Source organism: Enterobacter sp. BRE11, assembly GCF_031844285.1.
Taxonomy (GTDB): domain Bacteria; phylum Pseudomonadota; class Gammaproteobacteria; order Enterobacterales; family Enterobacteriaceae; genus Pantoea.
The window spans coordinates 1-56,883 of the sequence record NZ_JAUZUX010000006.1; the positions used below are offsets into that span (position 1 = coordinate 1).

Below are 56,883 nucleotides of genomic sequence, written 5' to 3' on the forward strand. Positions count from 1 at the left end.
GGTGCGCTCATCTTTATTCGCCGTTGTGCTTTTCGCTTCGGTGCTGTTTTCCACTGTCTTAAGCAGATCGCTGCCGATATCTTTAACCTTATCTAAAATACTCATCTTCTGACCTTATTTTTCAACACGACATATTTTTTATGTTTAGCCTGTAGATTATAAGCAAACCCAGCCTTGCAAACATGCAATAAAGAATAAACAGGAAAAAAATTATTACTTGTCAATTTAGCTATCATTTATCCGTAAATGTACACATGCGTTCCGTTATTATGGCCTGGAATATTGACACCATCAGAAGAGATACAAAAAATTAACGCCATCTCTATAATAAAAAACATCAGATTAGCCTTCCTGTCATTTTCCTGGGCAACGAGGCGTGTCCGCCTTATCTACTCTTCGATTGTTTACCCGAGGTTTAGGATGAAGATTGTCATGAAAATAACGCTCCATATAACATAGCTGCCTGGCGTGGTTTAATCAGATCAATTGATCATTAAGGAGTGCACAATGGGGATATTATCATGGATTTTTTTTGGATTAGTCGCAGGCGTTCTGGCACGCTGCATAATGCCAGGTAAGGAACATTTGGGAATCGTTATGACCATTCTGCTGGGTATCATCGGCGCGCTGATTGGTGGCGCGATCAGCATGGAGCTGGGATTTGGCAAAATCAGCGGCTTCAACCTTTACAGCATTTTGATTTCAACTGCGGGCGCCATTATCGTTTTGTTTGCGGTGCACAAAATCAGAGCGCTAAAACAAGCATAAACAGGACGGGAGGTAAAAAAGATGGGTTTACTGAATACTATTCTGGAGCTGGTTGGCGTTAATGATAAGGCCGGTCAGGAATTAAAAGGCGTATTGCAATGGATAGAACAGCAAGGGGGTATTCACGCCATTGTTGACCATCTGCAGGCGGGTGAATTTAGCGATATCGTCAAATCCTGGCTCGCCGATGAGAATAATATGGCTATCAGCAGTGATATCGTGAAAAAAATGTTTAGCGCGGAAGCGGTTCAACAATTAGCCAGCAATGTCGGCGTAAACAGCGAAGATGCCGCTAACCTGCTGGCTAAATATCTTCCCCAGTTAGTTGACAAGATCTCATCTGCGGATGCCATTGCTAAAGATGCCGATCTTGCCTCTGCCATTAGCGGATCCCTGCGCTAAGGTAAGCAGCAGAAGATTGTAGCCCCGGCGCATTATCTGGGGCTTATCGTTCTGCCCGGTATCGACAGAGTTGAGTGACAGATGATCATTCCTAAAGCCAGATTTTTAAGGCAATGCTATTTGAAAAATTTATCCCAGTCGCAAAATATCGCGCAGAGAGAATCTTTTCGAATTACCAACGATATCGTCAACGCGCTGCGACAGCCGGAAAAGCATAAGCTCGGATCTTTTGTGTATGCTGGCCTGAAAGAAAAGTATCCTCTTCTGTCGAGCGGTGCATTTGAAGAATATCTGACGGAGATTAAGAGCAGGTTTGAAGAGGCGGGTTACCGGGTGAAATATACCTTTGCTAATAACGACCTCTCTTTCCATATTGACTGGCGAAGCGAAGAGATAAGCCAGAAGGTAACTGATAAGAGCGAATAGTTGCATGACTCTCAGCCCTGAGTCACCGCTAAATCTGGGTTAACAGACGTCAAGCCGCACTGCATCAGCCTCGCTTTTTGCTGGCCTGTTATGCCCGCTTTTTTTAACAGCAAACGACTTTTGATTCAGTCACCCAGCCGCTTACCTTACCAGCCCCAGCAGGAGCCCGCTCAGCGCTACCTGAGCGGGCCGGATGATTTACTGTGTTAATCCCACGCCTCAGCGCGCGCGCTGCGCAAATGCCAGCATCCGCTCCGCCAGCGCCTGCGGCGTCTGCATCGGCAACAGATGTCCGGCGCCGTCGATAATCTCCAGCTCGCCCTGTGGCAAATGAGCGCGCATCACCTCAAGCTGCGCTTCCACGCCTGGCACGTTGCCATCCTCGCTGCCGAGCACCATCATGGCAGGCAGTTCAAGACGGCCAATCTGTTCGCGCAAATCGTCGCGGCTGCCGTGCAGCGCCCAGGCGCGAAAAGCGGCCGGCGCGGCGCGTTGCGCATCGGTAATCGCCACCTCGCGCAGCACATCCGGCAGGCGCGTGGAGCAGGCGCCATCAACAAAGGTTTCCGCCTGCTGCCGCGAGCCGTCAAACGCGGCCTGCGCCTGGCGATCCTGCTCGCTCATTGGCTGCGGTCCAGGTGGCGAAGGTGCGACCAGCACCAGGCGCTGAAGGTAATCGGGCCGTCGGGCAGCCAGCGCCAGCGCCACTTTTCCCGTCATGGAGTGGCCAACGAGAATCACCCTTTCCAGCTGCAGGTGGCGAAGGGTTTCATCCACCCGATCCGCCATTGCAGCCACCCCATACTCCTCCCTGTTCGATGCGGCGCCAAAGCCCGGCATATCTAACGCCACGCAGCGGGCGGCGCGGTCAAGCCAGGGCAGCACAGGAAACCAGGTGCGGTGCGACCCGCCCAGATAATGCATCAGCACAAACGTCGTTTCACCCTCTCCCTGCAGGCTAAAAGGCAGCATAGCTCCTCCTATATCATCGTGCCGTGAATGTCGCCCAGCCGCGCAATCTCCGCCTCGCTATAGCCCGCCTGCCGCAGCGGCGCGATCACCTCGCGCGCCAGATCGGGCACATAGCCGATCAGCAGTTCGCCAGCGTCGCGCAGCGCGACCTCCGCCAGCGCAGCGGGCAGCAGCAGCGATTCGGCGCGGCCCAGCGCGACGCTAACGCCATTCGCCTCGACCGTTAACGGCTCGCCGAGGTTGGAAAGGATACGCGCGCTATCAAAGCTGAACCGCTGTGGCTCGCTAAAGCGCCAGCGCTCCAGCGCAAAGTAGGGGCCCGCGCAGCAGAAGCGCCGCGTCAGCCCTTCCACCTCTAACGCCAGCCCCGGCTGCGGCGTACAGCGCAGTTCCGGTCGCAGCTCCTGCAGCAGTGCGTCGATATTCTTTTCCCACTCCTCTTGAGAGAGGCGCGACCCGTCCTCCATGCGCCACGGCATCGCGTGCTGCTGGATATTGGAGGTCTGCTCAATCTCATAGATCAGCGTATCGGGACCAAAGCTGTGCAGCATGCCGCCGGGCACATAAAAGGTGTCACCCGCTTTTACCGGCACCCGATGCATCACCGCGTCGTAATCCTGCGCCAGCAGCGCGGCCTTCAGGCGAGCACTCTCCACGCCGTCGCGCACACCCAGCAGACAGGTGGCGTCAGGCGCAGCCCATAAGATATGCCAGGCTTCGCTTTTGCCATTCGGCTGCTGCTCAAGCCGCTGCGCCAGCGCGTCGTTAGCGTGCAGGTGAACCGGCAGCATGCCGCTTCCGTCAATAAACTTGCTAAGCAGTGGGAAAAAGGGGCCGCGCCAGCCGGGGGCGACCATCTCATCAGGATAGCGTTCGGTGAGCTGGCGCAGCGTCTGGCCCGCCAGCTCGCCGTTGGTGACGGAGGCGATCATGCCGTCCACATCGCTGATTTCCCAGCTCTCCGCCACGCGCGTCTCAGGCAGCTCCGCTTTTCCTAACTGCTCTCTGATACGCTGCCCGCCAAAGATATGGGTGGCGAGGGGCGTAGTCAGCTTTAAAGGATAGGCGTTCATCTCTCCTCCTGGACGACATTAAATAACCGCGACGCCGCCTGTAACCGCAATAGTCGCGCCGGAAATATAGCTGGCCTCGTCGCTGGCGAGCATCACATAGGTCGGGGCGAGCTCAGCAGGCTGTCCCATACGCTCCAGCGGCACTTCGCTGCCGAAGCTTTCCACCTGCTCCGGCGGCATGGTGGCCGGGATCAGCGGCGTCCAGATGGGGCCAGGCGCAACGGCGTTAGCGCGGATCCCTTTCTCCGCCAGCAGCGCCGCCAGACCGCCGGAAAAGTTTACGATCGCGGCTTTGGTCGCAGAGTAAGCCAGCAGTTTCGGCTTCGGCTGGTCGGCATTCACCGATGCGGTATTGATAATGGAACCGCCAGCCGGCATGTGCGGCACTGCCGCCTTGCAGATATAGAACATGGCGTAGAGATTGGTTTTCATGGTGCGATCGAATTCATCATCGCCGATCTCCTCCAGCGCGGTGCGCGTCATCTGGAAGGCGGCATTGTTCACCACGATGTCGATCTTGCCGAAGCGCTCAGCGGTCTGCGCCACGATGCTGCGGCAATGCTCCGCCTCAGTCACATCGCCGGCGATCAGCAGCGCCTGCTGGCCCGCCTCTTCCACCCATTTCGCCGTATCTTTCGCGTCTTCATGCTCATCCAGGTAGGAGATCACCACGTCCGCGCCTTCGCGGGCGTAGGCGATGGCAACAGCGCGGCCGATGCCGGAGTCGCCGCCGGTAATAATGGCGGTTTTGCCCTTCAGGCGGCCGGAGCCCTGATAGCTGGTTTCACCGTGATCGGGTTTTGGATCCATTTTGAGGAAGCTGCCGGGCCATTTCTGCTGCTGCGCCTGCTGAGGATTCTGGGGACGATCTGTCATAGGTTCTCTCCTTTTAGCCACGCTTTCACGCTTGTCAGTAGAGCTGAATCGTTATCAGCCTCGAGCCCTAAGTGTAGCAGCCATGTCAGAAGCGCAAGTCTGCCCATTAAGCGTAACGGGTTGAAGGCTCAACGATTTTAGCGGAAAGGGAGCGTAAAAAAGCCCGCACTGGGCGGGCTGAGCGGGCTTTTGAACGCCGCAAGCGCAGCGGCTAAAGTAGATCCTCCCAGTTCATAATCAGCTTTGCCGGCAGCGACTGCGCCAGCAGGCTTTCATCCGGTTGCCAGCTCTCCCAGTCGCGAAAAGCGGCGAAGTTCAGCCCGGTCAGCGTCTCCAGCGCGCTGACCGTCACGCGGTACTCGTCAACGTTGGGGCGCGGCGTCGTCTGCGCATGGGGCAGCACGCGGCGCGGCTCATCCAGCAGCTCCGCCTGGCTGACCAGCAGCGCCGTTGCTTGCGGCTTCCCCGCCGCGTTGATACGCAGCACCACCTTCCAGAACATCAGCGGCACCTGCCATTCCGCATACTGCCGCCACTGGTCGTTCAGGACCGGGCCGGTGAGCACGCTGATTTTCCGCTTCGACGCCAGCACGCCCGACTCCAGAATATAGCGCTCGACGCCCTGCCAGTACTGCAGGCTCTGGTTGAAGCGAAAATGCTGCGGCGAGCAGTTGGTAAAGTGAAAAGTATCTTTGTTGGCGCGTACCGCTTCCGCCGCCGTGCCCCAGGTGGGATCGCTGCGGCGCGTGAGATGGCCGCGATCGAACCAGCGGCTGAAGGCGCTGTAAAAGGCCTGGCCGGTGACGTAACGGCTGTCGATACGGCTCTCGTCAACCCAGCGATCCCCCTCCTCCAGCAGCGACGGCTGGCCGTTGCCGCGATCGATGGCGATATAGCGCGCGCCGTCGATGTTGGTGGCGGTAAAAAAGGCGAGCCGCCGCTCGGCGTTCATCAGCAGAGAGAAGTGCTCATAGTCGAGCTGCGCTGCTGCGCCCTGACGGCCGTCGCGCAGCGGCGCCACTTCGGCGGCGCGCGGCGCGATAATAGCTGCCAGATCGATCGGCGCACCCTCAAGGAAACCCGGCTGAAAACCGTCGCGGTTGCCGTAGCCGCTCTCCGACGCGGCGGAGGCGGCCAGCGGAGCCGCGCTGTCGCTGGCGGTCAGCGCCTGCATCAACAGCGCCTGCTGCGGCGCAGGCAGCTGCGGCAGCTCGCCCTTCAGCCAGTCGATAATGGCGCTGATGCGAATCCCTTCATTCACCCAGCCGTCGTCGCTCTCCACGCCGCCGTGGTGCAGCGCCACCAGCTGCCAGCCATCGTTGAATACCGGCGCGCCGGACGAGCCGCCGTCGGTATCGGCCGCGTAGTGCAGCAGCTGCGCGTGACGCGCCAGCAGCGCGTTGTTGCGCAGGGTAATCTGCTGCGGCGCGCCGCCTGGATGGTGGATAAGGTTAAGGCTGATGCCCAGCGCATGTTTGTCGTTGCGATCGTTCAGCGCAATCGGCTGCGGCGCCTCGCCGCCTCCGCCAGTAACCTCCCCCAGCGCAATCAGGGTGCAGTCGAGCGCATCGGTGGGGCTGGTGAGAAAAAAACGCGCGGCATCGACGCCATACGTAACGCCGTCCACCAGCTCGCCCGCCTCGCTGCGCCGCCAGCCGAACTGCAGGGTGACGCGGCCCGTCGCAGGCGGCGCTGGCAGCAGATGATGGTTGGTAATAAGCAGGCCGCCGTGGGTGAGAAACGCACTGCCTGCAGGCACGCCATCGTCGCGCAGCAGCGCCACGCCGCGCGCGCAGGCCAGGCCCTGCGCCAAAAAGGCCACCGGCAGCAGATCGTTACTGTTGCCGGTAATGACGCCCTGACGCAGATGCTGTTGAAAGGCGTAGCGCTGCGCGCGGGCGCGATCTGGCTCCGCGGTAACGCCCTGCGCCAGTGCGGCGCGGGTCTGCGCGCGCTGCTGCGCGGTCAGTGCCAGCCGCGCGCTCATCAGCGCGGCGCTCTCTTTATCACTCATTCGCTTCTCCAGGATAAAAGGCATGCTGCCCTTTTAACCATAGCCGCTGCGGCTGTACCGCAGGCGAAAAAAAAACCCGCCGGGTAAGAGCGGGCTTTAATTCCGGTAGCGATAACAGGGGGCGCTATTTCTCATGGTAGCGATGCACGGAGGGAAAATATTCAAAGCCGTAAAGCTGGCTGATGGGAAGCAGCAGCTCCTGCTCCAGGCTTAATTCACTCTCGCCGTGCCCATCGCGTTTGCGCGCCTGCCAGACGGCGACGCCTTTTTTCCACAGCTGCAGCAGTGCTTTCATCGGGTTGATCCTCCGTTATTGAGAGGTTCAGTAAACCCCTGGTACAGCCGCAGCTGAACCATTATTTTCTGCATTTTATTGCCAGAAAACAGCTAAACGCCCGGCGGCTACTGCTGCTTCGCCATCTTTGCCACCATTTTGCGGTAGTTATCCAGCCACTTGCCGCTCTTCAGCCGCCACCAGAAGCAGGCGCCGCGCACCGCCCAGTCGAGGAACATGCCGAGCCAGACGCCGACCACGCCCATGCCAAGCATGATGCCCAGCACGTAGCCCACCACCACGCGCGCGCCCCACATGCTGAACATTGAGACGTACATAGTGTAACGGGCGTCGCGTGCCCCTTTCAGCCCCGCAGGCAGCACCCAGGAAGCGGCCCAGATCGGCATAAAGGCGGCGTTGAGCCAGATCAGATGCTGCGTCACGCTGATTACGTCCGGGTCGCGGGTATAAAAGCGCGCCAGCACGCCGGAGAGCGGCACCGTCATAAACGCCAGCGCGCAGAGACAGAGGCTTGCCAGCCAGAAAACATGCCTGATCTGCCGCTCCGCCTGATAGACCTGGTTACGCCCAAGCCGGGTGCCGGTGATAATGGTTGAGGCAGAGCCCAGCGCATTGCCCGGCAGGTTGATCAGCGAGGCGATCGAGAAGGCGATAAAGTTGCCGGCGATGGCGTCGGTGCCCATGCCCGCCACAAACACCTGTGTCAGCAGCTTGCCGCCGTTAAAGAGCACGGATTCAATGCTCGCCGGCACGCCTATCCCTAACACCTCCATCAGGATTTTTAGGTCCCAGCGGCGAAAATAGCTCGGCAGGCTGATCTTCAGCGAGGCGTTAAAACCGATCATCAGCACGTAAATCACGCCGATTGCGCCGATATAGCGCGAGATGGTCAGCCCCAGACCGGCACCGACGAAACCCAGCCCCTCCCAGGAGAAGGCGCCATAAATCAACACGCTGCTGATAACGATATTGAGGATGTTCATCCCGCCGTTGATCAACATCGGGATTTTGGTATTCCCCGCGCCGCGCAGCGCGCCGCTGCCGATCAGCGCAATCGCCGCCGCCGGATAGCTCCACGCCGAGGTCTGCAGGTAGCTCAGCGCCAGCTCTTTGACTTTGGGCTCCGCGCCGCCGGCGATCAGATCGATGATCAGATGCCCCCAGAGCTCGATGGCGAACACCAGCACCAGCGACAGCACCGTCATCAGCGCCAGCGACTGGCGCGTCGCGGCGCGAGCGCGCTTGCCGTTGCGCTTCGCCAGGCTAAAGGCGACCACCACCGTGGTGCCGAGGTCGATGGCGGCGAAAAAGGAGATGATGATGATGTTGAAGCTGTCCGCCAGCCCAACGCCTGCCATCGCCTCTTTGCCCAGCCAGCTAACCAGGAATGTGCTTAGCACGCCCATCAGCATCACGCACAGGTTTTCGATGAAGATGGGCACCGCCAGTGGCGTGATCTCACGCCAGAACAGCGTGCGATAAAAGCGACGTTTGGGATACCACGCCGTACGCTTGATCGCCTGCATCACTGCTACGCCAGGATTTTGCAAGGGAATAACCAAATCAGAACAGATTGGACAGGAGTTGTAATGATGGGTGCGCTTAACTATTTATGCAAAGCGTTTCCCTGATTTTTCAATCATTATTACACTCTTTTCTCGCTCGTCACCGCAGCTGCTGCTGCGCCGCCCAGATAGGCGCTGCGCACCTCCTCATTATCGAGCAGCTCCCGCCCGCTGCCGCTGAGGCGAATCTCCCCGTTCGCCATCACATAGCCGCGATCGGCGAGCGCCAGGGCATGACGGGCGTTCTGCTCGACCAGAAACAGCGTCATGCCCTGCTGCGTCAGCTCACGCAAAATGGCGAAAATCTGCTTCACCACAATCGGCGCCAGCCCGAGGCTCGGCTCGTCGAGCAGCAGCAGCCTGGGACGGCTCATCAGCGCACGGGCGATGGCCAGCATCTGCTGCTCGCCGCCGGAAAGGGTCATTGCCCGCTGCCTGCGCCGCTTCAGCAGGCGCGGAAAGAGTTCATACATGCGCGCCAGATCGGCTTTCTGATGCGCGCTGCCGATGGCGATGGTGCCCATCTGCAAATTCTCTTCTACGGTCATATCAGCAAAAATCCGCCGGCCTTCCGGCGCCTGAGCAATGCCGCTGGCGGCGATAAAGTGGGTTGAGCGCTGGCTAATGGGCTCTCCCTGAAAGTAGATCTCCCCCTGCGCAATGCGCGGCTGGCCGAAAATCGACATCAGCAGCGTCGATTTGCCGGCGCCGTTGGCGCCGATCAGCGCCACGGTCTCGCCGGGCTGCACGCTCAGCGACACCTTTTTTAACGCCTGCACCGGGCCGTAGTAGAGATCGACCGCGTCAAATTTCAGCATCGGTTCAGCCATGAAGATCCTCCTCCTCTGCGCCAAGATAGGCGGCAATAACGCGCGGGTCCTGCTGAATCTGGCGCGGCGCACCCTGTGCAATCACGTCGCCGTGGTCGAGCACTACGATATGGTCAGAGATCGCCATCACCATCGGCATATCATGCTCGATCAGCAGCACGCTGATGCGGTGATCGGCGCGCAGGCGGTGCAAAATCGCGCTCAGCGTCTCGGTTTCCACGGGATTGAGTCCCGCCGCCGGTTCGTCGAGGCAGATCAGCTCCGGCTGAGTGCACATGGCGCGCGCGATCTCCAGCCGCCGCTGCTGGCCATAGGAGAGCGTGCCGGCCAGCCGATTGGCCGTCGGTGCCAGATCCACCGTCTCCAGCCAGTAGAAGGCGCGATCGAGCGCGCGGCTCTCCGCCTCGCGATAGCCGCGGGTATTGAAAATTCCCGCCAGCAGGTTGCGGTTCGCCAGCATATGCTGCGCCACCAGCAGGTTCTCAATCACCGACATGTCGCGGAACAGGCGGATATTTTGAAAGGTGCGCGCCAGCCCGGCGCGGTTCACCAGGTGCGCGCCGCCGAACATCTTGTACCAGAGCCGCGATCCCAGCTGCGTCGGGCGCAGCCAGTCCTGCGGCTCGATTTTCTGGCCGAGGATCTGAATGACGTCGGTGCTGCGCGCCTGAGCATTCAGCAAAATGCGGCCGCCGCTGGCGCGGTAGAAGCCGGTCAGGCAGTTAAACACGGTGGTTTTGCCCGCGCCGTTAGGGCCAATCAGCGAGGTGACCGAGCCGCGCTGCACACGCAGGCTGACGTCGTTAAGCGCCTTGATGCCGCCGAAGCGCATCATCAGATGATCGACCTGCAAAATAGCGTCACTCATGGCGCACTCCTTTACGCGGCGCGACGCCGACGCGGCTGGTGCGCACCAGGCCGCGCGGCCGCCAGATCATCATCAGCACCATCAGCATGCCGAACAGCAGCACGCGGTATTCGGCAAAGCTGCGCAGCAGCTCCGGCGCCACCGTCAGCACAAAAGCGGCCAGCACCACGCCGAGCGTCGAGCCCATTCCGCCCAGCACCACAATGGCGAGGATCAGCGCCGACTCGAAAAAGGTGAACGAGGTCGGATTGACAAATCCCTGATAGCTGGCGAAAAAGACCCCTGCGATACCCGCCGTCGAGGCGCCGAGCATAAAGGCGGAGAGCTTCACCAGCACATGGTTTAGCCCCATCGCGCGACAGGCGATCTCATCTTCGCGCAGCGCTTCCCAGGCGCGCCCGATCGGCATACGCGTCAGGCGATGTTTGATAAACAGCACCAGCGCCACCACCAGAAGCAGCACCACGTAAAGAAAGATAAACTTCATATTGGGGTTGTAGTCGAGGTGGAAAAACGCATGGAAAGGCACGCCGCCTTCGCGCGCGCGCCGACCAAACTCCAGACCGAGAAAGGTCGGCGACGGCACGGAGACGCCGTTCGGCCCGCCGGTAAAGCTCAGCCAGTTGGTCAGCACCAGACGGATAATCTCGCCGAACCCGAGGGTGACAATCGCCAGATAGTCGCCGTGCATGCGCAGCACCGGAAAGCCGAGCAGCGCCCCGGCGAAAGCGGCCAGCAGCGCGGCCAGCGGCAGCATGCTCCAGAATCCCAGCCCCAGATACTGATAGCCGAGCGCCAGCCCATAAGCGCCGATGGCGTAAAAAGCCACGTACCCGAGATCGAGCAGCCCCGCCAGCCCCACCACAATATTGAGCCCCAGCCCCAGCAGGACATAGATCAATCCGAGGATCGCCACGGTCAGCAGATATTTGCTGGAGAGAAAGGGAAACAGCAGCGCCACCGCCAGCAGCAGCGGCAGGATCCAGCGCAGCCGCGAGCGGTAGCCCGGCTCGCGCACGTAAACGCCGTCGTCCGCGCCTTCGACGCGCCGCAGCAGCGCCCGCCCGCGCGCGGTCTGCAAAAAGAGGCTGAGCAGCAGCCGCCCCGCCATCACTACCGCCACCAGCAGCGCCACGCGCGCAGGGGCGAGCTGGAAGGCGTACCCTTTCAGCACCACGCCGACGATCGGTCCAAACACCACCACCGCAATCAGCCCGGCCAGCAGGGTTTCACGCAGCGCCTGAGACACACTGATAGATCGCCTCATCACCGCGCCCTCATACTTTTGCCACCAGCGGACGGCCAAGCAGCCCCTGCGGGCGGAAGATCAGGATCACCACCAGCAGCGCGAACGAGAAGACATCTTTGTAGTCGGAGTTCACCAGCCCGGCGAACTGCGCTTCCGCCACGCCGAGCAGCAGTCCGCCCAGCATTGCGCCGGGCAGCGACCCGATGCCGCCCAGCACCGCCGCGGTGAACGCCTTGATGCCAATGATAAACCCGGCGTAAAAATCGAAGGTGCCGTAGTTCATCGTTACCAGCACGCCCGCCAGCCCGGCCATCGCCGCGCCGATAACGAAGACCAGCGAAATCACGCGGTCGGTATTGATGCCGAGAATGGCGGCCATGCGCCGATCCTGCTGCACCGCGCGGCAGATACGGCCGAGGCGTGTGTACTGAATAATCCAGGTAAGCAGCGCCATGCCGCAAAAGGCAGCGGCAAGAATAAAGAGCTTGGTCCAGGTGATCTGCACCATCCCACCGTCAAACTCGACGCGCAGCACGCCGGTCAGCAGCGTTGGCACTCCCTGCTGATTGGGGCCCTGGCTCAATTGAACATAGTTCTGCAGGATCAGCGACATGCCGATGGCGGAGATCAGCGGCGCCAGCCGCGTCGAGTGGCGCAGCGGCCGATAGGCGATACGCTCAATGGTCCAGCCGTAGACCGCCGTCACCACCACGGTGAAGAGCAGCGTGCCGAAAATCAGCAGCGGGAAAGAGTGCACGCCGAAGAACGAGAGCAGCGCCAGGCCGATGGCGCAGAGATAGGCGGAGATCATATAGACCTCGCCGTGCGCGAAGTTAATCATACCGATGATGCCGTACACCATGGTGTAGCCGATCGCGATCAGGCCATATACCGCGCCCAGCGTCAGCCCGTTGATCAGTTGCTGAAGTAAGAAGGCGTCCATAACGAAGTCTCTGCGCAAAGCGGACCGCGCAACCGGGCGGTCCGGACAGGAAACGCCCTGCGCTGCGCAGGGCGGGCTCAGGCCTACAGCTGGTGATACTTGCCTTTATCGTCCCACTGATAAACGACGTAATCGGAGACTTTCAGATCGCCTTTGCCGTCCCAGGCTTTTTTACCCATTACGGTCGGCACGTCGTGAGATTTCAGCCATTCGCTGGCTTTCTCGTTATCTTTGCCTGCGCCCTTATAGGCGGCCGCCAGCGCCTGAACAGAGGCGTAGGCGTAGAGGGTATAGCCTTCCGGCTCGAAGCCGCCTTTACGGAACTTATCAATCACCGCTTTGCCATCGGCGATCTGACGCGGATCGTTGCCGAAGGTCATATAGATGCCGCTGGTGTATTGCGGCCCGCCCGCGGCGGTGACCAGCTCCTGCGTCACGATGCAGTCGCCGGAGAAGAAGTTCGCTTTTACGCCCTGCTCGCGCATCTGGCGCACCAGCGGACCTGCTTCGGGATGACAACCGCCAAAATAGACTACGTCGGGATTTGCCTGGGCGATTTTGGTCACCAGCGCGTTAAAATCTTTCTCGCCGCGCGACAGGCCCTCATACATCACCTCTTTGACGCCGCGCTTCTCCAGCGCTGCTTTGGTGGCGTCGGCCAGTCCCTGACCGTAGGTATCTTTATCGTGGATAATCGCGACCTTCTTCGCTTTCAGCTTGTCGAGCATAAAGTTGGCGGCGATGGCGCCCTGCTGGTCGTCGCGTCCGCACATGCGAAACAGGGTTTTCATGCCGCGCTCGGTGATTTGCGGGTTAGTGGAGCCTGGCGTAATCGACAGCACGCCAGCGTCGTCGTAAACCTCAGAGGCTGGCATGGTGCTGGAGGAGCAGAAATGGCCGACCACCGCCATCACCTTATCCTGATCGACCAGCCGGTTCGCCACCGCGACCGCCTGTTTGGGTTCGCAGGCGTCGTCGCCCTGCACCAGCACGATTTTCTCGCCGTTAATGCCGCCCGCCGCGTTAATATCCTCCGCCGCCTGCGTCGCCCCTTTCCAGTACTGTGCGCCATAGGTGGCGTTAGGGCCGGAAAACGGCCCGGCGACGCCGATTTTTATATCGGCCTGCGCGCTAAGCGCCACGCCGATACAGCCTGCTATTACGACGTTTAACGACAACTTGATCAGTTTCTGAGACATGCTGTCTATCCTCGACACAGTGAATTTGCGTTCGCCAGACCACGGAACAGGCGCGGTGAAAGTTTTTATTCGGTTCGGACCGACCAGGCGCAGCGACAGAGGCCGCTGTTTATTGCAAGCAAGAATCTCGCCAGAACGAAACGGGACGCGGGATTTCGCCAAAGGAAGGTGGCAACGCCAGCGACAGCGCACGACGTCACCTTCTGATTCATTTAAACGTAGGCGGGGAATGGCAACACGCCAGCACCCTGTTGGTGCATAATGCGGTCGATCACAGATTCTTGCTTTGCGGCGGCGGCAAAACCGCTAAGCTGTGGGGAAAGTTCGCTACATATCAGGAGAGTTTATGCCTACACAACGGAACGGCCTTACCCGCCAGCAGGCGCTGGATGAACTGGAGCGTCTGTACGACAACGCGGTGAACGCGCTGCGCGCGGCGATAAAAACCTATACCGAACAGGGCACGCTGCCTGAGGCGGAGGCGCGTCGCCAGGGACTGTTTGTCTACCCTGAACTGCGCATTACCTGGCGCGGCGAAGGCCCGCAGCAAAACCGCACGCGCGCCTGGGGACGTTTCACCCATACCGGCAGCTACAGCACCACCATCACGCGCCCGGCGCTGCTGCGCCACTATCTCAGCGAACAGCTGGCGATGCTGGAAAAAGAGTATGAGGTGGAGATTCAGGTTGGCCCGTCCAGCCAGGAGATCCCCTACCCTTACGTGATTGACGGTTCCGATCTGTCGCTGGACCGCACCATGAGCGCCAGCATTGCGCGCTATTTTCCTACCACCGAACTGTCGCAGATCGGCGATGAAACCGCCGACGGCCTGTTTAACCCGGACGCCGTTTTCCCCTTGTCGCACTTCGACGCACTGCGCACCGACTTCTCGCTGGCGCGCCTGCGCCATTACACCGGCACCTCAGTAGAGCATTTCCAGCCGTTTGTGCTGTTCACCAACTACACGCGCTATGTGGATGAGTTCGTGCGCTGGGCGACTGAGCAGGTGCGCGACCCCGCCAGCGACTATGACAGTCTGGCCTGCGCGGGCGGCGCGGTAATCACCGCCGATACGGCGGAGAGCGACGCGGCGATGCTGGATCTGGCGTGGAAAAAGCATCAGATGCCGGCCTGGCATCTTACCTCGCCTGGCCGACGCGGCATTACGCTGGTGAATATCGGCGTTGGCCCATCCAATGCCAAAACCATCTGCGATCACCTGGCGGTGATGCGGCCGCACGCCTGGCTGATGATCGGCCACTGCGGCGGCCTGCGCGAAAGCCAGCGCATCGGCGACTACGTGCTGGCGCACGCCTATCTGCGCGACGACCACGTGCTTGACAGCGTGCTGCCGCCCGACATTCCGGTACCGAGCATCGCGGAGGTGCAGCGCGCCCTCTATGACGCCACCAAAGCGGTGAGCAATATGCCCGGCGAAGAGGTCAAGCAGCGTCTGCGCACCGGCACCGTGGTAACGACGGACGATCGCAACTGGGAGCTGCGCTACTCCGCTTCGGCGCTGCGCTTTAACCTGAGCCGCGCGGTGGCGGTGGATATGGAGAGCGCCACTATCGCCGCGCAGGGCTATCGGTTCCGCGTCCCTTACGGCACGCTGCTCTGCGTTTCGGACAAGCCGCTGCATGGCGAAATCAAGCTGCCGGGCCAGGCGAACCGCTTTTATGAAGGGGCAATTTCAGAGCATCTTCAGATCGGTATTTGCGCGGTAGAGCTGCTGCGCGCCGAAGGGGATAAGCTGCATTCACGCAAACTGCGAACCTTTAACGAGCCGCCGTTCCGGTAATGGCTTAGCGCACGAGGGAGGCTTCGAGCTTTTCATCTCCCAATATAGCGAGGCAGCGCGCATGCTGCCTCGCTATATGTTCACCATAAATTCTCTCGCCAGCCAGCCAAGCACGGCCAACACAGCCGGAACCAACAGCGTCCAGGTGATGCGATCGTTAAGGCGGTCGAACTTTTCGTCTATGCGCTCAAACTTCTCATCCATGCGGTCAAACTTCTCATCCATACGGTCAAACTTTTCGTCTATACGCTCAAACTTCTCATCAATCCGGGCAAACTTTTCGTCTATACGCTCAAACTTCTCATCTATGCGGTCAAACTTTTCGTCTATGCGCGTAAATCTCTCATCAATCCGGGCAAACTGGGCTGCTGACTGGGAGAAGCCTTCGAGCATTTCACAGCGCAGCCTGAACTGTTCGGTATGCAGGCTCTCAACATCTGTTTTTGTCGCGAAGTGTTGCGAACGCTCGGTGAGTACGGCCAGGTCTGTTTTTATCTGGTGCGTATCCAGTTCAAGCCGCTCAACACGTTTGGTCAATCGCTCCATAAGGTTACCTCCTGATTGACGAAGAGGGATGCGGGGAACAGAAACCGTGCGCGGAAGCGGGATTAACGACATGTCCATACTATTCTCTCCTTTCCTTATTACGCCTTACAGTCATGCTACCGGCACCGCCCCTGACTGTTGAGTATTTAACCAGATTGCCGCCTGGTTAACATTCCCCGTTCCGCTAATTCAGTCATAAATGGCAGGCGAAGCGCACCTGAATGCGCAGAGGCAGAGTAGCGCTGCGCCAGAAAAGCGAACACCCTTTCTGTCAAAAGCTGGAATCCGCTACGCAAATCCCTGGGGAATGAAATAAAAAAAGCGCGCAAAACGACCGACGTCTTGCGCGCAGTAAAAGAATAAGGCCACGCCAGCTGGCGCAGCGACAGATCAGGCGCTGAGCCAGCCCAGCTTGATCACGAACAGTAAAGAGAGGATCACCAGTGCCGCGTTGACCTCTTTGGTACGGCCGCTCAGCAGCTTCACCACCGTCCAGGTGATAAAGCCGAAGGCGATGCCGTTAGCGATAGAGTACGTCAGCGGCATGGTCAGCGCGGTAACGGTGACCGGCGCCGCGGTGGTGATATCTTTCCAGTCGATCTCCGCCAGGCCGGAGGCCATCAGCACCGCGACAAACAGCAGCGCTGGCGCGGTAGCGTAGACCGGCACGCTACCCGCCAGCGGCGAGAAAAACAGCGCCAGCAGGAACAGAATCGCGACCACGACCGCCGTTAAGCCGGTGCGCCCGCCCGCGCTCACGCCCGCTGCGGACTCCACATAGCTGGTGGTCGTCGAGGTACCGAGCAGCGATCCAAACAGCGCCGCGGCGCTATCGGCCACCAGCGCGCGGCCCATTTTCGGGATATTGCCCTGCTCATCCGCCAGTCCGGCGCGTTTCGTGACCCCCAGCAGCGTGCCGGTGTTGTCGAAGACGTCGACAAACAAGAAGGCGAAAATCACGCTGACCAGGCCGACGTTAAAGGCCCCGGCGATATCGAGCTGCATAAAGGTAGGCGCGATAGAGGGCGGTGCGGAGAAGACGCCGGCAAAAGGCGACAGACCGATGCCCATCGAAATAAAGGTGATCAGCAGAATGCCGATTAGCACCGCGCCGGTGACGCGACGCGCCTCCAGCACCACAATGACCACAAAGCCCAGCAGCGCCAGCAGCGGCCCCGGCTTAGTGAGATCGCCCAGCCCCACCAGCGTCGCCGGGTTATCCACCACGATGCCTGCGCCTTCCAGCGCGATCAGCGCGAGAAACAGCCCGATGCCCGCCGCAATGCCGGCGCGCAGCGGCAGCGGAATGCTGGCGATAATCCACTCGCGGATTTTGAAAATCGACAGCGCAAAGAAGATCACCGCCGACAAAAACACTGCGCCCAGCGCGATCTGCCAGGTGTACCCCATATGCAGCACCACGGTATAGGTGAAGAAGGCGTTCAGCCCCATGCCCGGCGCCAGCGCAATCGGATAGTTGGCGATCAATCCCATCAGAACCGAGCCGATCGCCGCCGCCAGACAGGTGGCAACGAAGACCGCGCCTTTGTCCATTCCAGTGGCGCCCAGAATGCTGGGGTTAACAAACAGGATATAGGCCATCGCCAGGAAGGTGGTGATCCCGGCGACCACCTCGGTGCGGACCGTGGTGTTATGCGCTTTTAGCTTGAACAGTTTTTCTAACATCATCATCTCTCAAGAGCGGAGACGGCACGAATGCGCGTTCTCACTTGCCAGTGTGGGTTACATGCTGATTATTGTGATACCGCACGACGCGCCGCTGCATGCTGACGGCTGCTGTCGTCACGCCCTGAATCTCCATAAGGCCTGAAGACATAGCAATCGCTATGCCAGCCGCAAACGCAATCGTTTACCTTGCCAGGCCTGGCAGTTTATAAGAGAAATCTGAACCAAAAGAAGGCGCGATTATGGTGCATTGCCCCGCTGCCGCGCAATCGTTTTCATCACCTCCTCTGCGCTGCGGAAAAATTCTGCGCCAACGCACGCTTCAGTCACGCCGATGGCGATATCGCTCACGTTTCCATCGCTTGCCAGCGCGGCGAAAAACGCGCCGTGTACAATCTTGTTAACCTTTTTTTAACCCTGAGGTCGCGCTGCATGAAGCCCGCCATTCTGGTTGTCGATGATGATAAGGCCGTCTGCGAACTGCTGCAGGATGTGCTGGATGAGCAACAGTTTAGCGTTTACTGCTGCCACTATGGCCGCGACGCGGCCGCGCTGCTGGCGCAGCACGACGACATCGCGCTGGTGATGCTGGATATGATGCTGCCCGATACCAACGGCCTGCTGGTGCTGCAACAGCTACAGCGTCAGCGCCCGGATGTGCTGGTGATCATGCTGACCGGCATGGGCTCCGAAGCGGAAATGGTGGTTGGGCTGGAGATGGGCGCGGATGACTATATCGCCAAGCCTTTCAATCCGCGCGTGGTAGTGGCGAGAGCGCGCGCGGCGCTGCGGCGCGGCGGTCGGCTTATACCGCCGGAGGCGGCGGAGAGCGGCTGGCGCTTTAACGGCTGGCAGCTGGATGAAGCGCGCTGTCAGCTGCTCAATCCGCAGCGCGAAGCGGTGCCGCTGACCCAGGGCGAATATGCGCTGCTGCGCGCGCTGGTACGCCATGCGCGCAAGGTCCTGACGCGCGATCAGCTGCTGGAGCTCACCCACGGTGAAAGCCTTGATGTTTTCGACCGCACCATCGACGTGCTGATTATGCGACTGCGGCGCAAAATTGAAATCAATCCGCATCAGCCCAGCCTAATCCGCACCATTCGCGGCCTCGGCTATGTCTTTTCCGCCGATGTGGCGCGCCCGGAAGCGGTCCGGCTGAGCGCCTGAGAGGCGAACAGCCGGGAACGGTACTATTTCACCGTCCAGCCCTTGTAGCTGCCGACATTGTTGCGATCGATCAGGGTAACAGGGATCAGCACCGGCTTATCCGGCGCCGGTTTGCCCTGCAGAATGTCATAGCCGATCTCGACTGCTTTCGCCGCCATCACCTGTGGATCCTGTGCCGGGGTGGCGACGAACAGCGAATTCTTGCGCTTCAACGCCTCTTCACCATCTGGCGATCCATCGACACCGACAATAAAGAACTCGTTGCGCTGCGCCTGTTTCGCCGCCAGATCGGCGCCGATGGCGGTCGGATCGTTGATAGCGAACACCGCGTCTACTTTCGGATTGGCCGACAGCAGGCCGGTCATCACTTCCAGCCCGCCTTCACGGCTGCCTTTAGCGTTCTGGTTCCAGGAGAGCAGCTTGATCCCGGGATGGCGTTTCAGTTCGGTCATACAGCCCTCGACGCGGTTCTGCACGGCGGAAACCGGCGGGCCGTTGATGATCAGCACATTACCCTTCTCCTTCAGGCGATCGGAGATGTATTTACAGGCCATCTCGCCCGCCTGGGTGTTGTCGGAGGTAATGGTGGCGTTGGCGCCGTCGGCCGCCACGTCGACCGCCACCACCACAATTCCGGCGTCGCGGGCGCGCTTCACCGCCGGCGCGATGCCTTTGGAATCGGCGGCGTTCAGAATAATCATGTCGACTTTCGCCGCGATAAAGTTATCAATCTGCGCCACCTGCTGGCCCAGATCGTAGCCGCTGGAGACCAGCGTCACGTTGACGTTGTCCCCCGCCAGCTCGTGCGCTTTCTTCTCCGCGCCTTTGGTGATCTGCACGAAAAACGGGTTGGCGAGATCGCCGACGGTGACGCCGATGGACTTGAGATCTTTCGCCTGGGCGAAGGTGCCGCTGAACAGCGTTGCCGCCAGCAGCCCGGTTACGATCGGATTAAAACGCATAGACCTTCTCCTGCTGTTATTAGAATCGCCAACGGCTGAATGGCGTAGGGTAAAAAAGGGGCGCCGCGTTCAGGAGACGTGGTGTCGGGTGCGATATTTGTCGATCAGCACCGCAATAATGATCACCGCGCCTTTGATCACCAGCTGCCAGAAATAGGAGACCCCCATTAGCGTCATGCCGTTATTCAGCGTGGCGATAATCAGCGCGCCGATCAGCGTGCCGGTGATGGTGCCGATGCCGCCGACGAAGCTGGTGCCGCCGAGGATCACCGCGGCGATGGCGTCCAGTTCATAGCCGACGCCGAGATTGCCGTTGGCGCTATAGAGGCGCGACGCCGACATCAGCCCGCCTAATCCGGAAAGCAGCCCGCTCATGGCGTAGACGAACACCAGCACCGCGCCGACTTTGATGCCGGTCAGCCGCGCCGCCTGCATATTGCCGCCCACCGCGTAGATATGAACGCCCAGCGTGGTGCGGCGCAGGATAAACCAGCAGACGGCGATGACGGCGAAGGCGATAACGATCAGCCAGGGCACCGGGCCGAGATAGCCGTTGCCTATCCACTCGAAGCTGATATCGGAGTTGATTACCGTGGTGCCGTTCGCCAGCAGATAGGCGGCGCCGCGCAGCGCCGTATAGGTGCCGAGGGTGACGATAAAGGGTGGCAGCCCGGCCCAGGCGACCAGAATGCCGTTGAACAGCCCCATCACCAGGCCTGCGCCGAGCGCCATGGGGATGGTCATACCGGCGAGCATCGGATCGAGCGAGGCGACCATCGCCACTACCGCCGTGGTGCCGAGCATCGATCCCACCGAGAGGTCGATGCCGCCAGTGAGGATGACAAAGGTCATACCGGCCGCCAGCACGATATTAATTGAGGCCTGCCGGGTAATATTAAGCAGATTGCCCTCGGTGAAGAAGTTCGGCGCGACAAAGCCGAACACCACCACAATCAGCACCAGGATCGGCAGAATGCCGACGGTTTGCAGCATGTCGCCTGTCAGCGCCCGCTTAACGGTGGGCGGTTTCGCCCGCGTGGTCTCAGTCATCGCTCTCGTCTCCTTATCTTTCCAGCGGCGAGGCGCTGTGCGCCCCGGTGGCCAGCGTCATAATGTTTTCCTGGCTGATCCGATCGCTATCCAGCTCCCCTGCGATAGCGCCTTCGCGCATCACGTACACCCGATCGCTCATGCCGACCACCTCCGGCAGCTCGCTGGAGATCATCAGGATCGCCACGCCCTGCTGCGCCATCTGATTCATCATGCGGTAGATCTCGCTTTTGGCGCCGACGTCGACGCCGCGCGTCGGCTCATCAAGGATCAGAATGCGGGGCCCAATGGATACCCAGCGTGAAATCAGCAGCTTCTGCTGGTTGCCGCCGGAGAGGCCGCCCGCCCGCACCTGGGCATGGGGCACGCGAATATTGAGCGTGGCGATGGCATCACCCGCGATCTGTCGCCCTTTGCGCCGGTTAAGCAGCCCGTAGCTGGCGTCGCGCTCCAGCGTCGCCATCACAATGTTCTCCTGCGCCGCCATCTCCAGAAACAGCCCCTGCTCTTTGCGGTTTTCGGTGAGGAAACCGATGCCGCGCGCAATGGCGTCGCGCGGCGAGTGGATGGTCACCTGCTGCCCGTCGATCCAGATCTCGCCGCCGCGGGGTTGACGCACGCCGAAAATCAGCTGCGCCAGCTCGCTGCGCCCGGCGCCCACCAGCCCCGCCAGCCCGACGATTTCGCCGGCGCGCACCGCCAGGCTGCTCGGCCGCACTTTGCCGCCGTCGGTCAGGTGATTGACCGCCAGACGAATGTCGCCAAACGGAATGGTGCGATCCTTATTAAACAGGTTGCTCAGCGGACGGCCGACCATCATCCGCACCAGCTCGCTGGCATTCAGGGTGTCGCGTGTCAGGCTGCCGACATACTGCCCGTCGCGCAGCACGCTGACGCGGTCAGAGAGCTCATAGACTTCTGCCATACGGTGGCTGATATAGATAATCGCCATCCCTTCCGCGCTCAGGCGCTTAATCAGCGCGAAAAGCTGCTCGGTTTCGCGGTTGCTCAGCGCGGCGGTGGGCTCGTCCATCACCAGAATGCGGCTATTGCGATGCAGCGCACGCGCAATCTCCACCTGCTGCTGTTCGGCAATGCTGAGGCGGCTGACGCGGTCGGTGGCGCTAAACTGCGCGCCGAGCCGATCGATCACCTGCTGCGCCTCTTCCGCCATCTGGCGACGCCGAACCAGCCCGCCGCGCGCGATTTCGCTGCCGAGAAAGATGTTCTCCGCCACCGTCAGGTTGGGCGCCAGGTTGATCTCCTGATAGATCAGCGTGATGCCTGCCGCCAGCGCCTCTTTGGGCCCCTTAATGGCACAGGGCTGGCCGTCGATCAGGATCTCGCCGCTGGTGGCGCTGTAGGCACCAGCAAGGATCTTCATCAGGGTGCTCTTGCCCGCGCCGTTTTCGCCCATCAGCGCGTGGATCTCCCCGGCATAGATCGTGAGGTCGACCCCTTTCAGCGCATAGAACTGGCCAAATCGCCGCGTAATGTCGCGCATTTGCAGAATCGGTGTGGCTGTCATGGGCCGCTCCAGATAACGGTAACTGGGGCTGAGTAAAGCAGCGCCAGATAAATGGAAAATGTCAGCGGCCGTTCATATTTGTCATAAATGCGCCTGAGCCGCGCCCTATACTCGCCTCAAACAGGGCGGGCGCGGAGGCGCGGTATGCGGCATCAACATCCCTGGCAGGCGGGCGCGCGTGGCCGCCTGCTGCTGTTTAATCTGCTGGTGGTCTGCGTCACGCTGATGGTGAGCGCGGTGGCGATACTCGGTTTTCGCCATGCCGGACGCATTCAGGAGCAGGCGCAGGCGCAGACCCTGAGCGATATGAGCGCCAGCCTGGCGCTGGCGCGCGATACCGCCAGCGTCGCCACCGCGGCGGTGCGCCTGTCGCAGGTGGTGGGGGCGCTGGAGTATCAAAGCGAATCGCAGCGGCTGCAGCAAAACCAGCAGGCGCTGCAGCAGTCGCTGACGCTGCTCGCCTCGGCGCCGCTCGCGGCGCGCCAGACGGCGCGGGTAGCGCGCATCCGCGCGCGCAGCCTGATGCTGGAGCAGACCATTACGCAGCTGCTGATCAACGGCCATCAGCGTCACCTGCAGCGCAACGCGCTGCTCAGCGGCCTGTGGCAGTCGCAGCTGCTGCTGGATCATATCAACCAGCTCACCGCGCAGCGCGGCCCGACTGCGGCGCTGCGTCAGCAGACCGAGCGGCTGCTGGCGGCGGCGATCCGCACGCCGTCCCCGGTCGCGGTGGTCGACCAGCTGCAGCAGGTGATGACGGCGTGGCGGCCCGATTCCGGCGAGGCGGTGCTGGATGAGAAAATTGCGCGCCTGATCGCCACCCAGCAGTCGCTGCGGCCGCTGGCTGATCGTCTGGCGGAGAACGATCTCGCTATCGCCTACTCCACCTACCGCATCAAGGCGCTGGTGGCGGCGCTCAATGACGACATCACCGCCTGCGTGCAGCAGGTGGCGCAGCAGAGCGAAATGCGCAGCATGGAGACCCATCGCGAGCTCAACTCGGTGATCCTCTTTATCGCGCTCTTTGCTCTGCTGGCGCTGGCGATCACCGGCTATGCCGGGATCTATATCTACCGCAACCTCGGCTCCAGCCTGACCGCCATCGCCGACGCCATGACGCGGCTGGCGCAGGGAGAAAAGCACGTTTCAGTGCCGGGCCTGCAGCGGGGCGACGAACTGGGCGATCTGGCGCGCGCCTTTAACGTCTTTGCCCGCAATACCGCGTCGCTGGCGCATACCTCGCGCCTGCTGAAGGAGAAGAGCAGCCAGCTGGAATCCACCTTCCTCGCCATGCGCGACGGCTTCGCGCTGTTCGACAACCAGGGCCAGCTGGTGGTGTGGAATGCGCAATATCCGCAGCTGCTGGGGCTCTCCGGCGAGGCGCTCCATCGCGGCCTGCACTATCGCCAGCTGCTGAGGCAAGTGGGCGTAGATCTGCAGCATCCGGGCGAGCCGCAGGAGGTGCGGCTGGCGGATGGGCGAACGCTGGAGCTGCGCTTCAGCCCGGTGCCGCGCCGCGGCATCGTCAACACCGTGCTGGAGCGCACCGCGCGCAAGGCGCTGGAAGAGGCGCTGCTGCACAGCCAGAAGATGAAGGCGGTCGGCCAGCTGACCGGCGGCATCGCGCACGACTTCAATAACCTGCTGGCGGTAATCATCGGCAGCCTGGCGCTGACGCAAGGCCAGCTGCCGCCGGGCAGCCTGGCGAGCCGCATCGAACGCGCGCGTCAGGCGGCGGATCGCGCCGCCCTGCTCACCCAGCGCCTGCTCGCCTTTTCGCGCAAGCAGGCGCTGCATCCGCGCGCCGTCTCGGTGACGCAGCTGGTGGACGAACTGCAAAACCTGCTGCAGCATTCGCTGCTGCCCGGCCAGCGCCTGACGGTCGAGGCGCAGCGGCCCGGCTGGCTCGCCTGGATCGACGCCAGCCAGCTGGAGAACGCGCTGATGAATCTGGTGGTCAACGCGCGCGACGCTATGCAGCAGAAAAGCGGCGAGATCCGCCTGCGTATCGCCAGCCAGCGTCACGAGCAAGGGGAACGCGTGGTCATTGAGGTAATCGACCAGGGGTGCGGCATGACGCCGGAGGTGCGGGAACAGGTATTCGAGCCTTTCTTCACCACCAAAGAGACCGGGAGCGGCAGCGGGCTGGGGCTGTCGATGGTCTATGGCTTCGTGCGGCAGTCGGGCGGCCAGATTGAGATCGACACCGCGCCCGGACAGGGCACCACCGTGCGCCTGCTGCTGCCGCGCGCGCCTGAAAGCGCGGCATCCTCCTCGCCGGCGCAGCCGGTCGCCCCGCCGACGCCGCGCGACAAGCTGGTACTGGTGCTGGATGACGAACCGGCGGTGCGCCAGACGCTCTGCGAGCATCTGCACCAGCTCGGCTACGTCACGCTGGAGTGCGCCAGCGGCGAAGAGGCGCTGGCGCTGCTGCGCCAGACGCCCGATATCGATCTGCTGATCAGCGACCTGATGCTGCCCGGCGGCCTGAACGGCGCCGAGGTGATCCGCCAGGCGCAGCAGCAGTGGCCGCAGCTGGCGACGCTGCTGATCAGCGGTCAGGATCTGCGCCTGCAGCCGGTGGCGCTGCCGCTGTGCGAACGGCTGGCGAAACCCTGGCAAGGCGCGCAGCTGGCGCAGGCGCTGGCGCGCGCCTGGCAGCGCAGCGAACGGCTTAGTCGCGCGCGGCAGGCTGCCAGAGCGGCACCGGCTTCCCGCTGATATAGCGCTTGCGCAGGCGGCTGGAGAGCGCATCCATGATCATCACCACCGCCACGAGGATCAGGGTTAAAAACATCACCACGTCCCAGTTCCACAGGCGCATATTCTCGGCGTAAACCAGCCCGACGCCGCCCGCGCCGACAAAACCCAGCACCGCCGCCGAACGGGTATTGGATTCGATCTGATAGAGGCTAAGCGCCAGGAAATGGGGAAACGACTGGGTAAAGATGCCGAAGCGATGCTTTTGCAGGCTGTTGGCCCCCACCGCGCTCAGGCCGCGGCTCGGCGAGCGCTCGACCGCCTCGTGCCCTTCCGAGTAGAGTTTGCCCAGCAGGCCGACATCCTGCATCACAATCGCCAGCACGCCCGCCAGCGGCCCCATGCCGACGGCGCGGACGAATATTAGCCCCCAAATCGCCATATCGATGCCGCGCAGCAGATCGAGCAGGCGACGCACCGCCCAGGCGATTGGCCGCGTCGCGCGGACGTGCATCACGTTGCGCGCGGCGAAAAACGACAGCGGCAGCGCGATAATCGATGCGGTCAGGGTGCCGGCGAAAACGATCGCCAGCGTAATGCCGATTTGCGAGAAGTAGTAGCCGAACGGCCAGTGCATAAAATCGTGCCAGACAAACATGCGCAGAAAATAGCGGCCGAGCTGCTGCGCGCCCAGCACGGCGCGGCTCCACTCGATACCGTAAAACGCAAAAAAGAACAGGTAGTAAAGCAGGATAGCGGCCCCCGCCAGCGCAAGCCGACGCAGATAGCGCTTCTGCGCGGCGAACAGCGCCGGGTTTTCCCGCCTGATTTTGTCAATATCCGGTGCCAGCGCGATCATGCGGAACCCTCCACGACGCGGCGGCGCAGCCGGCCGGAACAGCTGTCCAGCAGCGATACCACCACGATAATCAGCAGCAGCGTGATGCTGACCTGATCGTAACGATCGAGTTTGATATTGGTCATCAGCTCCTGGCCGATGCCGCCCGCGCCCACCAGCCCGAGAATGGTCGAGGAGCGAAAGTTAATCTCCAGCCGCATAAAGCTGTAGGAGAGAAAGATCGGCTTCACCTGCGGCCAGAACGCAAAGCGCATGCGCTGGAACCTGCTGGCGCCGCAGGCGGCCAGGCCGCGCACCGGCTTATCGGAGGCGCTCTCAATCGCTTCATAGAAGAGCTTGGTCAGGCTGCCGACGGTGTGCAGCGCCAGCGCGAGGAAGCCGGGGATGGCGCCGATGCCGAACGCCATCACGAACATCACCGCCCAGGCCAGCTCCGGCATGGTGCGTAAAAAGGCGACGGCGGCGCGAATAGCCACGCGCAGGCTTGCCGGGGTTTTGGTGTTGTCGGCGGCGAAAAAGGCCAGCACCGCGGCGATGCACACCGCCACGATGGTGGAGGCGAGCGCCAGCTGCAGCGTTTCCCAGATCAGCGGCAGCTGAAAATGAAGGCGATAGCCCCAGTAAGCGAGCGATCCTTCTGTTTTTACGCTGTCGAACAGCGTGGAAAAATGCAGCACCGGCAGCGTTTCCCACAGGTAGTCGAAGAAGTGCGGCATTGACGCCCAGAGCGTCGTCAGGCTGAACTCTGACATTTTGCCAGCCAGCAGGTAGAGCGTGACCAGCAGCAGCGACCAAATCAGCGTGTCGCGTTTCTGCTGGCGGCGGATGCGTTGGTAGTAGCGTTCGAAGTCAGTCAAAAGAAGATTCCTGCAAGAGGTAAAAAACCGCAGAGAGGCTAAATCACGAGTATCTCTCTTCAGAAAAGAGATACCCGTATCGACCTTAGCCGCGCTGGCCTTTCGCCAGGTCGCGCTTCATATCAATAATATTCTGGTAGTCCGCTACCGACGCCGGGCCGATATGCTGCGCGCCGCCGACGGCCTTCACAAAGCAGGCGTGCTGCTCTTTATCCAGCTTCTTAATCGTCTCGACCACTTTCTGTTTGAAATCGGCTGGCAGCTTGTTGCTCACCAGCAGCGGGCCGTTCGGGATCAGCGGCGACTGCCAGATGATGCGGATCTGCTTCATCAGATCGGGGTGATCCATGCGGATCAAACGACCGAAAGCGCCGGCGCTGTAGCCGCTGTTGTAGTCGCCCACCAGCGAGCTCCAGGTGACCGCGCCGTCGAACTGGTTGTTCAGCACGCCGAGAATGTCCTGCTCGTGGCCGCCGGAAAAGGTAACGCTGGAGAAAAAGCCGTTGTACTTGTCATCGACGCTGCCGCCGAACTGCTTCTTAAATGCCTGGTTTGGCATCAGGAAACCAGAGGTCGAATCGGGATCGGCCATGCCGAACGATTTGCCCTTGAGATCTTCCAGCTTCTTATAGGGGCTGCTGTTTTTCACGATCACCACCGAGTGGTAGCCTTTTGAGCCATCTTTGTCGTCCACCAGGATGCCCACGATATCCACGGCTTTAGGATCCTGCAGATAGACGGAGGCGTAGGAGGCGGGCGACATACTCAGCACCATATCGATCTTGCCGCCCAGCAGCCCCTGAATCACGCCCGCGTAGTCGGAGGAGTTGCGCAGCTTCGTATCAACGTTGAGTGCCTTATCAAAAAAGTCCTTCACGCACTGGTTATCGCCAATCTGCTGGGTGGCGTTCTGCCCGCCGAGAATGCCCAGATTCAGTGTTTTCGGCGCATCCGCCGCGTGCACGCCAAAGGTCATTACGCTGGTGAGTAAGGCTAATAAAGTCAGTTTCATTCGAGGTTTTTCTCTTGCCGTGGGAGTTAGTGAAGCTGATTGATTTCATCGCCGTACAGCTGCTGCAGCAGACTGTCGGTCAGGTGCGCCGGATGGCCGTCGAACAGCACCCTGCCGCGCTGAATGCCGATCGCGCGCGTACAGTAGCTTTTCACCAGCTCAACCGAATGCAGGTTTACCATCACGCTGATGCCCTGCTCGCTCACCTGGCGCAGAACATCCATGATGCGTTTGGTATTTTTGGGATCGAGCGACGCCACCGGCTCATCGGCCAGCAGGATTTTTGGGTTCTGCATCAGGGCGCGACAGATGGCCACGCGCTGCATCTGCCCGCCCGACAGGTTCTCGGCACGCTGCAGCGCCTGCGGCAGCATATTCATCCACTGCAGCAGTTCGATGGCGTGGGCGCGGTCGCCGTCGGAGAAAAGTTTAAAAAAGGATTTCAGCGTCGAGGTCTGGCTGAGACGGCCGAGCAGCACGTTGGTCAGCACGTCAAGGCGCGGCACCAGGCAGAAGTCCTGAAAAATCATGCCGCATTCGCTGCGCCACTGGCGCAGCTGGCGGCTGTTCAGCGCCAGCAGATTGCGCTGCACCTCGCCGTCGCGCAGGCTGTATACCGCGCCTTCCGAGGCGTCGATGGTGCCGTTCAGCATATGCAGCAGCGTCGATTTGCCTGCGCCCGAGCGGCCGATCACGGCGACCATTTCTCCCGCATGCAGATCAAAACTGACATTCTCCAGCACGCGGTTCTCGCCCCAGCGCTTGCCCAGCCCCTGCACCGACAGCACCTTCTCTCCGGTCTGGCTAAGCGGCGCGCTGCTGTTATCCACCACCGTTCTTAACAGTGCCTGTGCCATGATTCACTCCGTATGCGTTGACAAGGGGTAAGTTGACGCCTATTACGGCCCGGCGGGATGACTCTCTGATGACAGGAAGGTGATCAAACGGTGACAGGGTCGTCCGCGCTCAGCGACAGCGTCAGCCCGTCGGCCGCCGCCGATACGGACGCGGGCAACGGATTGTTTGCTAACCAGTTATCCATCTGATGTGACAGATGGGTCAGCCAGGCGCGACGCGGTGTGAGCCGGTCGACGATCGCCAGCGCGCGCGTCACATCGTTATGGTTGCGCGCGGCGGGAGACGGCGGATCGTTGCAGTCGATCACCAGCTCATCAATGCGCTGGCCGGTGAGAAAATCGTCGGTTTCGGGCGGCAGACCACAGGTGTCGCACAGCCAGGCGAGCCGCGCGCCGTGCCAGTCGAACAGGTAGCCATGCGTCAGCTTCGAGTGCTGCAGCGGCAGCGGCGTCACCTGCAGCGCGCCGAAAAGATGGGGCACGAAGGGCGTCAGCGACGGACGAAAATCGAGCAGGCCGGGATGCTTAAAGAGATCGTCGCAGCCCCGCTCGTCCGGCGGCCCCCAGACAGGGATCGCCTCGCCCACGCCCCAGCGCAGCGCGAACAGCCCCTGCACGTGATCCATGTGGTAGTGGGTCAGCAGTATGCGCGACAGCTCGCCGGGGGCGAAGCGCTCCGCCAGCAGCGGCAGCCCGGCGTCGAGCAGGATGCGCTCGCCGCCCGCCTCGATCAGCGCGCTGCACGGCGCGCGTTGCCGTTTCCTGTCGCCGCGCGCCCTCAGGCAGGCGGCGCAGTCGCAGCCGAAAAGCGGCGCGGCGGTGACCCCGCCGGTGCCGAGAAAGGTCAGCTTCATGAGAGCGGCTCCAGCAGCTGGCGCAGCTGCAGCAGGGTGTGCGACAGCGCGCCGTTGTTGTTCAGCAGGCGGCAGCCCGGCGGCGGGGCGTGCGCGGCGCGATCGAGCCGTTGCGCAATCTCACTCTCGCTCTCCCGCCCGCGCTGGCGCAGACGCGCCGCCAGCACCTCCGGCGACACCGTCAGGCAGAGCGGCAGCAGCCGCGCGCCGTAGCGAGCCTGCGCCTGCGGCAGATGATGGCGCGAGCCGTTGACCAGCACGTCGTGGCCGCGTGCCAGCCAGAGATCAAGCTCCAGCCCGAGTCCGTAGTGCAGGCCGTGCGCCGTCCAGCGCAGGGCGAACAGCCCCTGCGCCGCGCGGCGCGCAAACTCCGTTTCAGTCAGGGCGATATGGTTCTCGCCGCCCGCGTCGGCCGCGCGCGTGATGTAGCGATGGGCGATCAGCAGATTCAGCGGCGGCGCGTCGCGCAGCGCGTTGAGCAGGCTGTCTTTGCCCGAGCCTGACGGCCCGATAAGCCAGATCAGGCGCGCCATCAGTAGACCTGCCTGCCCTGCGCCCAGACGTGACAAATATGGGGATGACCGTGGTCGGTGTGCGCCAGCACCAGATCGGCGCGGCACCCTTCGGCAATCACGCCGCGATCCGCAAGGCCGAGCGCGCGCGCCGGGTTGCGCGTCACCAGCGCCACCGCCTGCGGCAGCGTCAGCGGGTTGCGCTCGTCGGCGGCAAGACGAAACGCCGCGTCGAGCAGCGACGCTGGATAGTAGTCGGAGGAGAGAATATCGAGCAGCCCCTCCGCCGCCAGCGCCCAGGCCGCGACGTTGCCGGAGTGGGAGCCGCCGCGCACGATATTGGGCGCGCCCATCAGGATCTGCATTCCTCTGGCGCGCGAGGCGCGCGCCGCCGCCAGCGTGGTGGGAAACTCGGCGATGGCGCTGCCGACGCCGTGCGACTCCTCAACGTGCGCCTCGGTGGCGTCGTCGTGGCTGGCGATGGCGATGTGGCGCGCGCGGCAGAGCGCGGCGATCGCCTGACGGTTCGGCTGCGACCACTGCGCCGCCAGCGTCAGCTGCTCCAGCTCAAAGGCATCCATCTCCTGGTCGTTGAGCGCGTATTTGCCCTGGTAATATTCGCGGTACTTCTCCAGCGAGGCGTACTGGCGCTGGCCCGGCGAGTGGTCCATCAGCGACACCAGCGACAGCTCTGGCGTGCCCATCAGCGCCTCGAACAGCGGCAGCGTGGCGTGATGCGGCAGCTCGCAGCGCAGGTGCAGCCGGTGTTCGGCGCGGTTCAGCCCTTTGCGGTTGCTGTCGCGGATGGCGTCGATCATGTTGCTCAAATTATCGAGACGATGGCCGCCGTCGCGCACGTCGCCGACGCCGATGGCGTCCAGCACCGTGGTAATGCCGCTGGCCACCATCAGCGCGTCGTGGCTGCTCATCGCCGAGTGGGCGGGCCAGTCCACCTTCGGCCGCGGCGCGAAGAACTTATCCAGGTTGTCGGTATGCAGCTCCACCAGGCCGGGCAACAGATAGCCGCCCTCGCCGTCCAGCGCGCCGGGCTGGCGGCTCGGGGTTTCGCTGAAGCTGGCGATCAGGCCGTCGCGCATCTCCAGCGATCCCGTCACCCGCTCGTTCTCCAGAATGAGCTGGACATTATTAATAATCATGCTTCCACTCCGCTGTTGAGCGGCTGCATGACGTGCAGGCGATCCGCCACCCGCTCGCGCACCGCCTCATCGTGAAAAATGCCGACGATGGCCGCGCCGCGCGCGCGCGCCTGCTCAATCAGCTCCACCACTGCCGCGCTATTGGCTTTATCCAGCGAGGCGGTCGGTTCATCCAGCAGCAGCACCGGGTAGTCGGCGATAAAGCCGCGCGCGATATTGACGCGCTGTTGCTCGCCGCCGGAGAAGGTCGCGGGCGCCAGCGGCCAGAGGCGCGGCGGCACGTTGAGCCGCGTCAGCAGCTCTTTCGCGCGCTTCTCGCAAAAGGGGCGCGCCACGCCGCGCTCCAGCAGCGGCTGCATCACGATCTCCAGCGTCGGCACGCGCGGGATCACGCGCAGAAACTGGCTGACCCAGCCGAGGGTGTCGCGGCGCATCGCCAGCATCTGACGCGCCGGGGCGTGCGCCATATCGACCCACTCGCCGTCGTGACGCAGCCAGATATGACCGCTGTTGGCCTGGTAGTTGCCGTAGAGCGCGCGCAGCAGCGTCGATTTGCCGCTGCCGGAGCGGCCGTGCAGCACCACCACTTCGCCCTCCGCCACGTCAAGCGAGGCGTTCTGCAATACCGGCAGCTCGACGCCGCCCTGATTATGCAGCACAAAGGTTTTGCACAGATTCTCGACGCGCAGTCGTCTGTTCATGGAATTGTCCGTCATGAGTTGAGCACCGATGAGACCAGCAGCTGAGTGTAGGGGTGGTGCGGATCGTCGAGCACGCGGTCGGTCAGGCCGCTCTCCACTACGCGACCCTGCTTCATCACCAGCAGCCGGTGCGCCAGCAGGCGCGCCACGCCGAGATCGTGGGTGACGATAATCACCGCCAGGTTCAGCTCGCGCACCAGGGTGCGCAGCAGATCGAGCAGCCGCGCCTGCACCGAGACGTCCAGGCCGCCGGTCGGCTCGTCCATAAACACCAGCTTCGGCTGAGTGACGAGGTTGCGGGCGATCTGCAGTCGCTGCTGCATGCCGCCCGAAAAGGTGGTGGGCAGATCGTCGATGCGGTTAGCGGCGATCTCCACCTCCTGCAGCCAGCGGCTCGCCTGGGCGCGGATGTCGCCGTAGTGGCGATGGCCCACCGCCATCAGCCGCTCGCCGATATTGCCGCCCGCCGTGACCTGCGCGCGTAGCCCGTCGAGCGGGTGCTGATGCACCACGCCCCATTCGGTGCGCAGCAGGCGGCGGCGGTCGCTCTCCGACAGCGCATAGAGATCGCGCTGGTTGTAGAGAATGTTGCCCTGCTGCGGCGTCAGGCGCGCCGAGAGGCTGCGCAGCAGCGTGGTTTTGCCGGAGCCCGATTCCCCGACGATGCCCAGCACCTCGCCGGGATAGAGATCGAAGCTCACGGCTTCGAAGCCTTTACCCGGCGCATAGAGATGCGTCAGGTTGTTGACCGCAAGCAGCGGCTGTTCACTCTGCATGTTGCTGTTCCTGCTGCTGGTGGCAAAAATCGGTGTCGGAGCAGACGAAAAGGCGCGTGCCCTGGTCATCCATCACCACCTCGTCGAGATAGCTGTGGCGCGAACCGCACAGGGCGCAGGGCGCATCCCACTGCTGCACGCTAAAGGGGTGATCCTCGAAGTCGAGGCTTTCGACTCTGGTGAAGGGCGGCAGCGCATAAATGCGCTTTTCACGGCCCGCGCCGAACAGCTGCAGCGCGGGCATCATATGCATCTTCGGGTTGTCGAATTTCGGGATCGGCGACGGGTCCATCACATAGCGATCGTTGACCTTTACCGGGTAGGCGTAGGTGGTGGCGATATGCCCGTAGCGCGCGATATCTTCGTAGAGCTTCACCTGCATCACGCCATACTCCTCCAGCGCATGCATGGTGCGGGTTTCGGTTTCGCGCGGCTCGATAAAGCGCAGCGGCTCCGGGATCGGCACCTGGAAAATCAGGATCTGATCCTCTTTCAGCGGCGTCTCCGGGATGCGATGGCGCGTCTGGATCAGCGTGGCGTCGCGGGTGCGCTCGGTGGTCGCCGCGCCGCTGACGCGCTGGAAAAAGCGACGGATCGACACCGCGTTGGTAGTGTCGTCCGCGCCCTGGTCGATCACCTTCAGCACGTCGGCGTCGCCAATCACGCTGGCGGTGATCTGAATGCCGCCGGTGCCCCAGCCGTAGGGCATCGGCATCTCGCGTCCGGCGAACGGTACCTGATAGCCGGGGATCGCCACCGCTTTCAGGATGGCGCGGCGGATAGCGCGCTTGGTCTGCTCGTCGAGATAGCCCGGGTTAAAGCCGCTCAGTTTACTCATCGCCTGGTTCCTGATAATCCGCACGCAGCTGCTTCAGCAGCGCCAGCTCCGCCTGAAAATCGACGTAGTGCGGCAGTTTGAGGTGGGAGACGAAGCCGGCGGCCTCGACGTTGTCGGCGTGCGCCAGCACGAACTCTTCGTCCTGCGCCGGGCTGGTGATGCGTTCGTCGTGCTCGCGGGTTTGCAGCGCGCGATCCACCAGCGCCATCGCCATCGCCTTGCGCTCGGCGCGGCCGAACACCAGGCCGTAGCCGCGGGTAAAGTGTGGCGCCGCCTCGCCCTGGGTGGTGAAGCCGTTGACCATTTCACATTCGGTCAGCAGCAGTTCGCCGATCTCCAGCTCAAAGCCCAGCTCTTCCGGGCAGATGCTGACGCTGAGGTAGCCGGTGCGGATCTCCCCGGCGAAGGGGTGGGTGCGGCCGTAGCCGCGCTGGGTGGAGTAGCCGAGCGCCAGCAAAAAGCCCTCGTCGCCGCGCACCAGCTGCTGCAGGCGCGCCGCGCGCGTCGCCGGAAAGCCCATCGGCTCGCGGGTGATATCCACCGGCTCGCTGCCGTCGTCAATCTCCTGCGCCGCCAGCCCTTCATCGCTCATCATGGCGAACATATGCGGACAGCGCGACGCCAGCGCCTCGTCGCCGCGCGGCGCGGCGGGCGCCTCGCCGTTGGCCAGCAGCGTAAAGTCGAGCAGGCGGTGGCTGTAGTCAAAGGTCGGGCCGAGCACCTGGCCGCCCGGCAGATCTTTATAGACGGCGGAGATACGGCGCTCGAGGCGCATCTCGCCGGTCGCCAGCGGCGCGCTGTCGGCCAGGCGCGGCAGCGTGGTGCGGTAGGCGCGCAGCAGGAAGATCGCCTCCACTAAATCGCCGCTCGCCTGTTTGATTGCCAGCGCCGCCAGTTCAGGATCGTAGATGCCGCCCTCGGTCATCACGCGATCGACCGCCAGCCCGAGCTGCTGCGCCACCTGATCGCAGCCCAGCTCCGCCACGTCGCGCGCGCCGCGCCGCAGGTCCGCCTGTAGCTGATGGGCGTTGGCAATCGCCTTCTCGCCCCCTTTCACCGCGACGTACATCAGCACACCTCCACGTCGGTGGTGCGCGGCAGCGCCATCATCGCTTCGCCGCAGGTAAAGATCAGATCGACGCCCTGGGGAAACGGATGCGGACGGTTGCGCAGGTACTCCAGCACGCTTTCCGGCAGCTGCGGCGCGATGGCGCGCGACTCGCGCAGGCCCGGGCCTGACAGGCGCAGCGTCAGCCCGCCGTTGAGCGACGGCACCTCAATAATCAGCGTGGTGCTCTTTTCCGGGGCGAGGTTGTCGCCTGCGGCGAAGTCAGCCGGGCGCGGGCTGCTGGCGGCATGGCTCAGCGCAAACGGCGCGTCGCGGCTCTCGCTCAGCGGCGCGCCGGTGTGGAAGCGCAGGTTGCTGCGCAGGATCTCATTATCGACCTGCGGCTCGATCCAGAGCGGGCTCTCCTGATCCACCAGCGTCAGCAGCACCGCGGTCGCGGCGGGCGACAGCGCGCCCCAGCCCTGCGCCAGCGGCAGCGAGACCATCACGCCCGGCTCGCTCATCGCTTTCAGAATGCGGCGGAAGGCGCGCTGCGCATCGGCCACCGGATGGTTAAAACTCGCCAGTAATGTCATCAGTTATCTCCGCGAACCAGCGTAAAAAAATCGACTTTCGAGCTGGCGACTTCCCGCGCGCGCAGCTGGCGCTGCTCCTCGCGCAGAGCCGCCAGCGGCGTTATCACTTGTTCCGTCAGCAGCGCGTGGGTCTGCGGCTGCTGCAACAGCGCGTCAATCAGGGCGCAGCGTTCGGCGTGCGCCCTGTCGCGCCCCAGCACGTAGCTGTAGCCGAGCGTGCCGTCCTCAAGCTGCACCACGGCGCGCGTCACGGTGGCGTCGCCCATCACAAAGCGCTTGCCGCTGGCGCCCATGCGCGCCATCAGCCGCGTCAGGCCGATTTCCGCCGGGCGGATCAGCGAGAAGCGCGGCGCGAGGCGCAGCGCCTCCCAGTGCTGCGCCAGCGCCGGAGCGCTGCTGTGCGCCAGTACCGACAGCCACTGCTGTCGTTGCGTTAAGCTTTCCATCAGTGCTCCAGGGTCAGTTCGATCATGTCGCCGCGCGTCAGGCTGACGGAGTACTCCGCCACGGCGCCGTCGCGGGTTTTATTCAGGGTGCGCACGCAGAGCAGCGGGGCGTGCAGCGCAATCTCCAGCAGGCGGCACTCTTTGGCCTGCGCGCGGCGCGTGCTGATGCGGGTCTGGCTGCGCGTCAGCTGGTGGCCGCCGTGCTGCTGCAAAAAGTCGTGCAGCGAACCGCTGCTGAAGCGCTGCAGCGTCGGCCACCAGCGCAGATCGGGCAGAAAGTGGTTAATTACGCAGACCGGCACGCCGTTAACCCGGCGCAGGGTGCGCAGATGGATGACGCTGTCGCCCTCGGCCAGGCCCAGGGCGCTGGCGACGTCGGCGCTGGCGGGACGCACCACCGCCAGCAGCCGTTCGCTGGTGGGATGGCTGCCCTGCTCCATCAGGTTCTGGCTAAAGCGCGCCTGCGCATGCAGCGGATAGTCGTAAGGGCGCATCAGCACCAGAATGCCGACGCCGTGGCGGCGCTGCAGCAGACCTTTACTGACCAGTTCGTCCACCGCGCGCCGCAGCGTGTGGCGGTTCACCTCATAGCGCTCGGCCAGCTGCTGTTCGGAGGGCAGATAGTCGCCGCTGCGGTAGTTTTCCCGCAGCGCCTGCTCGAGCTGCGCGGCGACGGCCTGGTAAACAGTGGTCGGATGTCTGGATATCTCCATCTTGAACAGATCCTCAACCTTGACTGAGTGGGGAGCGCAGCGGTGAGCCCGGCTGCGTGTTGGCCACTACCTTGACCTGCGTAGATGACAGGAGGGTGACCGTGCAGTGACGCGACGATGAATGTCAGACAGAGGCGCGGCCAGACGCGGCACGATCAATTAACGCTGCTGAACGGTTTCTCCTGCGCGGCGCGGCCCAATTTTTGGCGCGTTATCAATAACAACCTTGCGCGTCAGACAGCGTGCAGGCTGGGGGATTTCTGCCAGGCTATTAACTGATATGTCATTGCTACGTGAAAAACCAAAATGATTAATAGCGCCAAACTTTCCGCGGGCCTGCGCAGCAGTTTTATTCGTGAAGTGCTGCTGCCGCTGGCGGCGATCCTGCTGCTGACGCTGGCGGGCGCCGCAACCGGCCTTTTTCTCAGTACCGCTATCACTAACCAGAAAGCGCAGGCGCAGCAGCAGCGCATGATTGAGGCCTCTTTTGCCCAGAGCCTGGCGGAACATCAGCGCCAGCTGCAGAGCCTGTCGCGCTGGACGCCGCTGCAGACGCATCTCGACGCGGCGCAGCCCGATTTGCGCTGGCTGGATGATAATGTCGGCCGCTGGCTCTACGAGATGTTCGGCCACCAGCTGATTATGGTGCTGGATGAGGCGCGTCGACCGGTGCGGACATGGCGTAACGGCGTGCTGCTGACCGATCCGGCGCGCGATGCTGGCGCGCAGGCGATTTTAGCCAGCGCGCAGCTACGCGCAGCAGCGCAGCAGGAGGCGGCGGATCTCGCCCGCGTCAACGAACGCGTGGCGGCGCTGGCGACGGGTGCCATCCGCCGCGAGGCGCAGGCCGCGCCCCGCTTCATGCTGGTGAGCCTGAAATATCTCGACGACGGCTTCCTCGCCGCCCTGGCGGAGCGCAGCCAGCTCAAGGGGCTGCACTTCTCCGACCCCGGCGCCCCGCCGGTCGCGCCGGCGCGCTTTATGCTGACCTCGCAGACGGACGGCGAGGTCGGCTATATCAACTGGGATCCAGCACGGCCCGGCGCGGAGATGCTGCGCGCCATCGGTCCCTCAACCGGCATTGCCGTGCTGGTGGTGACGCTGCTCTGCCTCTATATGGTGCGGCGGCTCTGGACCTCTTCCTTTAACCTGTCGCAGTCGATGCTGAAGCTCGGCGCCAGCGAAGCGCAGGCGCTGCACCTGGCGTTCCATGACGTGCTGACCGGCCTGCCGAACCGCGCGCTGGTGGAGGATCGCCTGACCCAGGCGCTGGCGCTGGCGACGCGCCACGAGCAGCGCGTGGCGCTGATGCTGATTGACCTCGATCGCTTTAAAAACATCAACGATACCTACGGCCATCACGCCGGTGACGAGCTGATTATCGCCGTGGCCCATCGTCTCGCCAGCCTGATGCGCCCCTGCGATACCGTGGGGCGCATTGGCGGCGACGAATTTCTTGTGGTGATGCCGGAAGTGGACAATATCGGACAGGTCGAGGCGCTGGCGCAGCGTATTCTCGACGCGCTCAGCCAGCCTTTTCCGCTGTTTGGCAGCGAAGTGTGGAGCGGCGCCAGCATCGGGCTGGTGCTGGCGCCGAAGGATGGGGTCGATCGTCAGGAGCTGGTGCGCAAAGCGGATATCGCGCTCTACGAGGCGAAAAGCAGCGGGCGCGGCAAATACCGGCAGTTTGAACGGGTGATGGACGAGTCGATCCGCACGCGGCAAAGCATCGCCGCCGATCTGCGCGCCGCGCTGCAAAACTATCAGGGCCTGGCGGTCTGGTACCAGCCGCTGATGGATATTGACGGCAAAAATATGGTGGCCGTCGAGGCGCTGCTGCGCTGGGATCATCCGACGCGCGGCGCCATTCCGCCGGGCGACTTTATCGCTATCGCCGAAGAGACCGGGCTGATTATCCCGCTGGGCGAATGGGTGCTGCGCGAAGCCTGCCTGACGCAGCAGCGCTTTCCCGATTTGATGGTGGCGGTGAACGTCTCGCCGGTGCAGTTCCGCGCCACGGGGTTTGTGGCGCGCATGGTGGAGATCGTGCGCGAAAGCGGCGGCGATCCCCAGCGGATTGAGCTGGAGATCACCGAAGGAGTGCTGATAGAGGATGAGCATGAGGCGCGCGCCATTATCATTGCGCTGCGCGACGCCGGTTTCCGTATCGCGCTGGATGATTTCGGCACCGGCTACTCCAGCCTCAACTATCTCAGCACCTTTCCGGTGGACAAAATCAAGATCGACCGCTCCTTTACCCAGTCGCTGGGGGTGGCGGAGAATTCGGTGGCGATTATCGAGTCGGTGGTGAAGCTGGGACATGCGATGGGGCTGACGGTGACGGCGGAAGGGGTCGAAACGCCGGGACAGATGAACGCGCTGGCCGACGCGGGCTGCAATCAGCTGCAGGGTTATCTGTTCAGCCAGGCGGTGCCGCTTGAGCGGCTGGGCGACTGGATGCGCTAAAACAGGCGCGCTGGCAGCCAGCGCGCCTGTCAGCTATTCCGGGAAATCGGTGTCGACAGCGGTCTGCTTCCAGGCTTCAATCTGCGCCAGCCGCTCTTTCAGCTTTGCCGTCACCGCGTCGTAGCCCCAGGTGCCCATCACCAGATGGCGCGGCGGATCATCGCGCTCGGTAATGGCAATCATCGCCTGCGCCGCGCGCGCCGGATCGCCCTTCTGCGTGCCGCTGTATTCTGAGGTCGCCTTCATGCGCGCCGCCGCGGTGTCGGCGTACTCCGGCAGCCTGCTCGGCGTCTGATGCAGCGAGCGGCCAGCCCAGTCGGTGCGGAACGGGCCCGGCTCAACGCAGGTGACGTGAAGGCCGAGCGGCGCGGTCTCCTGCGCCAGCGAATCGGACCAACCCTCGACCGCGTGCTTGCTGGCGGAGTAGTAGCCGGAGCTGGCGAAGCCGATAAAGCCCGCCACCGAGGTAATATTGATGATGTGGCCGCGGCGCTGCTGGCGCATGGTCGGCAGCACCGCGCGCGTCAGGGCGAACAGGCCGAAAACGTTGGCGTCGAACTGATCGCGGATCGCCTGCTCCTCACCCTCTTCCACCGAGCTCTGATAGCCGTAGCCGGCATTATTCACCAGCACGTCGATGGTGCCGAATTTTTCCAGCGCCGCCCTGACCGCGCCGTCGATGCTCTGCGACTGTGTGACGTCGAGCGCCACCGCCAGCGCGTTGCTGTGGCCTTCCACCAGGTCGGCGACTTTCGCGGTGTCGCGCGCCGTCACCACCACATTGAAGCCGCGCGCAATGGTCTGCTGCGCCAGCTCGCGACCAAAACCTGTCGAACATCCTGAAATAAACCACACCGGATTGTTATCTGTAGCCATGAGTGACTCCCAAACTGATTGGTGGCGAATCGCCTGAACCCCGACGCGAACGGCCTGGGGAAAGAGAGTGGGTAAGCGTAGCGGCCCGCGACCGGGCCGCTTAACGCTTCGTGCCTGTTACTTTTTGTGCAGCAGCTGGCTGGCGGTGTCGCTGATGATCTGCGCCGCGCCGCGATCGCCCTTCGCCATTGAGCTCATAAAGGCTTTCGCCTGTTTAAAGGTGATGTGCGGCGGCAGCGGCGCCACTTCCGGATCGGTTTTCACCTCCAGCACCACCGGACGATCGGCGCTCAGCGCGCGTCGCCACGCATCTTCCAGCTCATCCGGGTTGTCGACGAAGATGCCCTGCAGGCCAAGCGACTCGGCAAACTGCGCGTAGCGCACGTCCGGCAGCTGCTGCGTCGCCTCGAAGCGCGCATTGCCCTCCATGACGCGCTGCTCCCAGGTGACCTGGTTCAGATCCTGATTATTGAAGACGCAGACGATAAGGCGCGGATCGCGCCACTGCTGCCAGTATTTCTGAATGGTGATCAGCTCCGCCATATTGTTCATCTGCATCGCGCCGTCGCCGACCAGCGCCACCACCGGTCGGTCGGGATGGGCAAATTTCGCGGCAATGGCGTAAGGCACCGCCGCGCCCATGCAGGCGAGCCCGCCCGAGAGCGTGGCGCGCTGACCCTGCTTGACGCGATAGTCGCGGGCGAACCAGTTGGCGCAGGAGCCGGAATCGGAGGTGACGATGGCGTTGTCGGGCAGCTGCGGCGACATCTCCCAGACCACGCGCTGCGGGTTAACCGGGTTCGCAGGCGCGTGGGCGCGATCCTCCATCACTTTCCACCAGTCGCGCACCTGCACCGCAATCTTCTCCTGCCAGCTGCGGTCCTCTTTATGCTCCAGCAGCGGCAGCAGCGCGCGCAGGGTCTCCGCCGCGTCGCCGTGCAGGTTCACCTCACACGGATAGCGCAGGCCAAGCATCGCCGGGTCGATATCAATCTGCACCGCACGCGCCTTGCCCTCTTCCGGCAGGAACTCGGTCCAGGGGAAGCCGCTGCCGATCATCAGCAGCGTGTCGCAGTTCTGCATCAGCTCCCACGAAGGTTTGGTGCCGAGCAGGCCGATAGAGCCGGTGACGAAGGGGGCGTCGTCCGGCAGCACGTCTTTGCCGAGCAGCGCCTTGGCGACGCCCGCCGCCAGCACGTTGGCGGCCTGCACCACTTCCACCGCCGCGCCGCGCGCGCCCGCACCGATGAGAATGGCGACTTTTTTTCCGGCGTTGAGCACCTCGGCGGCGCGCTGCAGGTCAGCCTCATAAGGCACCACTTTCGGCCGCTGATAGCCTGGGCCGGAGTGGGTAAAGCCGTGCAGATGCTTCGGCGCTTCCCAGGGTTCGTCCTGAATATCCTTCGGCACGATCACTACCGCCACGCCGTTTTGCGCTTTGGCGATGCGCACGCCGCGATCGACCAGATGACGCACCTGCGCCGGCGCGGCCGCCTCCTGCACAAAGTTGGCGACGTCGGCGAAGACGCGATCCAGGTTCATCTCCTGCTGATAGCTGGCACCGCGTGCCGTCACCTCCGCCTGGCCGGCAATCGCCAGTACCGGCGCGTGATCCATTTTGGCGTCGTAGAGGCCGGTCAGCAGATGGGTCGCCCCTGGCCCGCCGGTCGAGAGGCAGACGCCCAGCTCGCCGGTAAACTTGGCGTGCCCGGCCGCCATAAAGGCCGCCATCTCTTCGTGCCGCACCTGGATAAATTCAATGCCGTCGCCCTTCTCATTGGCGCGCTGAATGGCGCCGAGCACGCCGTTGATGCCGTCGCCGGGATAGCCGTAAATACGGGTCACGCCCCAGGCTTTTAGCCGTTGCACAAAGAAATCGCTGGTTTTCATGCTCATCGTTGTCCCCTCGGTGATAATCCGTGTCAGAGAGTAAGGGTAGACGACAATCCGGCCTATTCGCCTGCTAATGCGGGAAAGCGCAGCCGTAACTCGCTGAATATTTGCGCCATATCCGCCGCTTCCCCTGCCTGCTCCACGGCGCGAAACACCTCGGTTTTGAGAAAATGACGCCAGCTGATCGGCGCGGCGGCGAGAAAGAGGGTAAGCGAACGGTAGCGCTCCGGCGTCCAGATCGCCTCAAATGCCTGGCGCGCCGCGCCGTGATGAAAATGCGCCTCGACCTGCTGCGGCATCGCGGCGCGCAGCTGCGCCGTCGCCGCCTCGTCCAGCTCGCCGTCCGCTAGCGCCACGCCGTACTGCGCGCGCGCCGCCGCCGCGCTGAGGAAGCCGCAGCGCACGTCATTGAGCACCGCCTCAACGTCGCGCTGCGACGGCAGCCCATAGCCGCCCGCCCCTGGCCCGCGCACCTCGACCACGTCGCCCGGCTGGCAGTGGATCACGTCGCGGTTGCCGTGCTCCAGCGTCTTGCCGTCACGCAGGGTGCGAAAATGAGAAAGCCCGCCCGCGCGGCCGCCCGCCGCGCCCGCCGAGACGAACAGCGAGCGGTTGCGGTTGCGCGCGGTGACAGTGGTTTCCGGCGTGAAGATCTCAAAGGCCATTTCGGTTGCCAGCCCGCCGCGAAAGCGTCCGGCGCCGGCGCTGTCGGCCGCCAGGCCGTAGCGCAGGAAGCGGATGGGCACCTCCGCTTCATTGATCTCAATCGGGGTGTTTTTCAGGAACGCCGACAATCCGCCCGAGCCGTCCGGTCCGTCGTGGCGCGGCGTGCCGCCCGCGCCGCCGCCGACCGGCCCGAGCGAGGCGACCACGCTACGGTTGCGCGCGTCCAGCGTGCGGATATTCATAATTGAGTTGCCGCCCGGCGAGTTCGCCGGAAGCCGCGTCGGCAGCGCCAGCGAAAAGACGCCGACGGTGGCGATTTGCGACAGCGCGCAGGTGAGCGAGCGCATGCCGACGGCGGCGGGCGCTTCGCAGTTCATCACCGTGCCCGGCGGCAGGATGGCGCGGGTCGGGCGCAGCGTGCCGGCGTTCAGCAATAGCCGCCGGTCCAGCGTCGAGAGCACATAGGTCACCCCCACCAGCGCCAGCGGATGGCGCTCGCGCCCGCCGGTCGGCATATTCAGCGACGAGGCGAGCTGCGGATCGCTGCCGGTATAGTCCAGCTCCAGCGTCTCTTCGCGCACCCGCAGCGTAACGACGATGCGGCAGGGATAGCCGCCTTCGCCATCTTCATCGGCGTAATCGGCGTAGACATATTCGCCGTCGGGAATGGTGCGGATAATGGCGCGCGCCTGCTGTTCGGCGTAGTCGAGGATGCCTTCGACGCCCTGCAGGAAATCCGCCGCGCCGAAGCGAGCGACAATCTCGTGGATCTTGCGTTCGCCGATGTTGACCGAGGCGATTTGTGCATTAAAGTCGCCCCAGTTCTGTTCCGGCACGCGCACGTTAAGCCGCAAAATGCGCGCCACATCCTCGTTTAGCTCGCCGTTGCGCATGATTTTCAGCGGCGGGATGCGAATGCCTTCCTGCACGATATCGGTCAGCGAGCGCGACAGCGAGGCAGGTACCGCGCCGCCGATATCGGTATTGTGGATATGACCGACCACAAAGCAGAGGATTTCGCCGTGGTAAAAGACCGGCTTCCAGATATGAATATCGGGCGAATGGGTGGCGACGTTGCCCGCATAGGCGTCGTTGGTAATGCAGATGTCGCCTTCGTCGTAGTGGTCGATCAGCGTCAGCACCGGCGCATAGTCGATGCCGCTGTACCAGGGCGCGCCAAAGCTGCGCGGCGAGGCGAACGCCAGCCCGTCCCGGCTGACGATTTGGCAGGAGAAATCCTCCGTCTCCTTCACAAAGGTGGAGTGCGCGGTGCGCATCAGGGTAAAGGCCATGGCGTCGGCCGCCGCCGCGCAGTAGTTGGCGAGTATTTGCAGATTACGTCCGTCGATAGCCACGATTACGTCTCCTCGCTCAGCGGGGTAATTAACAGATTGCCGAAGCTGTCCACCTCAACCTGCATGCGCGGCGGCACGCAGGTGGTGCAGTCGTCCTGCGCCACGATAACCGGCCCGCGCAGCCGATGGCCGGGACGCAGCGTCGCGCGCAGCACCAGATCGACCTGATGAAAGGCACCGTCTATCCACGCCTGAACCTGCTTCGCCACCTGCACCGGCCCGCTGGCCGCCGCAGGACGATTCAGCGCGGGCTTCGGCGTGGGCGAGGCGATAACCAGCCGCAGGTTGATAAGCTGCACCGGCGCGGCGGCGTCGCTGTGGCCAAACAGCAGGTGATGCTGCTGGTCGAACGCCGCGTGCAGCGCCGCCACGTCGGCGCTCGCCAGCCACGCCGCCTCCAGCGGGACGTCGATTTCGAACGACTGGCCGCGATAGCGCATATCGGCGCTGAACTGCAGCGTAAAAGGCAGCGCCTTGCCGTGCTCGGCCGCCAGCCAGTCCTGCGCCCGCTGGCTCAGGCTCTCCGCTTCGGAGGCGAGCCGGTCCGCCAGCTGCGCGTTGAGATCGCCATACAGCGTGCGGATAAAGTCGTTGCGGATATCCGCCACCAGCCCGCCCAGCGCCGAGAGCACGCCCGGCGTTGGCGGCACGATAACGCCTTTCATATTGAGTTCGCGCGCCAGAAAACAGCCCATCATCGGCCCGGCGCCGCCGAAGGCGAGAAACCAGAACTCGCGCGGATCGAGGCCGAAGCGCGACAGCAGGCCGCTGGTGTCGCCGTACATGCTGGAGATCGCCAGTTCGATGGCGGTTTCGGCGGTTTGCTCTACCGAGACGCCCAGGCGATCGGCCAGCGGCTGCCAGGCGGCGCGCGCAGCGGCGACATCCACCTGCACGGCGTGGTAGCCGAGATCGCCATGGCCGATCATGCCGCAGGCGGCGAACGCGTCGGTGGCGGTCGGCTGGGTGCCGCCGCGCTGGAAGCAGACCGGGCCGGGCAGCGAACCGGCGCTCTCCGGCCCCATCTGCATCACGCCCTGCTCGTCGATCCACGCCAGCGAGCCGCCGCCCTGCCCGACAGAAGTCACCGCCACCGACGGGATATAGATCGGGAAGTCGCCGATGATCTCGCCGTTGCCCTGCGCCACCTCACCGTTAACGATCACCGCCACATCGGCGCTGGTGCCGCCGATATCCAGGCTCAGGATGCGGTCGAAGCCGCAGGCGCTGGCGAGATAGCTGCCGCCAATCACGCCCGAGGCGGTGCCGGAGAGCACCATCTGCACGCATTCGCGCTTCGCCTGCTCGACGCCCATCACGCCGCCGTTGGATTTGGTGATGCGCGGCGGCGTGGTCACGCCTCTGGCGCGCAGCGCGCCTTCAAACTTCTCCAGATAGTTAATCACCATCGGCTGCACGTAGGCGTTGATGGTGGCGGTGATGGTGCGCTCATATTCGCGGATAATCGGCCAGATATCGGCGGAGCAGGAGGTCAGCAGGTCGGGCGCGACCTCTTCGACGATCGCCTTCACCGCCGCCTCATTGCACCGGTTGCGATAGCTGTGCAGCAGCGCCACCACAATGCCCTGACAGCCTGCCGCGCGCGCGCCCTCAATAGCGGCCAGCACGCTACCGCGATCCACAGGCTGCAGCACCTTGCCGTCGCGGTCGGTGCGCTCGTGAATGGCGAAGACGCGGTCGCGGCTAATCAGCGGCGCGGGCCGGCGAGAGAAGAGATCGTGGATATGGGGAATTTTCAGCCGCGCCAGCTCCAGCACGTCGCAAAAGCCGGCGGTGGCGAACAGCGCCAGCCGGACGCCGCGCCGCTGGATCACCGCGTTGATGCCGACCGTGGTGCCGTGGGTAAAGTAGCCAATCTCTGCCGGATCCAGGCCATCGCGCTCGGCGAACTGCGCCAGTCCGGTGAGAATTTCGCTGCCCGGCGCATCGGGCCGCGACAGCACTTTCAGGGTATGGATCTGATTGGTTTGCCGATCCAGCACGGCGAAATCGGTAAAGGATCCGCCAATATCCACGCCAACGCGGTAACGCATCTGTGTCACTCCAGAGTCAGGAGGGAGGGAATTCCATCAGCTTGTGCGGCTCCTGCACCACGCGCCAGCCAAGCCGCTGGTAGAGCTGATGGGCATCGTTTGTCGACAGCATCCAGCGCCGCACCGTGGCCAGCTCCGGATGCTCGCGCACGCAGCTTGCCAGCCAGCTGCCCAGGCCATGTCCGCGCCACGCCTCATCGATAATCACGTCGCACAGCCAGCCGAAGCGGGTGTAGTCGGTAATCAGGCGACCAAAACCGATTTGCGCGTCAACGTGATAGAGCCCGAAGGGCAGCGATGCGGCGATTGCCCGCTCGGTGGCGGCGCGCGTTTGCCCTTTCGCCCAGTAAGACCGCTCGGCAAGCTGGAGGTGGATCCAGTCCATATCCAGCCGCGTTCGTTTAGTTGAAAGGGTAAAATCGTCGCGCTGCCAGAGATGGTCGGCAATGATCGGTGCGGTCATAAATAACTCCTTGTGGCGACATGGGCTTATAGTAAGCGCGCGGCATCAGCCGACGCGGCTGAAGAGACGCGGTGAACCGGTCAAATGCGGTGAAAAAAGAGTAGAAAAGAAATTTTATGCTGCGTGAAAGAGGCTGGCTGCGGGCTTAATAAGGCCCCATTGCGGAGCTGAACAGAGAGAGGCGCTTTGTTAAAACAGGTCGGCGTGCGTGCCGGTTCTTTCGAACCTGACTCGCTCATTTGTGATTTTGTCGATCAGTAGCCAGTCGGGTTCAATATGCGCATCTCTGTAGCCGTTATAGTTGCCCTTCCGTCTTTGTAGAACTGGCTTGAGTAGGCAATTTCCCTTTGCTTATCCATGAGGTTTCCTTCTCGTCGCGATGCCCTGCTAAATGCCTGACTGGTCAAACAGATCCTTTTCATCTTTCGCTTTTTTCACGCCTTTCCCTTGCTCACTCGCTTCGATACTGCTGGCTGTGATGTCATTGGGAATGCGCATAGCAAAAGGCAGCGCCTTTTCTTTGGCGACCTTAGTCAGGGTGATGCGTACCAGGTCAGAGACGGTTAATCCCATTTCAGCCAGCACGCGTTGAAAGCTACAGCGCCCCCAGCACATCATTCTGACGGGTAATCAGAGAGCGCAGCGGCACGCTGCTCTTCATGACCGGCGATTTGATCACGATATAGCTGAAGTATTTGTCGATGCCGATTTGCGCATCCAGCATCTTTTCTATCACTTCCTGATAGTGCTCAATGCTGCGGGTGATAAAACGCAGCAGATAGTCGTAGCCGCCGGTAATCAGATGGCACTCCATCAGCTCGTCCACGTCGCGCAGCGCGCTCTCAAACTTCATAAAATCTTCGCGACGATGGCCGGAGAGCGTCACTTCGGTAAAGACCGTGACCGAGTCGGTGATTTTGGTGAGATTGATATGGGCTTCGTAGCCGGTGATAAAGCCCGCCTGCTCAAGGCGCTTGACGCGCTGCAGGCAGGGGCTGGGCGAAAGTCCCACGGCATCGGCGAGATTAACGTTGCTGATACGGCCATCTTTTTGCAGTTGCACCAGGATGTTGATGTCGATGCGGTCAAGTTTCATTAAGCCGTTCATACCACCCCTCATTGTTAACCAATTGTGCAGGACGTGCTGATGGTATAACACGCTTTGCGCCGCCAGCGCCAGCGGTAACGCGCGCGTTATCCATCAGTAAAAATTATAATTATTCCAGCAATATCAATGAGGAAGATAGCGTCAGCCCAGACGACCGGTAGCGCGCGCCAGCGCAATATCGAAAATATGCAGCGCCTCCTCCAGCTGTGAATCGGTGGTAACCAGCGGCGCCAGGAAGCGCACCACATTGCGCTGAACGCCGCATTTGATCAGCAGCAGCCCTTCCTGACAGGCGCTGTCGAGGATCTTCTGCGTCAGCGCGGCGTCCGGCTTGCCGGTTTCAAAATCGAGGATCTCCACCGCCAGCATAAAGCCGAGGCCGCGCACGTCACCGATGCAGGCGTACTTCTCCGCCAGCAGCTGCAGCCGCGCCAGCAGCTGTTCGCCCAGCACATTCGCCCGCGCCAGCAGGTTGTCGTGCTCCAGCAGATCGAGCACCGCCAGCGCCGCCGCGCAGCCCAGCGCGTTGCCGCCGTAGGTGCCGCCCAGGCCGCCCGGCGTCGGCGCATCCATGATCGCCGCCTTGCCCACCACGCCGGAGATCGGCAAACCGCCGCCGAGGCTTTTCGCCACCGTGACCAGATCGGGTTTGATATTCAGGTGCTGGAAGGCGAACATCTTGCCGGTGCGGCCAAAGCCGGTCTGCACCTCATCGCAGATCAGCACGATGCCGTGCTGCTCGGTAATGCGGCGCAGCGCCTGCATAAACGCCGGTCCGGCTGGCAGGAAGCCGCCGTCGCCCTGCACCGGTTCGATAATGATCGCCGCCACGCGCTCCGGCGCGATCTGCACGGCGAAAAGCTGTTCCAGCGCCTTCAGGCAATCCACCTCCGTTACGCCGTGCAGCGGATTAGGAAACGGCAGGCGATAGATATCCGCCGGGAACGGGCCAAAATTCTGCTTATAGGGCTGGCTCATACCGGTTAGCGTGACGCCAAGCAGCGTGCGGCCGTGGAATGCGCCGTCGAAAGCAATGACGCCGGAGCGGTTGGTGTGCGAGCGGGCAATTTTGATCGCGTTCTCTACCGCCTCTGCGCCGCTGGTAAAGAAGACGCTTTTGTACGCCTCGCCACCGCCCACCAGCCGGTTAAGGCGCTGCGCCAGCTCGATGTAGCCCGGGTAGGCCACCACCTGGAAACAGGCGTGGGAGACCAGGCCCAGCTGACGCGTTACCGCATTGACCACCGCCGGATGGTTGTGCCCGACGTTGAGCACGCCGATACCGCCGACGAAGTCGAGATAGCGGTTGCCCTCGACGTCCCAGACTTCGCTGCCTTTTGCCCGCTCAATCACCAGCGGGTGCGCGGTGACCACCCCGCGAGGCACATTCTGCTCGCGCGCGTCCAGCAGCAAACTGTTGTCTGAATAGGTCTGTTGTTCGGCCATGATATTCTGCATTTTAAACCCTCATCCACGTAACGTTCGGTTGGCTCAAGTATCGCAACCCACTGGTTTCGCATGCTGCCGTTATGGGTAGTGCTGCGGCATATCCTGTCAAAATGCGTGCCCTTTCAGCAGGGAAATTTCTTAACGCAGCGCGCGTCGGGCGAGCGCTGTCCAGGCGCGCACACCATAAGGGATGAGCGCGTCATTAAAGTCGTAGGCGGAGTGGTGCAGCGGCCGAGAAGGCGCGGAGCCGATCCAAAGATAGGCGCCAGGCTTCGCCTGTAGCATAAAGGCGAAATCCTCCGAGGTCAGCGCGGGCTGTCGCGCGACGCTGGCGGTAAAGCCCGCCTCGCCGAGCGCCTCCAGCGCCAGCATCGCTTCAGCGTCGCTGTTGATGGTCGCCGGGTAGTAGCGTAGATAGCTGACCTCGGCTTCCAGCCCGTGCGCGGCGGTGACGTGGCGCGCCATCTCGCGCAGCCGCGCTTCAAGCCTCTCCTGCGCCGCCGGGCTAAAGGTGCGCACCGTGCCGGTTATTGACGCTTCCGCCGGGATCATATTGTGCGAAAAGCCGCCCTGTATGCGCGTCACGCTCAGCAGCGCCGCCTCGCAGGGATCGATGGCGCGCGCCACCAGCGTATTAAGCTGCACCACCAGCTCGCTGGCGGCCAGCAGCGTGTCGCGCGTCAGATGCGGCTGCGCGGCATGGCCGCCGCCGCCCTTCACGGTAATATCGAAGCGATCCGCCGCCGCCATGATCGCGCCGGGCCGCGTCTGCACCTCACCGAGCGGCAGTTCCGGCCAGTTGTGCAGCGCGTAGACCGCGTCGCAGGGGAAGCGGCTGAACAGGCCGTCGTCGATCATCGCCTTCGCGCCCGCCAGCCCCTCTTCCGCCGGTTGAAAGATAAAGCAGAGGGTGCCGCTGAGATCCTCGGCGTCGGCCAGCTGCTGCGCCGCGCCGAGCAGCATCACGGTATGGCCGTCGTGGCCGCAGGCGTGGCAGAGGTTTTCCGCCCCGCTTTTCCAGGGGGCATCGCCCTGATCCTGCATCGGCAGCGCGTCCATATCGGCGCGCAGGCCAATAACGCGCGCACTGTCGCCGCGCCTCAGCACGCCGACCACGCCGGTCTGGCCGATGCCGCGATGAACCTCCAGCCCCAGCTGATGCAGAAAGCGCGCCACGATGTCGCTGGTGCGCCTCTCCTGATAGCCCAGCTCCGGGTGGGCATGCAGATCGCGCCGCAGCGCGATAAGTGCGTCAATGTCCATTAATACCCTCGTGCACGGTCGATCAGACCAGTCATGGGCTCGCCGCGCTGATAGCGACGCAGATTCTCCAGCAGCGCGGCGACGGCGCTCTCGTTTTGCGTCTGGCTGGCGATGTGCGGCGTCAGCCAGATGGCGGGATGACGCCACAAAGGATGCGACGGCGGCAGCGGTTCGGGATCGGTGACGTCAATCACCGCCGCGCCGAGCTGGCCGCCGTCGAGCGCCGCCAGCAGATCGGCATGATTAAGCTGCGCGCCGCGTCCCGCCTGCACCAGCGCCGCGCCGGGCGGCAGCTGCGCAAAGAGATCGCGGTTAAGCAGGCCGCGCGTCTCCGCCGTTAACGGCAGCAGGCAGACCAGAATGTCGCAGCGCGTCAGGAACTCCCCCTGCTGCGCGGCGCCGTGAAAGCACCGCACGCCGTCAAGCTGACGCGGCGTGCGGCTCCAGCCTGCGCAGTCAAAGCCGAGCGAGACCAGCTGGCGCAGCGCCGCCTGGCCCAGCTCGCCCAGCCCCATCACGCCGACCCGGCGCGCGGCGGCGGGCGTGACGCTGTGCGCCTGCCAGCGTGCGTCACGCTGCTGATGCAGGTAGCGCACCATATCGCGATGGATGCCGAGCACCGCAAAGGTCACGTACTCCACCATGCCCTGCGTCAGCCCCGGCTCAATCATGCGCACCACCGGCAGGTCGGGCGGCAAGGCGGCGAGATCGAACTGGTCCGCGCCCGCGCCCACCGACAGCAGCGCTTTCAGGTTGGGAAAGGTTTCCAGCAGCCTCTCCGGCGGCTGCCAGGCGATCAGTATCTCCACATCCAGCGGATCGCCGATGTCGGGCCAGAGATGCAGCTGAATATCGGGCGCGTGCTGCGCCAGCCACTGTTGCCAGAATGCGCCGCGCTGGGGATCCGATTTATAGAGGATATGCATCAGGCCATCGCCTGGGTCATCAGGCCGAACGCCTGCATCGCGCCCGCTGGCGGCGTCCAGGGCGTGCCGCGCACCATGGTGGTGGGGTTATCTACCTGCGCCAGGCCGAGCGTGGCGAGCCAGGGAGCCAGCGGCAGCGCGGCGTCGGTGTCGATGCGGACAAATTCGCCGCGCAGCCCCTGCATCAGCGAGGCGACCAGCGCCTGCGCCGTCGGAAAATCCTGCGCGATCGCCGGCCCAATGGCCCAGCCGTGGCCGAAGCGGCGCAGGCTGGCGAAGCCGCGGACGTCACCCTGCGCATCCTCCAGCAGCACCGTCTGATGCTGGTTAATCAGGTGGTCGATCAGCCGTGGACGCAGCATGCCGTGCGCCTGCTGGTCGAGGGCGGTGAGGATCGCCGCGTCCTGCGCCTGCGCGCGGCGCAGCGTTAATCCTGTCGGGATAGCCACGGGCGGCACCGCCTCCAGCGCCCGCGTCTGATGCTGGAAAATCTGCCCGGTCGTCACAAAGCCGAGCTTTTCATAGAGCCCTTTGCCCATCTCGGTGGCGTGCAGCCGCACGTTATAGTCGGGCACTTTTTCCAGCAGGGTCAGCATCAGCTGTTTGCCCAGGCCGCGCCCCTGCTGCTGGCTATCGACAATCACCAGCCCGATAGTGGCGGCGCGTTCGCCCCAGCGCCAGAGGATGGCGCTGCCGAGCAGTCTGCCCTGCTCCTCTATTACCACGCCCTCGCCGAAGGTCATCGCCTGCTGCCAGTCCTCGCGGCGGTGCGGCCACTTCAGCTGCTGCGTCATGGCGTAGCAGGGTTCGATATCGTGCGCGTTCATGGCGCGAAAAGTTGTGGTCATGCGTTGCTCCTTACATCATGCCAGGCATTTCAGGCGCGCCGCCTTCTGCTCTGTGGCGGCGCGATAGCGTGTGGGATCGGCGAGCGGCGCAGCCGGTTTCGCGGTCCGCTGAGAGAATGGCAGGCAGGCGCGCCCTGCGCTATTCCGCCTTAAGAATCTCTTCGTGCTCATCCAGCCACCCCTGACGCAGCTCCGGCACCGCGCGCTTCAGCCGCTCGAAGTAGAGCTCGCTGGTGGGCTTGTCGTAATCTTCCCGCGCCAGCTGGGTGACGATGCGTCCCGACTTCATCACCACGATGTTGTCGCACACCGCGCGCACCGCGTGCATATCGTGGCTGATAAACAGCACCGACAGGCCCAGCTCGCGCCGCAGCTCGCTGATAAGATCCAGCACCGCCGCCGCGACCACGGTGTCGAGCGCCGAGGTCACTTCGTCGCACAGGATCAGATCCGGCTCCGCCGCCAGCGCGCGCGCCAGATTAACGCGCTGCTTCTGCCCGCCGGAGAGGGCCCAGGGCCGCCGCCACAGCACGCTACGCGGCAGCTTCACCAGATCGAGCAGCTGGTGCAGCCGCTGGGTCAGCGCCTGGCCGCGCAGGCCGTGAAACAGCGCCAGCGGCCGCGACAGGATGCGCTCGACGCTGTGCGCCGGATTGAGCGCGGTGTCCGCCATCTGAAACACATACTGAATGCGGCGCAGCTCGTTGTCAGGCCGCTTATGCATATCGCCAGCAATATAGTGGCCGTTAAACAGCATATGGCCGTGACAGGGGGCGTTGAGCCCGGCGATAGCGTGCGCCAGGGTGGTTTTACCCGATCCCGACTCGCCGATAATGCCGATCGCCTGCCCTTTCCACAGCTGGAGATTGATATCTTCGAGAATGCGGATTTTCGGCTGGCCGTCGCTGCCGCGCGGGCCGTAGCCGGCGGAAAGATCGCGCACCTCCAGCAGCGGCTGCCGCTCGCCGCTCGCCGCGCGCCACGGGCTGGGGCGCTCTTGCTGCCGCGCCGCGTCCATCAGCAGCCGCGTGTAGTCCGCCTGCGGCGCGCCGATCAGCCGTTCGGTGGTGCCGTACTCGGCGATCTGGCCGCGCAGCAGCACCAGAATGCGGTCCGCCATCTGCGCCACCACCGCCAGATCGTGGCTGACGTAGATGGCGGTGACGCCGCGCTGCGCCACCACGCGACGAAACGCCTTCAGCACTTCCACCTGGGTCGTGACGTCGAGCGCGGTAGTCGGCTCGTCGAGGATCACCACATCGGGATCGCCAATCAGCGCCATCGCGGTCATCAGGCGCTGCAGCTGCCCGCCGGAGACCTGATGCGGCCAGCGGTCGCCGATGGTGTCGGGACTGGGCAGCGCCAGCTCGCGGAACAGCGCCACCGCTTTGGCTTTCGCCGCCTGGCGCGTCATGGTGCCGTGGATCACCACCGGCTCGATCACCTGATCGATGATCTTCATGCCGGGGTTAAACGAGGCGGCGGCGCTCTGGGCGATATAGGCGACCTTGTTGCCGCGAAAGGCGCGCAGCTGCTGCGGGTTCAGACTGTTCACGTCGACGCCCGCCACGTGAATATTGCCCTCGGCGATGCGGCAGCCGGGACGGGCATAGCCCATCAGCGCCATGGCGATGGTGGTTTTTCCCGATCCCGATTCGCCAATCAGGGCGAGCACTTCCCCTTTCTGCACGGTAAAACGGATATCCGACACCAGGTCGATCGCATCTCCCTTGTCGCTCTGCGCCGTGACGCGCAGCTTTTCCACCGAGATGGCTGGCATTGCAGTATGCGGCATCACGTTCATACGCCCTCCTTCGCCAGCGTCAGCGGACGCATCTGCTGGAGGCTGTCGATAAACAGGTTGGCGCCGATGGTCAGGCTGGCAATCGCCAGCGCAGGCATCAGCACCGCCGGCGAGCCGTCAAACAGCCCCTGAATGTTTTCGCGCACCAGCGTGCCCCAGTCGGCATAGGGCGGCTGGACGCCGAGGCCGAGAAAGCTCAGGCCGCTCAGCAGCAGCACGATATAGACGAAGCGCAGGCCGAAATCTGCCAGCATCGGGTGCACCATATTGGGCAGAATGTCATGGATGGCGATATACCAGCGGCTTTCGCCGCGCAGCCGCGAGGCGCGTACGTAGTCCATATTGCGCAGGCTGCCCGCCATGGCGAAGGCGATACGGAACGCGCCCGGCCAGTAGGTAAAGATGGCGGTGAGCAGCAGCATCGGCAGCGACGAGCCAAACACCGCCACGATCATCAGCGACAGCACCTTGCCCGGCAGCACCAGCATGGCGTCGTTGACGCGGCCGAGGATCTCCTCCAGCCAGCGGCCGGTCACCGCCGCCAGCAGCGCCAGCAGCGTGCCGATCAGGCTGGCGCCGATCGCCGCGCCCAGCGCCAGGCCGATAGAGAACTTCGCGCCGTAGAGAATTCGGCTGAGAATATCGCGCCCCAGCCCGTCAGTGCCGAGCCAGTTATCGGCGGTAAAGCCGCCGAACAGCGGGCCGCCGCCGATATCTTCGACGTTGTGCGGCGCCAGCTGGTTGCCGAACAGCGCCATCAGCAGCCAGAAAAGGGAGACCGTCAGGCCGAGCCGCCCGGAGATCGACAGCGACTGAAAGAAACGAACGGGAAGTAAGGTATTCATGCGCTTCTCCATTTCGGGTTGAAGGCGATGGTGAGCACGTCGGCCAGCAGCAGCAGCAGCAGATAGCAGCCGGCGAACAGCATCACGCAGAACTGCACCACCGGCAGATCGCGGTTGCTGACCGCGTCCACCAGCTGGCTGGCGAGGCCGGGATAGCTGAAGATGGTTTCGATAATGATGACGCCGCCGAACAGATAGGAGAGGCTGAGCGAAATGGCGTTGGCGATAGGGCCGACCGCGTTAGGCAAGGCGTGGCGCAGCACGGCGCGCAGCGGCGAAACGCCTTTCAGCAGCGCCATCTCCAGATAAGGGCTGTCGAGCTGGTTGATAATGGCGGCGCGCGTCATGCGCGCCATCTGCGCCACCAGCACGCAGCAGAGCGTCAGCACCGGCAGCGCGTAGGCTTTCAGATAGCTGACCAGATCCATATTAGGCGAGCCGAAGGACATGGCCGACACCCAGTGCAGCTTCACGGCGAAGATCAGCACCGCTACCGTCGCCACCAGGAACTCCGGCACCGCCACCATCGCCATCGTGCTGACCACCAGCGCACGGTCAAGCAGCGAGCCGCGCGCCATCGCCGCGGTAATGCCAATCAGCAGCGCCAGCGGCACGCAGATCAGCGTGGTGATCGCCGCCAGCTCAAAGGTAGCGGGAATACGCTGCGCCACCAGCTGCATCACCGGCAGGTGGCTGGCGAACGAGGTGCCGAAGTCGCCCTGCAGCATGCCGCCCAGCCAGCTGAAATAGCGCAGCAGCAGCGGCTGATCCAGCCCAAGCTGGGCGCGCAGCGCCGCCACCGTCTCCGGCGTGGCGTTTTGCCCCAGGATCATCTGCGCCGCGTCGCCCGGCAGCAGGCTGGTGATAAAGAACACCACCGCCGAGACGATCAGCAACGTCAGGAGGCCAGCGCCGGTGCGTCGGGCGATCAGGAACAGCATGTATCGGTTCATCGGCGTTCTCCTGTAAAGAGAGGGTTAAGCGGACAGCCAGGCAAACTCGTGAAAGCGATAGCCCATCATCATGCCGGATGGCCAGGCTTCGACGCCCTTCACCTTTTTGCTGTAGCCGTCGGTGGAGCTGATAAAGGTCGGGATAATGGTGCCGCAGTGGTCGTAGATCAGCTTCTGCATATCGCCGTACATCTGCTTGCGCTTCGCCTGATCCCGCTCCCCGCGCGCCGCCACCACCAGCTGGTCGAACTGCGCGTTCTTCCAGCCCGACTCGTTGTTGGGCGCGCCGGAAAGGTAGAACTGCGAGAAAAGCATATCGAGCGTCGGGCGTGGGTTGATGGAGCCGTAGCCCACCGGATCCTTGGTCCAGTGCGTCGACCAGTAGCCGTCATAGGGCACACGGCGCACCTTGATGTTGAGGCCCGCGTTGCGCGCCATCTGCTGGATCATCTGGCCGCCCTCGACCGCGCCTTCGATGTTCGGCGTGGTGATAATTTCGACCGTTGCGCCCGTCATCCCTGCCTTCCCGATGTGGAATTTCGCCTTCTCCACGTCAAGCGGCCGCGGCTTCAGCTCGGCGTTGTAGAGAGGATGCCAGGGCGGCACCGGCGTATCGTTGCTGACGTCGCCGTAGCCCTGCAGCACGGTTTTTACCAGCATCTCGCGCGGCTGCAGATATTTCAGCGCCAGCACAAAATCTTCGTTGCTGCCGGGCTTGATATCGGTGCGCACAATCAGGTTGGTGTACATGCCCGACTTGCTCTCCAGCACGCCGAAATCGCTGGTGGCCTTAATGCGCTTGCAGTCGTTGGCGCTCAGGGTCGAGACGATATGCAGGTCGCCCGACATCAGCGCGTTGACGCGCGCCGCCTGGTCGGTGACGCCCAGCAGCTCTACCTCGTCAAGATGCGGCAGGTCCGGCTTAAAGTAGTGGGGGTTTTTCGTGCCGACCGAGCGCACGCCCGGGGTAAACTCTTTGCAGACGTAAGGCCCGGTGCCGATGCCTTTGGTAAAGTCTTTGGTGCCATCCTGCACGATCAAAAACGGCGGTGCGGCGAGGATATAGGGCAGATCGAAGTTCGCCTGGCTCAGCACCAGCTGCACTTCGTTGTCGTTAACGGCGCTGATGGTCTTGAACTGCTCGGCAATTTTAAAGGCGTTCGAGGCGACCGCCGCGTCTTTATGACGGCTCAGCGAGTAGACCACATCTTTCGCGGTCAGCGGCTTGCCGTCGTGGAAGGTCACCCCGCTGCGCAGCTTGATCTGCCAAGTGACGCCGTCGCCGGAGTCGAGCGACGCGGCCAGCGCCGGCAGCGCTTTGAGATCTTTATTCAGTTCGGTCAGGCCGTTGTAGAACATACACTGGCGGGTATAGTCGCCGCTGTTGTTGGCTTTGGCGGGATCCAGGGTATCGGTGGCAGAGGCATTGGCCATGGCGGCGCGAATTTTGCCGCCTTTCACCGGCGTGTCGGCGGCGAAGCCCAGCTGTGGAAAGCCGATAATGCCGCTGCTCATCACCGCCCCGGCGGAGAGCATTTTCATCAGGCCGCGGCGCGACAGCGTGCCTTCGGTCAGCATGCGCGTCAGCGCATTATTATCATTTTGACTCATCTGCGTACCCTCATTTAAGGTTCAGCCCCTGGAATGCAAGCATCAAGAGAAGCGATCTTTGGCTTTGTAATAGAGTCCGGCCAGCGGCAAAAACCATGGCTTGCCGTGATAGCCTGGCAGTGCGGGCCAGGCGTCGCGCTGCCAGGGGTTGCGGTTG

At 62.9% G+C, this 56,883-nt stretch carries 51 protein-coding genes and 3 pseudogenes (1 of these 54 only partly in view); 7 read left to right on the top strand and 47 right to left on the bottom strand.

Going from position 1 to position 56,883, the window contains the following annotated elements:
* Positions 1-507: 507 nt before the first annotated feature.
* The 3 genes from Q9R34_RS07595 to Q9R34_RS07605 all read left to right on the top strand — a co-directional run bounded on the left by Q9R34_RS07595 (position 508) and on the right by Q9R34_RS07605 (position 1,596).
* A complete protein-coding gene (locus Q9R34_RS07595) occupies positions 508-768 on the top strand; it encodes a GlsB/YeaQ/YmgE family stress response membrane protein (protein WP_434123042.1) in 261 nt (86 codons plus the stop codon).
* Positions 769-789: 21 nt separating this feature from the next.
* A complete protein-coding gene (locus tag Q9R34_RS07600; RefSeq protein WP_485893000.1) occupies positions 790-1,170 on the top strand; it encodes a YidB family protein in 381 nt (126 codons plus the stop codon).
* 81 nt (positions 1,171-1,251) lie between these two features.
* Positions 1,252-1,596: a hypothetical protein gene (locus Q9R34_RS07605; protein ID WP_485893001.1), complete on the top strand. Its 345-nt coding sequence runs from the start codon at positions 1,252-1,254 to the stop codon at positions 1,594-1,596.
* Between the two features lie 219 nt (positions 1,597-1,815).
* Here Q9R34_RS07605 and Q9R34_RS07610 read toward each other — a convergent pair whose 3' ends face one another.
* The 11 genes from Q9R34_RS07610 to Q9R34_RS07660 form a co-directional block, all read right to left on the bottom strand.
* Positions 1,816-2,568: an alpha/beta fold hydrolase gene (locus Q9R34_RS07610; RefSeq protein ID WP_485893002.1), complete on the bottom strand. Its 753-nt coding sequence runs from the start codon at positions 2,566-2,568 to the stop codon at positions 1,816-1,818.
* 8 nt (positions 2,569-2,576) lie between these two features.
* On the bottom strand, positions 2,577-3,641 hold the full coding sequence (locus Q9R34_RS07615; protein WP_485893003.1) for a class I mannose-6-phosphate isomerase: 1,065 nt from the start codon (positions 3,639-3,641) through the stop codon (positions 2,577-2,579).
* 18 nt (positions 3,642-3,659) lie between these two features.
* Positions 3,660-4,517, bottom strand: coding sequence for a glucose 1-dehydrogenase (locus tag Q9R34_RS07620; RefSeq protein ID WP_485893004.1), 858 nt, complete (start codon positions 4,515-4,517; stop codon positions 3,660-3,662).
* A 211-nt stretch (positions 4,518-4,728) separates the two neighbouring features.
* Complete coding sequence (locus Q9R34_RS07625; protein ID WP_485893005.1) at positions 4,729-6,531, bottom strand: DNA/RNA non-specific endonuclease; 1,803 nt, start codon at positions 6,529-6,531, stop codon at positions 4,729-4,731.
* Between the two features lie 124 nt (positions 6,532-6,655).
* Entirely contained in the window at positions 6,656-6,826 is a 171-nt protein-coding gene (locus tag Q9R34_RS07630; protein WP_485893006.1) for a hypothetical protein, read from the bottom strand.
* Between the two features lie 107 nt (positions 6,827-6,933).
* Complete coding sequence (locus Q9R34_RS07635) at positions 6,934-8,352, bottom strand: EmmdR/YeeO family multidrug/toxin efflux MATE transporter (RefSeq protein WP_434123323.1); 1,419 nt, start codon at positions 8,350-8,352, stop codon at positions 6,934-6,936.
* A 119-nt stretch (positions 8,353-8,471) separates the two neighbouring features.
* Complete coding sequence (locus Q9R34_RS07640; RefSeq protein WP_485893007.1) at positions 8,472-9,221, bottom strand: ABC transporter ATP-binding protein; 750 nt, start codon at positions 9,219-9,221, stop codon at positions 8,472-8,474.
* Positions 9,214-10,089, bottom strand: a complete 876-nt coding sequence (locus Q9R34_RS07645) for an ABC transporter ATP-binding protein (RefSeq protein ID WP_434123029.1) — start codon at positions 10,087-10,089, stop codon at positions 9,214-9,216. Before Q9R34_RS07645 ends, Q9R34_RS07640 begins: the two co-directional genes overlap by 8 nt.
* A complete protein-coding gene (gene livM / locus Q9R34_RS07650) occupies positions 10,082-11,338 on the bottom strand; it encodes a high-affinity branched-chain amino acid ABC transporter permease LivM (protein WP_485893008.1) in 1,257 nt (418 codons plus the stop codon). The genes Q9R34_RS07645 and livM overlap by 8 nt, the downstream gene beginning before the upstream one ends.
* Before the next feature lie 28 nt (positions 11,339-11,366).
* Positions 11,367-12,281: an ABC transporter permease subunit gene (locus Q9R34_RS07655; protein ID WP_434123027.1), complete on the bottom strand. Its 915-nt coding sequence runs from the start codon at positions 12,279-12,281 to the stop codon at positions 11,367-11,369.
* Positions 12,282-12,364: 83 nt separating this feature from the next.
* The gene (locus Q9R34_RS07660) at positions 12,365-13,423 is read right to left on the bottom strand and encodes a branched-chain amino acid ABC transporter substrate-binding protein (protein ID WP_485893127.1); all 1,059 of its coding nucleotides are present in this window, start codon (positions 13,421-13,423) and stop codon (positions 12,365-12,367) included.
* Between the two features lie 403 nt (positions 13,424-13,826).
* Between Q9R34_RS07660 and Q9R34_RS07665 the strand changes: the two genes are divergently transcribed.
* Positions 13,827-15,281 carry an AMP nucleosidase gene (locus Q9R34_RS07665; RefSeq protein ID WP_434123025.1) on the top strand — a complete coding sequence of 485 codons (1,455 nt, stop codon included), beginning with the start codon at positions 13,827-13,829 and terminating at the stop codon, positions 15,279-15,281.
* A gap of 72 nt (positions 15,282-15,353) precedes the next feature.
* On the opposite strand, the gene Q9R34_RS07670 is transcribed toward Q9R34_RS07665, so the two are convergent.
* Both Q9R34_RS07670 and Q9R34_RS07675 read right to left on the bottom strand, forming a co-directional pair.
* Complete coding sequence (locus Q9R34_RS07670; RefSeq protein WP_485893009.1) at positions 15,354-15,905, bottom strand: hypothetical protein; 552 nt, start codon at positions 15,903-15,905, stop codon at positions 15,354-15,356.
* A gap of 312 nt (positions 15,906-16,217) precedes the next feature.
* The gene (locus Q9R34_RS07675) at positions 16,218-17,516 is read right to left on the bottom strand and encodes an NCS2 family permease (RefSeq protein ID WP_485893010.1); all 1,299 of its coding nucleotides are present in this window, start codon (positions 17,514-17,516) and stop codon (positions 16,218-16,220) included.
* 429 nt (positions 17,517-17,945) lie between these two features.
* Here Q9R34_RS07675 and Q9R34_RS07680 point away from each other — a divergent pair, with 429 nt between their 5' ends.
* On the top strand, positions 17,946-18,680 hold the full coding sequence (locus Q9R34_RS07680; RefSeq protein WP_434123022.1) for a response regulator: 735 nt from the start codon (positions 17,946-17,948) through the stop codon (positions 18,678-18,680).
* A 23-nt stretch (positions 18,681-18,703) separates the two neighbouring features.
* Here Q9R34_RS07680 and Q9R34_RS07685 read toward each other — a convergent pair whose 3' ends face one another.
* The 3 genes from Q9R34_RS07685 to Q9R34_RS07695 form a co-directional block, all read right to left on the bottom strand.
* Positions 18,704-19,642: an ABC transporter substrate-binding protein gene (locus Q9R34_RS07685; protein WP_434123021.1), complete on the bottom strand. Its 939-nt coding sequence runs from the start codon at positions 19,640-19,642 to the stop codon at positions 18,704-18,706.
* Positions 19,643-19,711: 69 nt separating this feature from the next.
* Positions 19,712-20,692 carry an ABC transporter permease subunit gene (locus Q9R34_RS07690; protein ID WP_434123020.1) on the bottom strand — a complete coding sequence of 327 codons (981 nt, stop codon included), beginning with the start codon at positions 20,690-20,692 and terminating at the stop codon, positions 19,712-19,714.
* A 13-nt stretch (positions 20,693-20,705) separates the two neighbouring features.
* Positions 20,706-22,220 (bottom strand): sugar ABC transporter ATP-binding protein, encoded by a 1,515-nt coding sequence (locus Q9R34_RS07695; RefSeq protein ID WP_485893011.1) that lies wholly within the window; start codon positions 22,218-22,220, stop codon positions 20,706-20,708.
* 144 nt (positions 22,221-22,364) lie between these two features.
* Here Q9R34_RS07695 and Q9R34_RS07700 point away from each other — a divergent pair, with 144 nt between their 5' ends.
* A complete protein-coding gene (locus tag Q9R34_RS07700; protein WP_485893012.1) occupies positions 22,365-24,941 on the top strand; it encodes an ATP-binding protein in 2,577 nt (858 codons plus the stop codon).
* Here Q9R34_RS07700 and phnE (Q9R34_RS07705) read toward each other — a convergent pair.
* From phnE (Q9R34_RS07705) to phnF, 14 genes are all read right to left on the bottom strand, one after another.
* On the bottom strand, positions 24,895-25,779 hold the full coding sequence (gene phnE, locus Q9R34_RS07705; RefSeq protein WP_485893013.1) for a phosphonate ABC transporter, permease protein PhnE: 885 nt from the start codon (positions 25,777-25,779) through the stop codon (positions 24,895-24,897). The genes Q9R34_RS07700 and phnE (Q9R34_RS07705) overlap by 47 nt on opposite strands.
* Positions 25,776-26,636 carry a phosphonate ABC transporter, permease protein PhnE gene (gene phnE / locus Q9R34_RS07710; protein WP_485893014.1) on the bottom strand — a complete coding sequence of 287 codons (861 nt, stop codon included), beginning with the start codon at positions 26,634-26,636 and terminating at the stop codon, positions 25,776-25,778. The genes phnE (Q9R34_RS07705) and phnE (Q9R34_RS07710) overlap by 4 nt, the downstream gene beginning before the upstream one ends.
* Positions 26,637-26,721: 85 nt before the next feature.
* Positions 26,722-27,648, bottom strand: a complete 927-nt coding sequence (gene phnD, locus Q9R34_RS07715; protein ID WP_434123014.1) for a phosphonate ABC transporter substrate-binding protein — start codon at positions 27,646-27,648, stop codon at positions 26,722-26,724.
* A 26-nt stretch (positions 27,649-27,674) separates the two neighbouring features.
* Positions 27,675-28,505, bottom strand: a complete 831-nt coding sequence (phnC, locus tag Q9R34_RS07720) for a phosphonate ABC transporter ATP-binding protein (RefSeq protein WP_485893015.1) — start codon at positions 28,503-28,505, stop codon at positions 27,675-27,677.
* Positions 28,506-28,588: 83 nt separating this feature from the next.
* Complete coding sequence (phnP, locus tag Q9R34_RS07725) at positions 28,589-29,359, bottom strand: phosphonate metabolism protein PhnP (RefSeq protein WP_485893016.1); 771 nt, start codon at positions 29,357-29,359, stop codon at positions 28,589-28,591.
* The gene (phnN, locus tag Q9R34_RS07730; RefSeq protein ID WP_434123011.1) at positions 29,356-29,892 is read right to left on the bottom strand and encodes a ribose 1,5-bisphosphokinase; all 537 of its coding nucleotides are present in this window, start codon (positions 29,890-29,892) and stop codon (positions 29,356-29,358) included. The genes phnP and phnN overlap by 4 nt, the downstream gene beginning before the upstream one ends.
* A complete protein-coding gene (gene phnM / locus Q9R34_RS07735; protein WP_434123010.1) occupies positions 29,892-31,028 on the bottom strand; it encodes an alpha-D-ribose 1-methylphosphonate 5-triphosphate diphosphatase in 1,137 nt (378 codons plus the stop codon). Before phnM ends, phnN begins: the two co-directional genes overlap by 1 nt.
* Entirely contained in the window at positions 31,025-31,729 is a 705-nt protein-coding gene (gene phnL / locus Q9R34_RS07740) for a phosphonate C-P lyase system protein PhnL (RefSeq protein ID WP_485893017.1), read from the bottom strand. Before phnL ends, phnM begins: the two co-directional genes overlap by 4 nt.
* An 11-nt stretch (positions 31,730-31,740) precedes the next feature.
* A complete protein-coding gene (gene phnK / locus Q9R34_RS07745; protein ID WP_434123007.1) occupies positions 31,741-32,505 on the bottom strand; it encodes a phosphonate C-P lyase system protein PhnK in 765 nt (254 codons plus the stop codon).
* Positions 32,495-33,343, bottom strand: a complete 849-nt coding sequence (locus Q9R34_RS07750; RefSeq protein ID WP_485893018.1) for an alpha-D-ribose 1-methylphosphonate 5-phosphate C-P-lyase PhnJ — start codon at positions 33,341-33,343, stop codon at positions 32,495-32,497. The genes phnK and Q9R34_RS07750 overlap by 11 nt, the downstream gene beginning before the upstream one ends.
* The gene (locus tag Q9R34_RS07755; protein ID WP_434123005.1) at positions 33,336-34,412 is read right to left on the bottom strand and encodes a carbon-phosphorus lyase complex subunit; all 1,077 of its coding nucleotides are present in this window, start codon (positions 34,410-34,412) and stop codon (positions 33,336-33,338) included. The genes Q9R34_RS07750 and Q9R34_RS07755 overlap by 8 nt, the downstream gene beginning before the upstream one ends.
* Positions 34,412-34,987, bottom strand: a complete 576-nt coding sequence (gene phnH, locus Q9R34_RS07760) for a phosphonate C-P lyase system protein PhnH (protein WP_434123004.1) — start codon at positions 34,985-34,987, stop codon at positions 34,412-34,414. The genes Q9R34_RS07755 and phnH overlap by 1 nt, the downstream gene beginning before the upstream one ends.
* On the bottom strand, positions 34,987-35,433 hold the full coding sequence (gene phnG, locus Q9R34_RS07765) for a phosphonate C-P lyase system protein PhnG (RefSeq protein ID WP_485893019.1): 447 nt from the start codon (positions 35,431-35,433) through the stop codon (positions 34,987-34,989). The genes phnH and phnG overlap by 1 nt, the downstream gene beginning before the upstream one ends.
* Positions 35,433-36,146 carry a phosphonate metabolism transcriptional regulator PhnF gene (gene phnF, locus Q9R34_RS07770; RefSeq protein ID WP_485893020.1) on the bottom strand — a complete coding sequence of 238 codons (714 nt, stop codon included), beginning with the start codon at positions 36,144-36,146 and terminating at the stop codon, positions 35,433-35,435. Before phnF ends, phnG begins: the two co-directional genes overlap by 1 nt.
* A gap of 306 nt (positions 36,147-36,452) precedes the next feature.
* Between phnF and Q9R34_RS07775 the strand changes: the two genes are divergently transcribed.
* A complete protein-coding gene (locus tag Q9R34_RS07775; RefSeq protein WP_485893021.1) occupies positions 36,453-38,612 on the top strand; it encodes a putative bifunctional diguanylate cyclase/phosphodiesterase in 2,160 nt (719 codons plus the stop codon).
* Positions 38,613-38,645: 33 nt separating this feature from the next.
* Here Q9R34_RS07775 and Q9R34_RS07780 read toward each other — a convergent pair whose 3' ends face one another.
* From Q9R34_RS07780 to Q9R34_RS07860, 17 genes and pseudogenes are all read right to left on the bottom strand, one after another.
* Positions 38,646-39,488, bottom strand: a complete 843-nt coding sequence (locus Q9R34_RS07780) for an oxidoreductase (protein ID WP_485893022.1) — start codon at positions 39,486-39,488, stop codon at positions 38,646-38,648.
* 117 nt (positions 39,489-39,605) lie between these two features.
* Positions 39,606-41,384, bottom strand: a complete 1,779-nt coding sequence (locus tag Q9R34_RS07785) for a thiamine pyrophosphate-requiring protein (RefSeq protein ID WP_485893023.1) — start codon at positions 41,382-41,384, stop codon at positions 39,606-39,608.
* Positions 41,385-41,440: 56 nt separating this feature from the next.
* The gene (locus Q9R34_RS07790) at positions 41,441-43,402 is read right to left on the bottom strand and encodes a hydantoinase B/oxoprolinase family protein (RefSeq protein WP_485893024.1); all 1,962 of its coding nucleotides are present in this window, start codon (positions 43,400-43,402) and stop codon (positions 41,441-41,443) included.
* Between the two features lie 2 nt (positions 43,403-43,404).
* Complete coding sequence (locus tag Q9R34_RS07795; protein WP_485893025.1) at positions 43,405-45,456, bottom strand: hydantoinase/oxoprolinase family protein; 2,052 nt, start codon at positions 45,454-45,456, stop codon at positions 43,405-43,407.
* A gap of 16 nt (positions 45,457-45,472) precedes the next feature.
* Positions 45,473-45,919: a GNAT family N-acetyltransferase gene (locus tag Q9R34_RS07800; RefSeq protein ID WP_434122995.1), complete on the bottom strand. Its 447-nt coding sequence runs from the start codon at positions 45,917-45,919 to the stop codon at positions 45,473-45,475.
* A gap of 189 nt (positions 45,920-46,108) precedes the next feature.
* Positions 46,109-46,228, bottom strand: a pseudogene (locus Q9R34_RS07805) (type II toxin-antitoxin system mRNA interferase toxin, RelE/StbE family); the annotation flags it as partial.
* A 78-nt stretch (positions 46,229-46,306) separates the two neighbouring features.
* Positions 46,307-46,504: pseudogene (locus Q9R34_RS07810) on the bottom strand (type II toxin-antitoxin system RelB/DinJ family antitoxin); the annotation flags it as partial.
* A gap of 10 nt (positions 46,505-46,514) precedes the next feature.
* Positions 46,515-47,027 (bottom strand): Lrp/AsnC family transcriptional regulator, encoded by a 513-nt coding sequence (locus tag Q9R34_RS07815; protein WP_033749932.1) that lies wholly within the window; start codon positions 47,025-47,027, stop codon positions 46,515-46,517.
* A 141-nt stretch (positions 47,028-47,168) separates the two neighbouring features.
* Positions 47,169-48,485, bottom strand: coding sequence for a 4-aminobutyrate--2-oxoglutarate transaminase (gabT, locus tag Q9R34_RS07820; RefSeq protein WP_434122994.1), 1,317 nt, complete (start codon positions 48,483-48,485; stop codon positions 47,169-47,171).
* Positions 48,486-48,598: 113 nt separating this feature from the next.
* A pseudogene (locus Q9R34_RS07825) lies at positions 48,599-49,733 on the bottom strand (M20 aminoacylase family protein).
* A 5-nt stretch (positions 49,734-49,738) separates the two neighbouring features.
* Positions 49,739-50,665, bottom strand: coding sequence for a 2-hydroxyacid dehydrogenase (locus Q9R34_RS07830; protein WP_485893026.1), 927 nt, complete (start codon positions 50,663-50,665; stop codon positions 49,739-49,741).
* A complete protein-coding gene (locus tag Q9R34_RS07835) occupies positions 50,665-51,513 on the bottom strand; it encodes a GNAT family N-acetyltransferase (RefSeq protein WP_485893027.1) in 849 nt (282 codons plus the stop codon). Before Q9R34_RS07835 ends, Q9R34_RS07830 begins: the two co-directional genes overlap by 1 nt.
* 139 nt (positions 51,514-51,652) lie before the next feature.
* On the bottom strand, positions 51,653-53,317 hold the full coding sequence (locus Q9R34_RS07840) for an ABC transporter ATP-binding protein (protein ID WP_485893028.1): 1,665 nt from the start codon (positions 53,315-53,317) through the stop codon (positions 51,653-51,655).
* On the bottom strand, positions 53,314-54,162 hold the full coding sequence (locus Q9R34_RS07845) for an ABC transporter permease (RefSeq protein WP_434122990.1): 849 nt from the start codon (positions 54,160-54,162) through the stop codon (positions 53,314-53,316). The genes Q9R34_RS07840 and Q9R34_RS07845 overlap by 4 nt, the downstream gene beginning before the upstream one ends.
* The gene (locus Q9R34_RS07850) at positions 54,159-55,115 is read right to left on the bottom strand and encodes an ABC transporter permease (protein ID WP_434122989.1); all 957 of its coding nucleotides are present in this window, start codon (positions 55,113-55,115) and stop codon (positions 54,159-54,161) included. The genes Q9R34_RS07845 and Q9R34_RS07850 overlap by 4 nt, the downstream gene beginning before the upstream one ends.
* A gap of 24 nt (positions 55,116-55,139) precedes the next feature.
* The gene (locus Q9R34_RS07855; RefSeq protein WP_485893029.1) at positions 55,140-56,726 is read right to left on the bottom strand and encodes an ABC transporter substrate-binding protein; all 1,587 of its coding nucleotides are present in this window, start codon (positions 56,724-56,726) and stop codon (positions 55,140-55,142) included.
* A 42-nt stretch (positions 56,727-56,768) separates the two neighbouring features.
* A protein-coding gene (locus Q9R34_RS07860) for an NAD(P)/FAD-dependent oxidoreductase (protein ID WP_485893030.1) crosses the window boundary here: on the bottom strand, positions 56,769-56,883 show its final stretch. It continues 1,163 nt past the right edge of the window; the window shows 115 of its 1,278 coding nt (coding positions 1,164-1,278); its start codon lies off the right edge, out of view; the stop codon is at positions 56,769-56,771.

Coding starts and splice junctions, on each gene's coding strand:
- Q9R34_RS07835 (WP_485893027.1), bottom strand. CDS start 51,513: ATGACCACAACTTTTCGCGCCATGAACGCGCACGATATCGAACCCTGC.
- phnP (WP_485893016.1), bottom strand. CDS start 29,359: ATGAAGCTGACCTTTCTCGGCACCGGCGGGGTCACCGCCGCGCCGCTT.
- Q9R34_RS07675 (WP_485893010.1), bottom strand. CDS start 17,516: ATGATGTTAGAAAAACTGTTCAAGCTAAAAGCGCATAACACCACGGTC.
- Q9R34_RS07840 (WP_485893028.1), bottom strand. CDS start 53,317: ATGAACGTGATGCCGCATACTGCAATGCCAGCCATCTCGGTGGAAAAG.
- phnG (WP_485893019.1), bottom strand. CDS start 35,433: ATGGAAAGCTTAACGCAACGACAGCAGTGGCTGTCGGTACTGGCGCAC.
- Q9R34_RS07605 (WP_485893001.1), top strand. CDS start 1,252: ATGATCATTCCTAAAGCCAGATTTTTAAGGCAATGCTATTTGAAAAAT.
- Q9R34_RS07845 (WP_434122990.1), bottom strand. CDS start 54,162: ATGAATACCTTACTTCCCGTTCGTTTCTTTCAGTCGCTGTCGATCTCC.
- phnM (WP_434123010.1), bottom strand. CDS start 31,028: ATGATTATTAATAATGTCCAGCTCATTCTGGAGAACGAGCGGGTGACG.
- phnL (WP_485893017.1), bottom strand. CDS start 31,729: ATGAACAGACGACTGCGCGTCGAGAATCTGTGCAAAACCTTTGTGCTG.
- Q9R34_RS07700 (WP_485893012.1), top strand. CDS start 22,365: ATGCGGCATCAACATCCCTGGCAGGCGGGCGCGCGTGGCCGCCTGCTG.
- Q9R34_RS07680 (WP_434123022.1), top strand. CDS start 17,946: ATGAAGCCCGCCATTCTGGTTGTCGATGATGATAAGGCCGTCTGCGAA.
- phnE (WP_485893013.1), bottom strand. CDS start 25,779: ATGATCGCGCTGGCACCGGATATTGACAAAATCAGGCGGGAAAACCCG.
- Q9R34_RS07850 (WP_434122989.1), bottom strand. CDS start 55,115: ATGAACCGATACATGCTGTTCCTGATCGCCCGACGCACCGGCGCTGGC.
- Q9R34_RS07685 (WP_434123021.1), bottom strand. CDS start 19,642: ATGCGTTTTAATCCGATCGTAACCGGGCTGCTGGCGGCAACGCTGTTC.
- Q9R34_RS07610 (WP_485893002.1), bottom strand. CDS start 2,568: ATGCTGCCTTTTAGCCTGCAGGGAGAGGGTGAAACGACGTTTGTGCTG.
- Q9R34_RS07785 (WP_485893023.1), bottom strand. CDS start 41,384: ATGAGCATGAAAACCAGCGATTTCTTTGTGCAACGGCTAAAAGCCTGG.
- phnH (WP_434123004.1), bottom strand. CDS start 34,987: ATGACATTACTGGCGAGTTTTAACCATCCGGTGGCCGATGCGCAGCGC.
- Q9R34_RS07640 (WP_485893007.1), bottom strand. CDS start 9,221: ATGGCTGAACCGATGCTGAAATTTGACGCGGTCGATCTCTACTACGGC.
- phnN (WP_434123011.1), bottom strand. CDS start 29,892: ATGGCGCGCCTGATCTGGCTTATCGGGCCGTCAGGCTCGGGCAAAGAC.
- Q9R34_RS07600 (WP_485893000.1), top strand. CDS start 790: ATGGGTTTACTGAATACTATTCTGGAGCTGGTTGGCGTTAATGATAAG.
- Q9R34_RS07665 (WP_434123025.1), top strand. CDS start 13,827: ATGCCTACACAACGGAACGGCCTTACCCGCCAGCAGGCGCTGGATGAA.
- Q9R34_RS07780 (WP_485893022.1), bottom strand. CDS start 39,488: ATGGCTACAGATAACAATCCGGTGTGGTTTATTTCAGGATGTTCGACA.
- phnK (WP_434123007.1), bottom strand. CDS start 32,505: ATGCAGAGTGAACAGCCGCTGCTTGCGGTCAACAACCTGACGCATCTC.
- Q9R34_RS07655 (WP_434123027.1), bottom strand. CDS start 12,281: ATGGACGCCTTCTTACTTCAGCAACTGATCAACGGGCTGACGCTGGGC.
- Q9R34_RS07755 (WP_434123005.1), bottom strand. CDS start 34,412: ATGTACGTCGCGGTGAAAGGGGGCGAGAAGGCGATTGCCAACGCCCAT.
- Q9R34_RS07800 (WP_434122995.1), bottom strand. CDS start 45,919: ATGACCGCACCGATCATTGCCGACCATCTCTGGCAGCGCGACGATTTT.
- Q9R34_RS07625 (WP_485893005.1), bottom strand. CDS start 6,531: ATGAGTGATAAAGAGAGCGCCGCGCTGATGAGCGCGCGGCTGGCACTG.
- Q9R34_RS07670 (WP_485893009.1), bottom strand. CDS start 15,905: ATGGACATGTCGTTAATCCCGCTTCCGCGCACGGTTTCTGTTCCCCGC.
- Q9R34_RS07695 (WP_485893011.1), bottom strand. CDS start 22,220: ATGACAGCCACACCGATTCTGCAAATGCGCGACATTACGCGGCGATTT.
- gabT (WP_434122994.1), bottom strand. CDS start 48,485: ATGCAGAATATCATGGCCGAACAACAGACCTATTCAGACAACAGTTTG.
- Q9R34_RS07775 (WP_485893021.1), top strand. CDS start 36,453: ATGATTAATAGCGCCAAACTTTCCGCGGGCCTGCGCAGCAGTTTTATT.
- Q9R34_RS07795 (WP_485893025.1), bottom strand. CDS start 45,456: ATGCGTTACCGCGTTGGCGTGGATATTGGCGGATCCTTTACCGATTTC.
- phnD (WP_434123014.1), bottom strand. CDS start 27,648: ATGAAACTGACTTTATTAGCCTTACTCACCAGCGTAATGACCTTTGGC.
- Q9R34_RS07635 (WP_434123323.1), bottom strand. CDS start 8,352: ATGCAGGCGATCAAGCGTACGGCGTGGTATCCCAAACGTCGCTTTTAT.
- Q9R34_RS07815 (WP_033749932.1), bottom strand. CDS start 47,027: ATGAACGGCTTAATGAAACTTGACCGCATCGACATCAACATCCTGGTG.
- phnF (WP_485893020.1), bottom strand. CDS start 36,146: ATGGAGATATCCAGACATCCGACCACTGTTTACCAGGCCGTCGCCGCG.
- Q9R34_RS07595 (WP_434123042.1), top strand. CDS start 508: ATGGGGATATTATCATGGATTTTTTTTGGATTAGTCGCAGGCGTTCTG.
- Q9R34_RS07855 (WP_485893029.1), bottom strand. CDS start 56,726: ATGAGTCAAAATGATAATAATGCGCTGACGCGCATGCTGACCGAAGGC.
- phnC (WP_485893015.1), bottom strand. CDS start 28,505: ATGGCACAGGCACTGTTAAGAACGGTGGTGGATAACAGCAGCGCGCCG.
- Q9R34_RS07690 (WP_434123020.1), bottom strand. CDS start 20,692: ATGACTGAGACCACGCGGGCGAAACCGCCCACCGTTAAGCGGGCGCTG.
- Q9R34_RS07645 (WP_434123029.1), bottom strand. CDS start 10,089: ATGAGTGACGCTATTTTGCAGGTCGATCATCTGATGATGCGCTTCGGC.
- Q9R34_RS07830 (WP_485893026.1), bottom strand. CDS start 50,665: ATGCATATCCTCTATAAATCGGATCCCCAGCGCGGCGCATTCTGGCAA.
- Q9R34_RS07750 (WP_485893018.1), bottom strand. CDS start 33,343: ATGAGTAAACTGAGCGGCTTTAACCCGGGCTATCTCGACGAGCAGACC.
- Q9R34_RS07615 (WP_485893003.1), bottom strand. CDS start 3,641: ATGAACGCCTATCCTTTAAAGCTGACTACGCCCCTCGCCACCCATATC.
- Q9R34_RS07620 (WP_485893004.1), bottom strand. CDS start 4,517: ATGACAGATCGTCCCCAGAATCCTCAGCAGGCGCAGCAGCAGAAATGG.
- Q9R34_RS07630 (WP_485893006.1), bottom strand. CDS start 6,826: ATGAAAGCACTGCTGCAGCTGTGGAAAAAAGGCGTCGCCGTCTGGCAG.